This window comes from Halorubrum halodurans, from assembly GCF_002252985.1.
Taxonomy (GTDB): Archaea; Halobacteriota; Halobacteria; order Halobacteriales; family Haloferacaceae; genus Halorubrum; species Halorubrum halodurans.
The window spans coordinates 1-48,644 of record NZ_NHPJ01000006.1; the positions used below are offsets into that span (position 1 = coordinate 1).

General features: G+C 70.5%; 54 protein-coding genes, 4 tRNA genes and 1 pseudogene. 33 read left to right on the plus strand and 26 right to left on the minus strand.

The features are described 5' to 3' along the window. A pseudogene (locus DJ70_RS17125) lies at nt 1–220 on the plus strand (hypothetical protein); the annotation flags it as partial. A 50-nt stretch (nt 221–270) separates the two neighbouring features. Here the strand turns inward: DJ70_RS17125 and DJ70_RS00850 are convergent. The 3 genes from DJ70_RS00850 to DJ70_RS00860 all read right to left on the minus strand — a co-directional run bounded on the left by DJ70_RS00850 (nt 271) and on the right by DJ70_RS00860 (nt 3,281). Continuing rightward, complete coding sequence (locus DJ70_RS00850; protein WP_094529249.1) at nt 271–2,112, minus strand: SLC13 family permease; 1,842 nt, start codon at nt 2,110–2,112, stop codon at nt 271–273. Between the two features lie 122 nt (nt 2,113–2,234). Then, a complete protein-coding gene (gene eif1A / locus DJ70_RS00855) occupies nt 2,235–2,519 on the minus strand; it encodes a translation initiation factor eIF-1A (protein ID WP_066417331.1) in 285 nt (94 codons plus the stop codon). A gap of 111 nt (nt 2,520–2,630) precedes the next feature. After that, nucleotides 2,631–3,281: an AAA family ATPase gene (locus DJ70_RS00860; RefSeq protein WP_394338440.1), complete on the minus strand. Its 651-nt coding sequence runs from the start codon at nt 3,279–3,281 to the stop codon at nt 2,631–2,633. Here DJ70_RS00860 and DJ70_RS17905 point away from each other — a divergent pair. The 5 genes from DJ70_RS17905 (at nt 3,280) to DJ70_RS00880 (ending at nt 9,715) form a co-directional block, all read left to right on the plus strand. Further along, complete coding sequence (locus DJ70_RS17905) at nt 3,280–3,405, plus strand: hypothetical protein (RefSeq protein ID WP_269799195.1); 126 nt, start codon at nt 3,280–3,282, stop codon at nt 3,403–3,405. The two genes, DJ70_RS00860 and DJ70_RS17905, sit on opposite strands and share 2 nt — an antisense overlap. A gap of 96 nt (nt 3,406–3,501) precedes the next feature. After that, the gene (locus DJ70_RS00865; RefSeq protein WP_094529255.1) at nt 3,502–3,987 is read left to right on the plus strand and encodes an Lrp/AsnC family transcriptional regulator; all 486 of its coding nucleotides are present in this window, start codon (nt 3,502–3,504) and stop codon (nt 3,985–3,987) included. A gap of 260 nt (nt 3,988–4,247) precedes the next feature. Next, complete coding sequence (locus DJ70_RS00870; RefSeq protein ID WP_094529258.1) at nt 4,248–5,732, plus strand: proton-conducting transporter transmembrane domain-containing protein; 1,485 nt, start codon at nt 4,248–4,250, stop codon at nt 5,730–5,732. Then, nucleotides 5,722–8,217 (plus strand): DUF2309 domain-containing protein, encoded by a 2,496-nt coding sequence (locus tag DJ70_RS00875; protein WP_094529261.1) that lies wholly within the window; start codon nt 5,722–5,724, stop codon nt 8,215–8,217. The genes DJ70_RS00870 and DJ70_RS00875 overlap by 11 nt, the downstream gene beginning before the upstream one ends. A 175-nt stretch (nt 8,218–8,392) precedes the next feature. Beyond that, nucleotides 8,393–9,715 (plus strand): outer membrane protein assembly factor BamB family protein, encoded by a 1,323-nt coding sequence (locus DJ70_RS00880; protein ID WP_094529265.1) that lies wholly within the window; start codon nt 8,393–8,395, stop codon nt 9,713–9,715. Between the two features lie 191 nt (nt 9,716–9,906). Here DJ70_RS00880 and ndk read toward each other — a convergent pair whose 3' ends face one another. The 4 genes from ndk to rpl7ae are packed head-to-tail and all read right to left on the minus strand — an operon-like array spanning nt 9,907 to nt 11,171. Beyond that, complete coding sequence (ndk, locus tag DJ70_RS00885; RefSeq protein ID WP_094529268.1) at nt 9,907–10,386, minus strand: nucleoside-diphosphate kinase; 480 nt, start codon at nt 10,384–10,386, stop codon at nt 9,907–9,909. Continuing rightward, a complete protein-coding gene (locus DJ70_RS00890) occupies nt 10,383–10,574 on the minus strand; it encodes a 50S ribosomal protein L24e (protein WP_094529271.1) in 192 nt (63 codons plus the stop codon). The genes ndk and DJ70_RS00890 overlap by 4 nt, the downstream gene beginning before the upstream one ends. Nucleotides 10,575–10,577: 3 nt before the next feature. Next, nucleotides 10,578–10,802, minus strand: coding sequence for a 30S ribosomal protein S28e (locus DJ70_RS00895; RefSeq protein ID WP_066417357.1), 225 nt, complete (start codon nt 10,800–10,802; stop codon nt 10,578–10,580). 6 nt (nt 10,803–10,808) lie between these two features. Next, a complete protein-coding gene (gene rpl7ae, locus DJ70_RS00900) occupies nt 10,809–11,171 on the minus strand; it encodes a 50S ribosomal protein L7Ae (RefSeq protein WP_094529274.1) in 363 nt (120 codons plus the stop codon). A 308-nt stretch (nt 11,172–11,479) separates the two neighbouring features. Here rpl7ae and DJ70_RS00905 point away from each other — a divergent pair, with 308 nt between their 5' ends. Continuing rightward, complete coding sequence (locus DJ70_RS00905) at nt 11,480–12,871, plus strand: bifunctional metallophosphatase/5'-nucleotidase (RefSeq protein ID WP_094529277.1); 1,392 nt, start codon at nt 11,480–11,482, stop codon at nt 12,869–12,871. Between the two features lie 20 nt (nt 12,872–12,891). Here the strand turns inward: DJ70_RS00905 and DJ70_RS00910 are convergent, their stop codons facing one another. The 3 genes from DJ70_RS00910 to DJ70_RS00920 all read right to left on the minus strand — a co-directional run bounded on the left by DJ70_RS00910 (nt 12,892) and on the right by DJ70_RS00920 (nt 15,475). Further along, on the minus strand, nt 12,892–13,785 hold the full coding sequence (locus DJ70_RS00910) for a bifunctional methylenetetrahydrofolate dehydrogenase/methenyltetrahydrofolate cyclohydrolase (RefSeq protein WP_094529280.1): 894 nt from the start codon (nt 13,783–13,785) through the stop codon (nt 12,892–12,894). 135 nt (nt 13,786–13,920) lie between these two features. After that, the gene (locus DJ70_RS00915; protein WP_094529284.1) at nt 13,921–14,691 is read right to left on the minus strand and encodes an aldo/keto reductase; all 771 of its coding nucleotides are present in this window, start codon (nt 14,689–14,691) and stop codon (nt 13,921–13,923) included. A gap of 109 nt (nt 14,692–14,800) precedes the next feature. Next, on the minus strand, nt 14,801–15,475 hold the full coding sequence (locus DJ70_RS00920; RefSeq protein ID WP_094529287.1) for an HAD family hydrolase: 675 nt from the start codon (nt 15,473–15,475) through the stop codon (nt 14,801–14,803). 141 nt (nt 15,476–15,616) lie between these two features. Between DJ70_RS00920 and DJ70_RS00925 the strand changes: the two genes are divergently transcribed. Continuing rightward, nucleotides 15,617–16,756 carry a CBS domain-containing protein gene (locus DJ70_RS00925; protein WP_094529290.1) on the plus strand — a complete coding sequence of 380 codons (1,140 nt, stop codon included), beginning with the start codon at nt 15,617–15,619 and terminating at the stop codon, nt 16,754–16,756. A gap of 102 nt (nt 16,757–16,858) precedes the next feature. Here DJ70_RS00925 and radB read toward each other — a convergent pair whose 3' ends face one another. Together radB and DJ70_RS00935 are read right to left on the minus strand one after the other, a co-directional pair. Beyond that, on the minus strand, nt 16,859–17,569 hold the full coding sequence (gene radB, locus DJ70_RS00930) for a DNA repair and recombination protein RadB (RefSeq protein ID WP_094529293.1): 711 nt from the start codon (nt 17,567–17,569) through the stop codon (nt 16,859–16,861). A gap of 84 nt (nt 17,570–17,653) precedes the next feature. Beyond that, a complete protein-coding gene (locus DJ70_RS00935; RefSeq protein WP_094529297.1) occupies nt 17,654–19,009 on the minus strand; it encodes a sodium-dependent transporter in 1,356 nt (451 codons plus the stop codon). A gap of 228 nt (nt 19,010–19,237) precedes the next feature. Here DJ70_RS00935 and DJ70_RS00940 point away from each other — a divergent pair, with 228 nt between their 5' ends. Continuing rightward, entirely contained in the window at nt 19,238–20,632 is a 1,395-nt protein-coding gene (locus DJ70_RS00940; RefSeq protein ID WP_094529300.1) for an NAD(P)/FAD-dependent oxidoreductase, read from the plus strand. 17 nt (nt 20,633–20,649) lie between these two features. Here the strand turns inward: DJ70_RS00940 and DJ70_RS00945 are convergent, their stop codons facing one another. From DJ70_RS00945 to DJ70_RS00975, 7 genes are all read right to left on the minus strand, one after another. Beyond that, nucleotides 20,650–21,696 carry an AI-2E family transporter gene (locus DJ70_RS00945; RefSeq protein WP_094529303.1) on the minus strand — a complete coding sequence of 349 codons (1,047 nt, stop codon included), beginning with the start codon at nt 21,694–21,696 and terminating at the stop codon, nt 20,650–20,652. Between the two features lie 364 nt (nt 21,697–22,060). Further along, nucleotides 22,061–22,131: transfer RNA gene (locus DJ70_RS00950), tRNA-Pro, on the minus strand. 46 nt (nt 22,132–22,177) lie between these two features. Further along, nucleotides 22,178–23,353, minus strand: a complete 1,176-nt coding sequence (locus tag DJ70_RS00955) for a succinylglutamate desuccinylase/aspartoacylase family protein (protein WP_094529306.1) — start codon at nt 23,351–23,353, stop codon at nt 22,178–22,180. A 22-nt stretch (nt 23,354–23,375) separates the two neighbouring features. Continuing rightward, entirely contained in the window at nt 23,376–24,377 is a 1,002-nt protein-coding gene (locus DJ70_RS00960; protein ID WP_094529309.1) for an RNA-guided pseudouridylation complex pseudouridine synthase subunit Cbf5, read from the minus strand. 40 nt (nt 24,378–24,417) lie between these two features. Continuing rightward, nucleotides 24,418–24,996 (minus strand): (d)CMP kinase, encoded by a 579-nt coding sequence (gene cmk, locus DJ70_RS00965; protein WP_094529312.1) that lies wholly within the window; start codon nt 24,994–24,996, stop codon nt 24,418–24,420. A gap of 77 nt (nt 24,997–25,073) precedes the next feature. Beyond that, the gene (locus tag DJ70_RS00970) at nt 25,074–25,421 is read right to left on the minus strand and encodes a hypothetical protein (protein WP_094529314.1); all 348 of its coding nucleotides are present in this window, start codon (nt 25,419–25,421) and stop codon (nt 25,074–25,076) included. Continuing rightward, on the minus strand, nt 25,411–26,451 hold the full coding sequence (locus DJ70_RS00975; protein WP_094529318.1) for a zinc-binding dehydrogenase: 1,041 nt from the start codon (nt 26,449–26,451) through the stop codon (nt 25,411–25,413). The genes DJ70_RS00970 and DJ70_RS00975 overlap by 11 nt, the downstream gene beginning before the upstream one ends. A 215-nt stretch (nt 26,452–26,666) precedes the next feature. On the opposite strand from DJ70_RS00975, the gene DJ70_RS00980 reads away from it, so the two are divergent. The 13 genes from DJ70_RS00980 (at nt 26,667) to rpsB (ending at nt 32,894) form a co-directional block, all read left to right on the plus strand. Beyond that, nucleotides 26,667–26,752: transfer RNA gene (locus DJ70_RS00980), tRNA-Ser, on the plus strand. Between the two features lie 57 nt (nt 26,753–26,809). Next, nucleotides 26,810–27,331: a 30S ribosomal protein S13 gene (locus DJ70_RS00985; protein WP_094529321.1), complete on the plus strand. Its 522-nt coding sequence runs from the start codon at nt 26,810–26,812 to the stop codon at nt 27,329–27,331. Next, nucleotides 27,328–27,855, plus strand: coding sequence for a 30S ribosomal protein S4 (locus tag DJ70_RS00990; protein WP_094529324.1), 528 nt, complete (start codon nt 27,328–27,330; stop codon nt 27,853–27,855). Before DJ70_RS00985 ends, DJ70_RS00990 begins: the two co-directional genes overlap by 4 nt. 6 nt (nt 27,856–27,861) lie before the next feature. Then, the gene (locus tag DJ70_RS00995; protein ID WP_066417396.1) at nt 27,862–28,251 is read left to right on the plus strand and encodes a 30S ribosomal protein S11; all 390 of its coding nucleotides are present in this window, start codon (nt 27,862–27,864) and stop codon (nt 28,249–28,251) included. A gap of 1 nt (nt 28,252) precedes the next feature. Then, nucleotides 28,253–29,005 (plus strand): DNA-directed RNA polymerase subunit D, encoded by a 753-nt coding sequence (locus DJ70_RS01000; RefSeq protein WP_094529327.1) that lies wholly within the window; start codon nt 28,253–28,255, stop codon nt 29,003–29,005. Between the two features lie 136 nt (nt 29,006–29,141). Then, nucleotides 29,142–29,226 (plus strand) — tRNA-Leu (locus tag DJ70_RS01005). 39 nt (nt 29,227–29,265) lie between these two features. Then, on the plus strand, nt 29,266–29,619 hold the full coding sequence (locus tag DJ70_RS01010; RefSeq protein WP_066417401.1) for a 50S ribosomal protein L18e: 354 nt from the start codon (nt 29,266–29,268) through the stop codon (nt 29,617–29,619). Then, nucleotides 29,616–30,065 (plus strand): 50S ribosomal protein L13, encoded by a 450-nt coding sequence (locus DJ70_RS01015; protein ID WP_094529330.1) that lies wholly within the window; start codon nt 29,616–29,618, stop codon nt 30,063–30,065. The genes DJ70_RS01010 and DJ70_RS01015 overlap by 4 nt, the downstream gene beginning before the upstream one ends. Continuing rightward, the gene (locus tag DJ70_RS01020) at nt 30,059–30,457 is read left to right on the plus strand and encodes a 30S ribosomal protein S9 (RefSeq protein WP_066417406.1); all 399 of its coding nucleotides are present in this window, start codon (nt 30,059–30,061) and stop codon (nt 30,455–30,457) included. Before DJ70_RS01015 ends, DJ70_RS01020 begins: the two co-directional genes overlap by 7 nt. A gap of 12 nt (nt 30,458–30,469) precedes the next feature. Further along, nucleotides 30,470–30,664: a DNA-directed RNA polymerase subunit N gene (locus DJ70_RS01025; RefSeq protein WP_066417409.1), complete on the plus strand. Its 195-nt coding sequence runs from the start codon at nt 30,470–30,472 to the stop codon at nt 30,662–30,664. A gap of 2 nt (nt 30,665–30,666) precedes the next feature. After that, nucleotides 30,667–30,849: a DNA-directed RNA polymerase subunit K gene (locus DJ70_RS01030; RefSeq protein WP_066417411.1), complete on the plus strand. Its 183-nt coding sequence runs from the start codon at nt 30,667–30,669 to the stop codon at nt 30,847–30,849. Continuing rightward, nucleotides 30,846–32,048, plus strand: a complete 1,203-nt coding sequence (gene eno / locus DJ70_RS01035) for a phosphopyruvate hydratase (protein ID WP_094529333.1) — start codon at nt 30,846–30,848, stop codon at nt 32,046–32,048. The genes DJ70_RS01030 and eno overlap by 4 nt, the downstream gene beginning before the upstream one ends. Before the next feature lie 15 nt (nt 32,049–32,063). Continuing rightward, complete coding sequence (gene rpsB / locus DJ70_RS01040) at nt 32,064–32,894, plus strand: 30S ribosomal protein S2 (protein ID WP_094529336.1); 831 nt, start codon at nt 32,064–32,066, stop codon at nt 32,892–32,894. Nucleotides 32,895–32,984: 90 nt separating this feature from the next. On the opposite strand, the gene DJ70_RS01045 is transcribed toward rpsB, so the two are convergent. Then, complete coding sequence (locus DJ70_RS01045; protein WP_094529340.1) at nt 32,985–33,548, minus strand: mechanosensitive ion channel domain-containing protein; 564 nt, start codon at nt 33,546–33,548, stop codon at nt 32,985–32,987. A gap of 68 nt (nt 33,549–33,616) precedes the next feature. After that, nucleotides 33,617–34,528 carry a hypothetical protein gene (locus DJ70_RS01050; protein ID WP_094529343.1) on the minus strand — a complete coding sequence of 304 codons (912 nt, stop codon included), beginning with the start codon at nt 34,526–34,528 and terminating at the stop codon, nt 33,617–33,619. A gap of 206 nt (nt 34,529–34,734) precedes the next feature. On the opposite strand from DJ70_RS01050, the gene DJ70_RS01055 reads away from it, so the two are divergent. From DJ70_RS01055 to DJ70_RS01090, 8 genes are all read left to right on the plus strand, one after another. Next, a complete protein-coding gene (locus DJ70_RS01055) occupies nt 34,735–35,937 on the plus strand; it encodes a substrate-binding domain-containing protein (protein WP_094529346.1) in 1,203 nt (400 codons plus the stop codon). 58 nt (nt 35,938–35,995) lie between these two features. Then, nucleotides 35,996–37,126: a phosphate ABC transporter permease subunit PstC gene (gene pstC, locus DJ70_RS01060; protein WP_094529348.1), complete on the plus strand. Its 1,131-nt coding sequence runs from the start codon at nt 35,996–35,998 to the stop codon at nt 37,124–37,126. Further along, nucleotides 37,126–38,745 (plus strand): phosphate ABC transporter permease PstA, encoded by a 1,620-nt coding sequence (gene pstA, locus DJ70_RS01065; protein WP_094529351.1) that lies wholly within the window; start codon nt 37,126–37,128, stop codon nt 38,743–38,745. Before pstC ends, pstA begins: the two co-directional genes overlap by 1 nt. Beyond that, nucleotides 38,738–39,706, plus strand: coding sequence for a phosphate ABC transporter ATP-binding protein PstB (gene pstB / locus DJ70_RS01070; RefSeq protein WP_094529354.1), 969 nt, complete (start codon nt 38,738–38,740; stop codon nt 39,704–39,706). The genes pstA and pstB overlap by 8 nt, the downstream gene beginning before the upstream one ends. A gap of 2 nt (nt 39,707–39,708) precedes the next feature. Continuing rightward, nucleotides 39,709–40,380, plus strand: a complete 672-nt coding sequence (gene phoU, locus DJ70_RS01075; RefSeq protein WP_094529357.1) for a phosphate signaling complex protein PhoU — start codon at nt 39,709–39,711, stop codon at nt 40,378–40,380. 3 nt (nt 40,381–40,383) lie between these two features. After that, nucleotides 40,384–41,436, plus strand: coding sequence for an AbrB/MazE/SpoVT family DNA-binding domain-containing protein (locus DJ70_RS01080; protein WP_094529359.1), 1,053 nt, complete (start codon nt 40,384–40,386; stop codon nt 41,434–41,436). Between the two features lie 95 nt (nt 41,437–41,531). Then, nucleotides 41,532–42,548, plus strand: coding sequence for a mevalonate kinase (mvk, locus tag DJ70_RS01085; protein ID WP_094529362.1), 1,017 nt, complete (start codon nt 41,532–41,534; stop codon nt 42,546–42,548). Beyond that, a complete protein-coding gene (locus DJ70_RS01090) occupies nt 42,545–43,333 on the plus strand; it encodes an isopentenyl phosphate kinase (RefSeq protein WP_094529365.1) in 789 nt (262 codons plus the stop codon). The genes mvk and DJ70_RS01090 overlap by 4 nt, the downstream gene beginning before the upstream one ends. Nucleotides 43,334–43,357: 24 nt before the next feature. Here the strand turns inward: DJ70_RS01090 and DJ70_RS01095 are convergent, their stop codons facing one another. Continuing rightward, complete coding sequence (locus DJ70_RS01095) at nt 43,358–44,125, minus strand: response regulator (protein WP_179233917.1); 768 nt, start codon at nt 44,123–44,125, stop codon at nt 43,358–43,360. Nucleotides 44,126–44,219: 94 nt separating this feature from the next. Here DJ70_RS01095 and DJ70_RS01100 point away from each other — a divergent pair, with 94 nt between their 5' ends. Continuing rightward, entirely contained in the window at nt 44,220–45,263 is a 1,044-nt protein-coding gene (locus DJ70_RS01100) for an Mrp/NBP35 family ATP-binding protein (protein WP_094529371.1), read from the plus strand. Continuing rightward, nucleotides 45,260–45,601: a hypothetical protein gene (locus tag DJ70_RS01105; RefSeq protein ID WP_094529374.1), complete on the plus strand. Its 342-nt coding sequence runs from the start codon at nt 45,260–45,262 to the stop codon at nt 45,599–45,601. The genes DJ70_RS01100 and DJ70_RS01105 overlap by 4 nt, the downstream gene beginning before the upstream one ends. A gap of 14 nt (nt 45,602–45,615) precedes the next feature. Here DJ70_RS01105 and DJ70_RS01110 read toward each other — a convergent pair. From DJ70_RS01110 to DJ70_RS01120, 3 genes are all read right to left on the minus strand, one after another. Next, nucleotides 45,616–45,689: transfer RNA gene (locus DJ70_RS01110), tRNA-Thr, on the minus strand. 76 nt (nt 45,690–45,765) lie between these two features. Next, the gene (locus tag DJ70_RS01115; RefSeq protein WP_094529377.1) at nt 45,766–46,269 is read right to left on the minus strand and encodes a GNAT family N-acetyltransferase; all 504 of its coding nucleotides are present in this window, start codon (nt 46,267–46,269) and stop codon (nt 45,766–45,768) included. A 52-nt stretch (nt 46,270–46,321) separates the two neighbouring features. Continuing rightward, entirely contained in the window at nt 46,322–46,939 is a 618-nt protein-coding gene (locus DJ70_RS01120) for a CBS domain-containing protein (RefSeq protein ID WP_094529380.1), read from the minus strand. A gap of 192 nt (nt 46,940–47,131) precedes the next feature. Between DJ70_RS01120 and udk the strand changes: the two genes are divergently transcribed. Next, nucleotides 47,132–47,830 carry a uridine kinase gene (gene udk, locus DJ70_RS01125; protein WP_094529383.1) on the plus strand — a complete coding sequence of 233 codons (699 nt, stop codon included), beginning with the start codon at nt 47,132–47,134 and terminating at the stop codon, nt 47,828–47,830. Between the two features lie 64 nt (nt 47,831–47,894). Here udk and DJ70_RS01130 read toward each other — a convergent pair whose 3' ends face one another. Next, nucleotides 47,895–48,308: an Lrp/AsnC family transcriptional regulator gene (locus DJ70_RS01130; RefSeq protein WP_066417468.1), complete on the minus strand. Its 414-nt coding sequence runs from the start codon at nt 48,306–48,308 to the stop codon at nt 47,895–47,897. Between the last annotated feature and the right edge of the window lie 336 nt (nt 48,309–48,644).

Here is a 48,644-nt window from a genome sequence, read left to right on the forward strand (position 1 = left end):
GAGCGGGTGGCGCGTGCGCCGGTCGTCCGATCGGCCCGAAGGCACCGGGACCGGAAGCGACGCCGCCGCGGACTCCGGCTCGTCACCCCGTCGAACCGTCCGATCGACGGCGTCGGCGACCGTCGAGTGGGTCCGCGAGTACCGCGACTGGGTGATCGCGGTCCTGCTCGTCGGCGGCGAGCTGCTCTTCATCGCGCTGATCGTCGTGTTGTTCGCGTGAGTCGCGCGCCGAACGGGCCCAGTGTCGCGACCGCCGGGCTCCCGGCCGGCTCAGATACCCCAGAGCGCGACGATCCCGAGCGTCGTCACGACGGAGAGCAGGAGCTGGAGCGGTCCGCCGACGCGCAGGAAGTCCGTGAACTCGTAGCCGCCGGGGCCGTACACCATCAGGTTCGTCTGATACCCCACCGGAGTCATGAACGAGGTGGCGGACGCGAAGGTCACGGCGAGGAGGAAGGTGAACCCGCTGGCGTCGAGTCTCGCCGCCGCGTCGACGGCGATCGGGATCATCAACACGACCGTCGCCACCGGCGTGATCACGTTCGCGAGCAGTCCCGTGACGAGATAACACAGGAACAACACGGCCACGATCGGGAGGACGGCGCCGGTCGCGACGAGCGCCTCCGCGAGCAGCGCGGCCCCGCCGGTCGCCTCCATCGCGAGCCCGAGCGGGATCACGCCGGCCAGGAGGAAGACGACGTTCCACGAGACCGCGTCGTAGGCGTCCGCGGAGGAGAGACAGCCCGTGACGACCATCGCGAACACCCCGCCGAGCGCGGCGATCACGATCGGGAGGGCGTCGAGGGCGGCCAGCCCGACCACGGCGACCATGATCGCGACGGCGACGGGCGTCTCGGAGGAGAGCGGAGCGGCCGTCCCCGCCCCCTCCTCGAGCCGGTCGAGCGGGTCCTCGGGGATCACGAGGAGGTCGTCGCCCTCGGCGAAGTACTCGACCGACTCCGGCGTGGTCTGGACCAGGAGCAGGTCGCCGGCCTCCAGCGGGACCGACTCGAGGTCGGTCCGGATCAGGTCGCTTCCCCGGCGGATCGCGAGCACCGTCATCCCGTGGAACGCCTCCAGCCGGGACTCGGAGAGCGTCTCGCCGCGAAACTTGGACGACTCCGGAACCACGGCCTTCCCGAGTCGGTGGGACGAGTCCCCGCCCGTGAACGACTCCTCGGAGATCCCGTCGGGGCCGACGCGGCGCAGCCCGAACCGCCGGCGTACCCGGTTCACCGCGGTTCGCGGGCCGTTGACGACGACGACGTCGCCGGCGCGGAACCGCTGGTCGGTCCCGGCGGCGAGGAACGTCTCCCCGTCCCGTCGGACCTGGAGGGGGGTCACCGCCGCCGCGGTCCGGTCGTCGAGCCCCTCGATGGGATGGTCGACGAGCGACGAGTCCGGGGCGACCGCCAGTTCCGCGAGGAAGTCTCCGAGCTCGAACTCCTCGACGAGGTCGGCGTCGGCGGGGATCCGCGCCGGGGTGAGCCACCGGCCGACGGTCATCAGGTACGCGAGGCCGACGACGAGCACGACCGCGCCGAGCGCGGTGAACTCGAACATCCCGATCGGCCCCCGGTCGAGCAGCGTGGCGGCGAACTCGCTCGCCAGCAGGTTCGTCGAGGTGCCGACGAGCGTCAGCGTGCCGCCGAGGATCGCGGCGTACGAGAGCGGCAAGAGGAGCTTCGAGGGCGAGATGCCGGTCTCGCGCGCCAGGTCGGTGATCATCGGGATGAACACCGCAACGACCGGGGTGTTGTTGATGACTCCCGCGATCGGGCCGGTGGTCCCGACCGTCGCCGCCAGCGCGCGCGTCTCGCTGCCGCGGGTGAGCCGCGCGAGGTGGACCCCGAGCCGCTGGACCAGCCCCGTCCGCTGGATCCCGGCGCTCAGCATGTACATCGCCACGATGGTCACCGTCGCGGCGTTCGCGAACCCGGAGATGGCCGCGCGCGCGTCGACCCCCGTCCACGGCTCCAGCGCCGCGAGGGCGACGACGATCCCGATCGCGGTGACGTCGTTGGGGATGACCTCGGAGACGAACAGCCCCAGCGCGACGCCGATCAGCGCGAAGACGACGAGCGGGGCCGTCGGAACGCCGGCGAGAACCATGGCCGATCCACTCGGAGCGACGGTATATCGTTTCGGTCACGCCGGACGTGACTGCCGATCGGTCGTCGGAGATGGCCGTCGCTCGGCCGTCGGCGTGTGACTCGGAGAAGCGACGCGTCGTACTACTCGATGTGGCCTTCACGGCGGAGCTGGTCGGCCTGGTCGTCGGTGTAGCGCCACTCGACGTTGGCCTTCTCGTCCTGCCAGGACCACGGCTCCGCGAGGACGACGTCGCCCTCGTTGATCCACGTGCGATACTTCATTCGGCCGGGGATCCGACCCAGCCGTTCCTTGCCGTCCACACACCGGAGGCGGACGTGGTTGCCGCCGAGGTGCTCGGTCACCACGGCGAACACTTCGTCGTCTGAGGGCATTCGGAGGTTCCGACGCCCGGATTCTTCGCTCACGCCGTTCGGTAGGAGGCACGCCCGTATAAGTGGTGGGAGACGCGAGCGCGCGAGAACCATGGGAATCCGTGCCACGAGGGACTCTGACACTGAACGGGGTCGTCGGGGAGGTCACCCGAAGACGACGTCGACCTGTGCGCGCGTCTCCGCCTCGTCGCCGGAGTTGTCGACGACGACCACGTCGCCGTTCGTGCCGCGAGCGTGGTCGTCCGCGTCGATCCGGTCGAACGTCTCCTTGAAGTGGAGGTGGACGTCGAAGTCGGCGTCGCTTATCCCGTCGCGACGGCGGATCCGCTCCTCGACGACGGACTCCTCGCACTCGACTTTCACGAGGGCGAAGCGGGCGGCCGCGCGCTCGGCGGTCTCGCTCGCGGCCGCCCGGAACCGCGCGTCGGCGAACGTGGCGTCGAGGACGACCGACTCCCCCTCGGCCACGCGAGCGCGGGCGCGGTCGAGGAGCTCCTCGTACACGGCCTCCGTCTCCTCCTCGGCGTAGGTCGGCTCGGGGAACAGTTCTTTCCGGATCACGTCCGTGCGGAGGACCCGCGCGTCGACGTGGTCCGCCACCCGCTCCGCGACCGTCGTCTTCCCGACGCCCGGCAGCCCGCAGACGACGACGAGGGCTCCCGCCCCGGACTCGGCCTGACTCATTCGAGAGGAGGGTCCGTCGAGACGCACATGAACCTTCCCCTCGGCCGTCGGCGGTCCCGCCGCCACGTCGAGCGAAGGCTTCAAACCGCGTCCGGGCGACCCCTCCCCCATGGACGGACTCACCTTCGAACAGGAGACGGAACAGCTCTCGCCGATCGTCGTCGTCGCGACGATCGCGTTGATCGCCGTCTTCGTCGTCGGGTTGGCGTACCAGGCGATCGGCCTCGTGGTCTGAGGCCGCCTCGTGCCCCAGCGGTCGTCCCCGTGGCCGTCCGGCCGCGACCGGTGGCGACGTCAAAGAGTAAAGTGTCTCACCCCCGGAGACGGCGGTATGGCCAGCAGGGAGATAGACGACGTGGACAGGGCGATCCTGTACGCGCTTCAGGAGGACGCTCGAAACGTGTCGTCCGGGGACATCGCGGAGCGAGCCGACACCTCCGACAGCACCGTTCGAAAGCGCATCCGGCGGCTCGAATCCGACGGCGTGATCAAGGGGTACAGCGCCAACGTCGACTACCAGCGGTCGGGGTACCCGCTCCGCATGTTGCTCTACTGTACGGCCTCGATCCCGGAGCGCGGCGACCTCATTCCCGACGTGCTGGCGATCGACGGCGTCGTCTCGGTCCAGGAACTGGTCACCGGCGAACAGAACCTCCTCGTGACCGCCGTCGGCGAGACGGACGGCGACATCACGTCGGTCGCACAGAAGCTCCTCGACATGGGCCTCACGGTCGCCGACGAGGTGCTCGTTCGCACCCACGAGACGACCCCGTTCGGCGAGTTCGACGCCGGGAACCGGCCGACCGACGACGCCTGAAAGCGACCGTCGCCGACCTCCGAGCGGGATCGGTCTCCGAGCGGGACCGATCCCCCGGCGCCCGAGCGGGCGAGCCGCCCCCCTGACGACTTCGGCACACGACCGTCCATAACTATAACGTTCTATGATCGGGGATTTTCGAACGAATTGTGAATATAGACAGGCTTATTAGGCATATCGTTCTCTAGTGGGATGGAAAACGACCGGATCCGGATTCAGGCCGCCCGACGGCCGGAACCGGTCGTCCCACGGATCGAACGATGTCAGGACGCACCTCGAACCCGACGGTCGGAGCGCTCCCGGACGCGACGGCGGACTCGCCGGTCGTGCCGGTCGCACTGACGTGGCTCGTGTGGTCGCTGTTCGCCGCGAGCGTCGTCGTCCTGTTCGCTCGAGTCCGACTCGACGCCGCCTGGGATGTCCCCGGCGTGATCGGGATCGACGGTCTCACCGCGCTGATGTGGGTCGTCGTCACGTTCTTCAGCGGCGTCGTTCACAGCTACTCGCGCCGGTACATGGCCGGCAGCGCTCACGAGGTGGCCTTCTTCCTCGGCGTGTTCGGCTTCACCGTGACCGTGATGACGCTCGTGGCCGCCGACCACGTCGTCCTGTTCGGGCTCGCGTGGCTGACGATGGGCCTGGTGATGGCGCGGCTCGTCGGGACGATGGACGGCTGGAAGCAGGCACGGGTCGCCGCGAACGTCGCCCGCAGGTCCTTCCTCGCGAGCAGCGCGCTCCTCGCCGTCTCGCTGGCGACGCTGTGGCACGCCACCGGCGCGACGACGGTCTCCGGTATCGCCGCCGCCGCCGACGGTCTCGGCGGGCCGGCGTGGCTCGTCGCCGCGGTCGCGCTCGTGCTCGCGGCGATGATCCAGTCCGCGCTCGTCCCCTTCCACGGCTGGCTGCTCTCCTCGATGACCGCCCCGACGCCCGCCTCGGCGCTGATGCACGCCGGCTTCGTCAACGCGGGCGGCGTCCTGCTGATCCGGTTCGCCCCCGTCGTGACCGTCGACGCGACGCTCATGCTCGGCATCGTGGTCGTCGGCGCGACGAGCGCCCTCCTCGGAAAGCTGCTCAAGGCCGTCCAGCCGGACGTCAAGGGTGAACTGGCCTGCTCGACGGTCGGACAGATGGGCTTCATGATCATGCAGGCCGGGCTCGGCTTCTTCGGGGCCGCCGTCACCCACCTGATCCTCCACGGCTTCTACAAGGCGTACCACTTCCTCGGCGCGGGCGGCCGGATCGAACGCACCGCGCCGACGGAAAGCGAGCCTCGCGAGACGAGCGTCACGGGGGTCGCCGTCGTCCTGGCGACCGGACTGGCCGGGGGCGCGCTGTTCGCGGCGCTCACCGGGAAGGGGACGAGCGTCGACGGCGGGCTCCTCCTCGTGGCGTTCGTCGTGTTCACCACGCTCCACGCGGCCCGCGGCGCCGTCGATCGCGCCTCGCTTCCGGCGACGGTCCGGTACGGCGCGGTTCCGGTCGTCTTCCTCCCGGCCATCGCCGTCTACGCGCTCGTCTACGAGGCCGTCTCCGGCGTCCTGTCCGGCCTGCCGGTCGTCGCGGCCCCGACCGAACTGAGCGCCCTCCACGTGCTCGTCGCGCTCGCGTTCGGTGCCGCCTACGTCGCGGTGGAGGCCGGACTCCACGAGCGCAGCCGGCGTCTCTACGTCGCGCTGGTGAACGCGAGCCGGCCGGCTTCGGGCACCCTGCTGACCAGCACGGGGGAGTACGATGAGCACTGACCGCGTCGTCGCGGACGGCATCGAGCGGGCGGCGGCCACCGTCGGATCGGTGTGGCCGATCCACTCGTTCGTGACGGCCAACCCGCTCGCGGGCTTCGAGGACGTGTCGTTCGACGAGGCCGTCGCGCAGGCCTCGGACCTCTTCGGCGGCCGCGGCTACCCGCGTCCGGAGACGTTCCGGGCCGCCCTGGCGGACGGGCGGATCGACCGTGAGGTGCTCGACGCCGAGTTGGTCGCGCAGGGTCTGGAGGAGCGCCCCGAGGCCCTGCTCGAGCGCATGGACGCGGCGGACGGTCCGGGTCCCGACGCGAGATCCGCCGATCCCGACGCGGAGCGGGTCGACCGCGTCCTGACGAAGTGGCTGTCGGCGTTCCTCGACGAGGGCAGCGCGAAGTGGCCGATGCCGGACCGCGAGGACGGGTTCTACGACGCCTTCCGGTCGGTCGCGCCCCACGACGGACGGATACCCGACGACGGGGTCGTCGCCGACCTGCCGGCGTCGCCGCTCGCCGCCATCGAGTCCGCGCTGGAGCCGTATCCCGAGAGCCAGTGGGTTCCCCTCTTCGAGGAGCAGTTCGCCGCGCTTCCCGGCTGGACCGGCCTCATCAAGCGGCGTGCCGACGACGACGGCGAGTGGCAGTCGGCGTTCCCGATCACGCTCGAGGGGTACCTCGCCGTCCGTCTCGCGCTCGCGGACGGGTTCGGCGTCGACCTCGAACCCTCGACCGGGCCCGACGAAACGGGGACCGAAACGGGCGACGAGATCGCGGAGGCGTTCCTGCGCGCGTGGGAGGCGAGCTACCGTGGCGAGGTCGTCGAGCACGTCGCGGCCGAGAGCGAGGCGCTCGCCGCCGACGGCTCCGCCCCGGACGGCGCCTCGGCCGACGCTCCCGCGGCCGACGCTCCCGCGGCCGACGCTCCCGCGGCCGACGCTCCCACGGCCGATCGCCCGGACGCACAGCTGGTCTTCTGTATCGACACGCGGTCGGAGGTCATCCGGCGGCACCTCGAGGCGACCGGCGCGTACGAGACCCACGGCTACGCGGGCTTCTTCGGCGTGCCGATCGAGTATCGGGGGTACGGATCCGAGGTGTCGACCGACGCCTGTCCGCCGATCCTCGACCCGCAACACCGCATCACCGAGACGCCCACCGACGAGGACGCCAGAGCGAGTCGCGACCGCTGGTCGACCCTCCGGGAGACCGCCGGCGGGATAGTCGAGGCGCTGAAGGGCAACCCCGCCACCGCCTTCGGCTTCGTCGAGAACGCCGGCGGAGGATACGGGGCGGCGCTCGCGGCCCGCACGTTCGTCCCCGGTCGCGTCCGCGACCTGCTCGACGGCGTCGCGGGCGCGGCGCCCGACGACCACGAGTTCTGCGAGCCGGCCCTCGACCACGAGCACGCCGACGGGAACGCGCTCCCGACCGGCCTGACTCACGAGGAGAAGCTCGAGTACGCCGCGACCGCCTTCGAGCTGATGGGATGGGAGACGTTCGGTCGGCTCGTCGTCTTCACCGGGCACGCCAGCGAGACGACCAACAATCCCTACGACTCGAGCCTGGACTGCGGCGCGTGCGCCGGCAACCCCGGCGGTCCGAACGCACGGGTGCTCGCGGCCGTCTGTAACGATGAGCGCGTCAGGGCCGGACTCCGCGAGCGCGGCTTCGACGTCCCCGAGGACGCCGTCTTTCTCGCCGCCCAACACAACACCACGACCGACGAGGTGGAGCTGTACGACGGCCACGTCCCGGAGAGCCACGCCGCCGACCTCGACCGGCTGCGCGAGGACCTCGCCACAGCCCGCGAGCACGCGACCGCCGAGCGCGTCGCCTCGATGGGGGCCGACGGGGACGCGGGGGTCGAGGAGACCGAGCGCCGCGCCGGCGACTGGGCGGAGGCCCGTCCCGAGTGGGGACTGGCCGGCAACGCGGGGTTCGTGGTCGGACCGCGCGAGCTGACCGCCGGGCTGGACCTCGACGGCCGGGCCTTCCTCCACTCGTACGACTGGTCGACCGATCCGGACAGCGAGGCGCTCGAGGCGATCCTGACCGGGCCGATGGTCGTCACGCAGTGGATAAACGCCCAGTACTACTTCTCGACGGTCGACAACGCCGTGTACGGGAGCGGCTCGAAGGTGACGCAGAACCCCGTCGGCAACGTCGGCGTCTACCAGGGCAACGGCGGCGATCTGATGACCGGCCTCCCCCTCCAGTCGCTGATGGCCGCGGACGACGAGCCCTACCACCAACCCCTCCGGCTCTCGACGATCGTCCACGCCCCGGTCGACCGCGTCACCGACGTGCTGGCCGACCACGGGAAGCTGTCCGAACTGCTCGACAACGACTGGCTCTCGCTGACGGTCGTCGACCCGACCAGGGACCACCGCGCGTTCCGCTACGAGGAGGACCTCGAGTGGACGCCGGCGGTGGAGCGTTCCGACCCTCCCGAGGCGTCCTCGCCCGCTCCCGCGGTCGCGGACGACTGACCGCGGCCCGACCGACCGCGGCTCGTCCCGGTCAGGTCCGTTCCGGTCCGTTCCGTTCCGGTCCGGTCAGGTCCGCTCCGGTCCGTTCCGTTCCGGTCCGGTCAGGTCCGTTCCGTTCCGCGCAGGTCGGATCGCATCCGACAGTCGTATGCCGTCGCCGGCCGAACCGCCGGTGATGGACCGTCGAGTCCTGTTCGCGATCCTGTTCCTGTTCGCCGGCGGCGCGACCGGCGTCGGCGTCGCCACGTTCGCGTTCGTCGGCGTCGACGACGCGAACGCCGAAGCCACGGTCGTCTGGGAGTCCGACCCGGCCGCCGGCGACGACGGCACCGGGGCCGCGACCGTCGACGTCGACGGCGAGACGCGGGTGGTCCGGCCGACCGTCGAGGACGGCGACCGCGCCGTGCGCGCGGTGACCCCCGGCGAGGGCCGAGCGTGGACGACCCGGATATCGGACGAGACAGCCGAACCGGGCGATACCGCCGAACCGGGCGATACCGCCGCATCGGGCGATACCGCCGCATCGGGCGATACCGCCGGGACGGTCGGCGAGAACGACGAGAACGGAACCGACCCGGTCGGGGTGAGCCGGCTCGCGACCGGCACGCTCGCCGGGGATCCGGTGGTCGCGCTGACGACCGCGTCGGGGCGACTGGTCGTGTTGAACGCCGCCGACGGCGACGAGCGGTTCGCCGTCGGTCTCGGGGGCCCCGGCGGAGTCGTGCCGGCGATCGGCGACCCGACCGGCGACGGGTCGACCCTCGTCGTCGCGGCCGCCGCGGACGGTTCCGTGCTCGCCGTCGACGCCGACGGCGAGCCGGTCTTCGAGGCGTCGGTCGACGGGCGGGTCGAGCGGCGGCCGCTCGTCGTCGGACCCGACCCCGACCCCGACGGACGCGACGGCGGGATCCCCGGCGGCGTCGCGGTGTCGACGGCGGGAACGGATCCGGGAACCGTCCACTTCATCGGCGAGTCGGGCGAGACGCGCTGGACGCGGACGCCGACGGTGACGGCGGTGGACTGGAACGCCGCGACGACGCGCCGCGGACCCGTCCTGACGCTCGGCGGGGCCAACGGGAACCTCGAGGCGCTGGAGGTCGCGGACGGCTCGTCGCGGTACGAGGTCGGCCTCCAGGACCGCCCCGTCGCGGTCGGCGATGCCGACGACGGGCGCGTCCTCGTCGGCGGCGTCGGAAGCATCTGGGCCGTCAGCCTGCTCGACGGCGAGGTCGTCTGGAAACAGCAGTACGGCGGGCGGACGCGCGTGAACGCGCCCGGCGTCGGCGAGGCGACCGGCGACGACGCGTTCGAGTCGGCCGCGGTCAACCGCGAGGGCGAGGTGCTCGGACTGACGCCCACCGGCGAGGTGGTCCTCCGGGGGAGCGTCCCGGAGACGGTCGTGTACGCGGGACCGCTGTTCGCCGACGTGGACGACGACGGAAGCGACGAGATACTGGTCGTCGACCGGCGCGGCGTCGTGCGGGCGCTGTCGACGTAGCCGCCCCCGGCGGGCGGGGTCCGTCCCGTCGGGGTGGTTCTTATACCCTCACGATCGGTTGATCGACACACGGAAGCGGGATGACGGACCGTTTTCACCGGAAACGAGGTGTGCCAACGAGGCGGCCGCTAGGCGGTGGTCGGGTCGTTTCGACGGGAAACCGATATCGGTCGACGAGACGGCGCGGGCGGTTAGTGCGACTCGTCCTCGTACACCCACGCCGCGGTGTCGAGGGCGTAGTCGACGAGCTCGTCGTCGTCGAAGAAGAGGTCGATCTCCCGTTCGTTCGCGCCCTCGTCCTCGTGGTCCGACGCGTGGATCACGTTGTGGCCCAGATCGAGCCCGAAGTCGCCGCGGATCGTGCCGGGCGCGGACTCGGCGGGGTCGGTCTCGCCGACCATCGCGCGGACCTGCCGGGTCGCGTCCGCGCCCTCCCAGACCATCGCGAAGACGGGGCCGGAGGTGATGAACTCGACGAGGCCGTCGAAGAACGGCTTGTCGGCGTGCTCGCCGTAGTGCTCGTGGGCGAGCTCCTCGTCGATCCGCATGAACTTGCCGCCGACGAGCTTCAGTCCGCGCTCCTCGAAGCGGGAGACGATCTCGCCGATGAGGCCGCGCTGGACCCCGTCGGGCTTGACCATCACGAAGGTGCGCTCGTCGTGGTGGCTCATTCCTCGCCTCCGGCGGCGCGTCCCTCCTCGGTCCACTCGAGGTCGCGCGCCTCGCGGCCGAGGAAGTAGTTCTTCTCCGCCTTCGAGTCGACGAAGTGGAGGATCTGTCCGTTCGTCCTTACGTACATCGTGCCCGTGCCGGGCTCGATCTCCTCGCCGGTGTAATCACAGGTGCGTGTCTCGACCATGGGTTATCGGCCTCCGATGGCGTCGGCGTCACGCTGGGTCTCACGCAACTGGAGCACGTCGCCCAGCCGGACGGGACCCAGGACGTTTCGCGTGATGATCCGTCCCTGGTTCGATCCCTCCTGGATGCGGCATTTGACCTGCATGGCCTCGCCGTGCATCCCGGTCTTGCCGACGACCTCGATCACCTCGGCGGTGGTCGAGTCGCCGGTTCCCTCTTCTGCGCTCATGGGTGGTTATCGGAGCTCCGCGACCTTCTCGCCGATGTCCTCGATGTCGTCGGCGGCGTCGCCGGCCTCGACGACCGCGGCGGCGGCGGAGCCGACCTCGAGGCCCGCGGCGTGGCCGACTTCGTCCTGGGTGTCGACGAAGACGACCGGGATCCCCTTCTCCTCGGCGAGCTCGGGGAGGTGCATCACGATCTCCTCGGGCGAGACGTCCTCGGCGACGAGGACGAGCTTCGCGTTGCCGCGCTCGACGGACTTCGTGGTCTCGTTCGTTCCCTTCTTTACGGTACCGGTGTCTCGGGCGACCTCGAACGCCTCGAGCGATCGCTCGGCGAGGTCGGCCGGGGTGTCGTAGTCTACGTAAACTGGCATGTGTTGTTCACCTATGTCCTCCGTGTGGGCTCGCGTGTCCGTCCCGTGGTCGGTCCCTATCGGAACGGCACATCATCGACCCCACAGAGGGTGTACTCCGGGGTACTCTTGGACAGCATAAAAGCGCTTTCAAAGCGCTCGGACCGCGTGCGAGGGCGTGACGGGGGGATCCTCACGGTCGTTCCCGATCGCTGACTCGCTCCCGATCGCTCCGACGCGCTCCCGATCGGTCCGATCCACCGCGACCCCTCGCTGTCGGGTCCGCTTGCGATCGTTTTTGTCCGCGCCGCTCGGAGGGGCGTCCACGCATGGCTCGTCTCCTCCACTACTCCGACATCGAGAACGTCTTCGACGTCCCCGAGCGGGCGGCCCGGCTCGCCGGCCGGATCCGCGCCCTCGACGCCCCCGACGCCGCGGTCGTCGCCACCGGCGACACCACCGCGCCGGGCGTCCTCTCGCTGGTCGCGAAGGGCCGCCAGACGATCGACTTCTACGCCGCCACCGACACCCTCCTCGACACTTTCGGCAACCACGAGTTCGACTACGGCCCCGACGCGCTCCGCGGGCTCGTCGACGACGCGCCGGTGGAGTTCGTCTCCGCGAACGTCCGCGACGAGGACGGCGAGCTCTTCGGCCGCTCGGAGGGCGTCGTCCCGTGGACGACCCGCGCCGTCGACGGCGCGACCGTGGGGTTCGTGGGCGTCACCGACCCCGCGACCGACTCGCTCAACCCGATGGCCGCGCCGCTCTCCTTCGACGACCCCGTCGCGGCCGCGCGGGAGGCGCTCGCCGACCTGGAACGCGAGGGCCCGGCGGTCGACCACCGCGTCGTCCTCTCGCACCTCGGCGGCGGCGACGACGATCTCGCCCGCGAGCTCGACGTGGACGCGGTGCTCGGCGGCCACGTCCACAGCCGGCGGAACGAGCGCGTCGACGGGACGCTCCTCGTCCGGCCGGGCGTGAACGGCGAGGCGGTCGCGGAGGTCGACCTCGGCGACCCGGCCGACCCCGACGTGTCCGCCACCGCGACGCTCCACGAACCCGACGGCGTCGCCCCCCACGCGGAACTCGAGCGGGCGCTCGCCGAGCGGATGGGCGCGGCCGACCTCGGCGAGGTCGTCGACCGCGTCGCGGAGCCGATCGAGCGAACGAGCGACGTCGTCCACGGCGGGGAGTGCCGCGTCGGCAACTTCGTCGCCGACGCGTTCCGGTGGGCCCACGACGCCGACGTGGGGCTCTCGAACGCCGGCGGCCTCCGGCAGGGCGACCCCTGGGCCGGCGACGTGACGAAGGCCGACCTCATCAGCCTCATCCCCTTCGAGGAGCCGGTCGTGCTGGCCGAGGTCGACGGGGAGGAACTCCTGGCGATCCTCCGGGAGATGGCCGCCCCCGACGTCGACTTCGGCGAGGAGGACTGGTGGCACGGCCACGTCTCGAACGCGCGGGTGGTCTGGGACGCGGCCAACGAGAAGGTCGTGGAGGCGACCGTCGGCGGCGAGCCGATCGACCCCGACGCCCGGTACACTGTTGCCACCTCCGAGTACCTGCTCCACTCCGACCACGAGTACCCGACGCTGGAGGAGCGTCACCGGATCGGCGAGGCCGACATCCAGTACGAGGTGCTCGCCGCCTTCGCCCGCGAGCACGGGATCGATCCCGAGATCGAGGGGCGGATCGAGATCCGGAACCGGGAGGAGTGACGGCCGGGACGCGACGCCCGTCAGTCGAGGTCCACGTCCACGTCGTGCTGGCGACCCGCCGCCTTCACGGTGTTGTACAGGAGCATCGCGCGGGTCATCGGCCCGACGCCGCCGGGAACGGGCGTGATCGCGCCCGCGACCTCCCTCGCCGACTCGTAGTCGACGTCGCCGACGAGTTCGTACCCCTTCTCCGTGTCCGTCTCGACGCGGTTTATCCCCACGTCGATCACGGTCGCGCCCGCCTTCAGCATCGAGCCGTCGACGAACTCCGGGATGCCGGCGGCGGCGACCACGATATCGGCCCCGGCGAGTTTCCCTTCCAGGTCCTCGGTGCGGGAGTGACAGACGGTCACGGTGGCGTTCCCCTGCGGGGCCTTCTGGATCAGGAGGTTCGCCATCGGCTTGCCGACGATGTCGGAGCGCCCGACGACGACCGCGTCGGCCCCCTCGGTCTCGACGTCGTAGGCGGCGAGCAGCTTCTGTACGCCGTGGGGGGTACAGGGCTTGTAGCGGGCGTCGCCCGCGACGAGGCGGCCGACGTTCTCGGGGTGGAACCCGTCCACGTCCTTCTCGGGGTCGATCCGCCGGAGCACCTCGCGCTTCCCGACGTGGTCGGGCACGGGCAGTTGAACCAGGATCCCGTGGACGTCCTCGCGGGCGTTGAGGTCGTCGATGGTCTCGAACAGCTCCCCGGCGGGGGCGTCGGCGTCGACGTCGACGTGGATCCCCTCGATGCCGACCTCCTCGCAGTCGCGCTGTTTCATCGAGACGTACGTCTCGCTCGCGGGGTCGTCGCTCATCAGCACGGTCGCCAGTCCGGGAGTCACGCCCGCGTCCGCGAGCGTCTCCACGCGATCGGCCACGTCGGATCGAACGTCGGCCGCCACCGTCTCGCCGTCGATGACCTCGGTCATATCCGAACGGGGTGCCGGGAGGAACAAAAGCCGTCCGGGATCGTGTCGATCGATTCGATCGAGCCCCTGGATCTATCCACGGGGATGGATCTCCGGGCGGTCAACGGCTCACATCGACCACGATTCGGCACAGGCTCACTCCGGGTACAGTTCCTCCTCCCGCTCGACGGCGTCGATCGCGGCGACGTCCTCGGGTGCGAGCTCGAGGTCCGCGGCCGCGAGGTTCGCCCGGAGGTGTCGCTCCGTCGACGCCTTCGGGATCGCCACGACCGGCTCCTTCGCGGTCGCCCACGCGATCGCGACCGCCTCCGGCGTCGTCCCGTGGCGCTCCGCGACCTCGCGGACCGCGTCGACCTCGGCGACCCGCCCGCCCGCGAGCGGCGAGTACGCGACCACGGAATAGCCGTGCTCGCGGGCGTGTTCGAGGATCTCCGGTCGGTACCGTAACGGGTGGAGTTCGGTCTGGTGGGCGGCGATCGGCGCGTCGAGGACCCCGCGGGCGCGCTCGAGGTCGTCGATCTCGAAGTTCGAGACGCCGACGGCGTCGACGACTCCGGCGTCGACGAGCCGGTCCATCGCCGGAAGCGTCGCATCGGGATCGTACGCGCCGCGGGGACGGTGGACGTACAGCAGATCGAGACGGTCGACGCCGAGGCGGTCGGCGCTCTCGCGAGCGGCCGGACCCACGTCGTCGCCGGCGAGCCGGTCGACCCAGAGCTTCGTCGCGACCGTCACGGCCGCCCGATCGACGTCGCTCGCGGCGAGTCCCGCGCCGACGACGCCCTCGTTGCCGTAGATCCGAGCGGTGTCGAGATGCCGGTAGCCGACCTCGAGGGCGGCCGCGATCGGCTCCGGCTCGTCGATCCCCATCGTCCCCAGCCCTACCGGCGGGAGCGTCGAGTCCATACCGTGAGTGGCGACCGTCGGCGTATAAACACCCGACCGACGACTCTCCGGGCCGCGACCCGGGCGGTCGGGGAGCCGGTGGACGCTCGCGATGCCCGCAAAGCCGCGCTCACGGCGACCCGATCGGCGAGCGGCCGCAGAGGCTCACGAGGTCGTGGAGGTCGTCGATCTCGTAGGTCGGCTGCGCCGAGAGTTCGAACGAGCGGCGGTGCGGCCGCCGGATGAACGCGGAGTCGATCCCTGCGTTGTCGGCCGCGCGGACGTCCGACTCGTTGTCGCCGACGAACAGCGCGGTCGAGACGTCCAAGTCGGCGAGCGCCCGCTCGAGGTAGTACGGGGAGGGCTTCTTCCGCGAGAGGCTGGCGATCGAGGGCTCGCGGCCGTAGACCACGTCGAAGCGGTCGACGAGCCCGAAGTGCGCGAGGAGGTCGTCGACGGTGGCCTGCTGGTTCGAGGAGACGACCCCGAGCGCGGCGTCGAGGTGGCCGAGCGCCCCGACGTCCTCGTACGGGGTCTTGCGGCCGGCACGCGAGGCGGCGATCTGCGCGTCGGAGGCGGTCTCGTCGCGGACGCGCCAGAACTCGGCCGGGTCGATCCCGTAGCGGTCACAGATGTTCGTCAGGGTCGCCGGGTCGACGCCGACCGCGACGTCGTCGACGTGAGCGAGGTCGGGGTCGGTCACGCCCAGTCGCTCGAAGGCCTCCCAGGCGGCCTCTCGGAGGGTGTCGAACGGCGTGCGACCGACGATCACTCCGTCGTGATCGAGAACGACGGCGTCGTACACGCCACGCTCTCGGGGAGTAACGGTCAAAAGCCTTTCAGTCGGACGTTCGGGCGGCTCCCGTGTTCCGTGGGCCGTCGTCCCACGCTCCGCGACGACCCCTGTACTTTCAATACCCGGCGCGTCCAACCCTCCGATTGGACCATGAACATCGCTGATATCGCAGTGCCGGAGTACGTCGAGGTCGACGCCGACGAGCGGCTCGCCAAGGTCCGATCCATCTTCGAGCGCGAGAACCCGAAGGGGATAGTCGTCACCGAGGACGGCGAGTACGCGGGGGTCGTCGGCGAGAAACAGCTGCTGCGCTCGCGGATGGAGGACGACACGAAGGTCTCCGCCGTCGTCAAACCCGCGCCCTCGGTGAAACGGACGGAGGACGTCCGCGAGACCGCCCGCCTCCTCGTCGAGGGCGACGTGAAGATCGCGCCCGTCTACGAGGGCGAGAAGCTCTACGGCATCGTCACCGTCGACCAGATCCTCGAGGCCGTCTTAGAGAGCCTCGACGCGATCACGGTCGATCAGATCGTCACGACCGACGTGATCGGCATCAACGAGAAGGACAGCGTGGGGCGCGCGATCAACCGGCTCCGCGAGAACGGGATCTCCAGACTGCCGGTCCTCGACGACGACGGGATGCTCGCCGGCGTCGTCACCACGAACGACATCGTCGAGTTCGTCGTTCGCGACCAGGAGCGGCAGGGTAGCGGCGACCGCGCCGGCGACATCGACCGGATGCTCGATCTCCCCGTCTACGACATCATGTCGAGCCCGGTCGTGACCGCGACCGCCGACGAGACCGCTGAGGAGGCGGTCTCCCGCATGTTCGACAACGACGTCTCCGGGCTCGTCGTCACCCCCGAGGACGTCGAGGCCGTCGCGGGGATGGTCACCAAGACCGACGTGTTGCGCGCGCTCACGTTCACCGAGGAGGACTCGCTCGACGTCCAGATCACGAACGTCGACCTGCTCGATCGCACCTCGCGAGAACACGTCGTCGAGTCGATCGAGAGCGTCGCGGACAAGTACGCCCAGATGCAGGTGATGCACGCGCACGTCCGGCTCCACCAGCACAAGGAGAAGCTCCGCGGCACCCCCCTCATCCAGTGTCAGATCCGGCTCCGAACGGACCAGGGCCAGGTCGGCGGCTCCGGCGAGGGGTACGGCGCGGAACACGCCTTCCACGTGGCGCTCGACAAGCTGGAGCGGAACGTCCTCGAGATCAAGGGCGTCAACGCCGACGAGGAGTACCGCGGCCAGCTGCTCCGCAAGCTCGGCGAGCTCTGAGCGGTCCCGACGCGACCCTCGACCCGACGTTCCGGCCCCTTCGACGTCTCGTTTTCTCCGAGTTCTCGTTCGTCTTCGAGCGAGCAACCGGCCTCCCCGCTCTCAGTCCTCGGTCGCGCCCGCCGCCAGTCCCTCCTCGACGATCCGGAACGTGGCGGAGTCCCCGGCGGCCTTCGAGCGGTGTTTCTCCAGGGTCGCTCGACGGTTCCCGCCGCGGAAGCGGTCAACGCGGAGGATCGCGCCGGTCCAGTGGTTGAGCGTGTTCCCCCCGAGCGCGCGGTCGCGATCGCTCTCCGGATCGGTGAACACCTGGTTCGTGATCACCACCGCAAGGTCGTGGCGCCGCGCCAGCGAGAGGAGGTGCGTCACCTGTTTCGCGACCTTCCGGAGCGACTGGCCACCCTCCGTGTCGTCGGCGCGCTCGAGCCGGTAGAAGCCGGTCGCGGAGTCAACCACCACCAGATCGACCTCCGCCGCGAGCTCCTCGGCGTCGCGGACGGCCTCGCGCTGGTCCTCGAAGTCGTACGCCTCGGTGATCACCAGCCGCGAGGCCAGCTCCTCGACGCCCTCGTCGACGCCCGGCCGGTCGACCCGCGCGCCCGCCATCTGCTCGAACCGGTCGATCGAGAGCCCCTCGGTGTCGATGAAGAGCGACCGGTCGCCGGCGGCCGCGACCTCGATGGCCGCGGCGAGCGCGAGGTTGGTCTTGCCCGCGGCGGGCGGGCCGTACACCTGCGTGACCACCCCGCGTTCGAACCCGCCGCCAAGCAGGTCGTCGACCGGCTCACAGCCGGTCGGGATCGGATCGCTCACTGGCGGTCCTTCAGCCCCGTTGGTCTTTAAGCGGTCGGTACGGCGGGACGTCCGGCGGCGTCGCGACCGGACCGTCGACGCGGCCTACCGCGCCGCCAGCCACTCGGCGAACCCGCCGGTCAGGAAGTCGGCGTAGCCGACGACCCCCAGGTACAGCGAGACGAGGACGACGATCACGATCGGGACCCGGACGATCCAGACCCAGGCGGTCCCGAGCCCGCCGAGACTGCCGATCCCCCTCTCGAGTTCGTCGCGGGCGACGTCGGGGATCACCCAGCCGACGAACAGCGCGAGCAGCAACGATCCCAACACGAGCAGGACGCCGCCCGCCAGGTTGTCGTACAACCCGAGGAAGATCAGGTCGATCGTCACCGGGACGCCGAGCAGGAAGACGGCGACGCCGATGGCGACCGACGCGGGAACGCGCGCGACGTCGAACTCGTCGATCAGGTACGAGACGAGCACTTCGAGGATGCTGATCGCCGAGGAGAGCGCCGCGATACCGACCATCGCGAAGAAGACGATCCCGATGATCCGGCCGCCGGGGATCCCCGTGAACGCGGACGTCAGGCTCACGAAGATCGCGCTGGGGCCGGGGCCGCCGGGCTCGATCCCGGCCGCGAAGAGGAACGGGAAGACGACGAAGCCGACGATCACGGCGATGAGCGTGTCGAGCGCGGCGATGATGCCCGCGTCGGTCGCGAGGTTCCGGTCCTCGCCGAGGTAGGAGGCGTAGGTGATCATCACGCCCATCCCGAGCGAGAGCGTGAAGAAGGCCTGCCCGGCGGCGGCCGGCAGGATGCTCGTCCAGTTCGCGGCGAGGTAGCCGAAGTCCGGCGTGAGGTAGTACGCGTACGCCGTTCCCGCGGCGTCCAGCGTGGAGGCGTACGCCGCGAGCCCGACGAGCACCACGATGATCGCCGGCACCATCACCTTCACGCCGACCTCGATCCCCCGCCGTACGCCGGCGGCGATGATCCCGATGACGAGCGCCATGAACACGGCGTGAAACAGGAGGGAGTCGAGTCCGGTGGTGACCGAGCCGTACAGCGCGCTCGCCTCCTCGGGACCGGCGAGCGCGTAGCCGTCGGTGACCCCGATGAGGGTGTAGCGGAGGAACCAGCCGGCGACGACGCTGTAGTACGAGAGGGTGACGAAGCCGGTGACGACGAACAGCCAGCCGAGGTAGTTCCACGCCCCGCTCCCGAGTTCGCGTATCGCGCCGACGGGGTTCAGTTCCGTATACCGGCCGATCACGAACTCGACGAGGATCGCCGGAAAGCCGATCCCCACGACGAAAAGCAGGTAGAGGAGCAGGAACGCCCCCCCGCCCTCCTGGCCGGTGATGAAGGGGAACCGCCAGATGTTCCCGAGCCCCACCGCGCTCCCGACCGCCGCCAGGATGAATCCCATTCGCGTCGCCCACGTCTCGCGTACCATCGTTGTCGGACGGATCCGGCTGGCGACTAAAAGGGTGTCTTTCCGACGCCGAGAATTGACGGTGAAACTGGATGAACGATCGTTTTCGACCGGCGCGCGGCCGAGCCGGATCGACGCGGGAACGCTCGGGAGCCCCCGGCTCGGCCGCGGAGCGGGTCGACCCGCGCGGGGCGCTCGGATCCCGGCTGCGACCGTGAATTTAATGCCGTGAGGTCGACCTCACAGGGTATGGAACGCGTAGACGTCGCGATCGTTGGCGGGGGCCCTGCCGGTTCGTCCGCGGCGCACGCGGCCGCGAGCGGCGGCGCGGACGCCCTCGTGTTGGAGAAGGGCGTACCGCGAGCCGACCGCGAGGGGCTCGGACCCGACTCCACCGACGCCGCCGGGATCCTGGACTACTGGGTCGACATCATGGGGATCCACCCCGACGAGTTCGACGACGGCGTCGTCCAGCGAGAGCTGAACCGAGCGGAGTTCCGGGGCCCCTCCACGGCCGCGACCCTGTTCGACACCGGGATCGAGTCCTCCTACGACCGGTTCGGGTACACCTTCCACCGCGCCCGATTCGACGACTGGCTCCGCGATCGCGCCGAGGACGCCGGCGCGGAGTACCGGACGGGCGTCTCGGTCCGGGGCGTCGACACCGACTTGGACGCGGGCGCGAGCGACGCCGGCGCGGGTCCGCGACACGTCCTGCGACTGGCCGACGGCGACGACGTCGGGGCCGACTTCGTCGTGCTCGCGGACGGACCGCAACGGACGGTGACCAACCGGATGCTCGACGAGTACCTGCCGACTGGCCAGGGTGGCTCCGACCGGCTCGCCCCGCCGGAGGCCAACCACATCGCCTACCAGGAGTACCGCCGGGTGCCCGAGGCGGTGTACGAGGCGGTGAACGACGCGATCGTCTTCTGGTGGGGCGTGATGCCCGGCGAGACCGCGTACCCGTGGATCTTCCCCAACCAGGACCGCGTCTGTCGGATCGGCCTCACGATGCCGATCGGGATGGACATCGACGACTTCGACGCCGACGCCTACGAGCTGCTCTCGGCGGACGACGACTCGATCCCGAGCGGCGCGGAGTACGTCCGGCGGCTGCTGGAGTGGCAGTACGGCGACGAGTACGACGTCGAGGAGGCGTTCCCGATCGTCGACGACGCGGGGAAACGCGACGGGACGGAGACGTACCCGATCTCCTCGACGCGGCCGATCGACTCGCCGACCGAGGCGGGGATCGCCGTCGCCGGCGGCGCGATGGGGACCACCTCGGCGTTCCACGAGGGCGGCGACCACGTCGCCGTCCGCACCGGCGCGATCGCGGGCGAGCTGGCGGCCGACGGCGACCTGGCCCCGTACAACCGGCGCTGGAAGGAGGCCATCGGCGACGAGATCGTCCGGAACGTCACGATGGCGGACATGGTCGCCGACTACACGCCGGACGACTGGGACCGGATCATCGGCGCGGCGGACGCGATGCTCGCCGCGGAGGCGGGCGACGGACTGCTCGCACAGCCGTACCGATCGGGCTGGGAGTCGCTGAAGCTCGTGCTCGGGTACAAGTGGAACAAACGGAAGACGAAGCGTGACTACGTGACCATCTCGGAGGACGAGTACGTCTACTGAGCCGTCCTCCTCCGCTCTCACTCGGTTCCGCGGTCGATCGTCGTCGCCTCGGCCGCCCGCTCGCGTGCGTACAGATCGAGGACCACCTTCGCCCCGCCGAGCGCGACCGGCCCGACGAAGAGGCCCACCCCGCCGAAGAGCACGATCCCGCCGAAGATCCCCACGACGATGATCGCGACGTTGATCGCGCCGGCGCGGTTGATCACGGCGGGCCGGAGGTACGTGTCCGAGAGGCTGACGAGGACGCCGAAGACGAACAGCAGGACGGCCGCGGTGGTCCGCCCGCGCGCGAGGAGGTACACCGACAGCGGAACCCAGACGCCGAAGGAGCCGACGAGCGGGAGCAGCGTGAGCACGAACGCGGCCACGGTGAGGAACGTGACGCCCGGCACGCCGAGGAGGAACAGCCCGACGCCGAGAAGCAGCGCCTGGATCCCGGCGACGATGACGTTGCCGACGACCGAGGCCCACATCAGGTCGTCGAGCTCCGCCATCAGGTCCCGCTGGACGCGGTCGGAGATCGGCGCGACGGCCAACGCCCACTCGGCCAGCCGGTCGCCGTCGCGCAACAGCGCGAAGAGGACGAAGAGCGTCACCGACAGCCCCACGGTCAGGTCCGGAAGCCCGCGGAGCAGCCCCAGCCCCCAGCTCGCGAGCCGCTGTATCGCGGCGCTGATCGGCTCCTGGTAGGTCGCGTAGAGGACGTCGACGTCGATGACGTACCCGAAGAGCTCGATCTCCTCGACCACGAACTGGCGCAGCTCGCCGCGGCGGAGGGCGGCGAGGAGCGCGAGGCCCTGCCGGAGCGCCACGGTGAGGACGTACGCCAGCGGGATGAACACCACGAGGATCGACCCGCCGATCACCGACACCGCGGCGACGTCCGGCCGTACGTGCTCCTCGGCCCGTCGCTGGAGCGGCGCGAGCACGTACGCGATGACGACCGCGAGCAGCACGTACTGGAGGTACGTGGCGATCAGGACGACGGCGAAGACGGCGCTGGCGAGCGCCAGAACCGACAGCCCGTTGAGCGATGACGGCCAGCCCGGCGTGCCGTCGTTCATCGCGACGCGGGGCCCCGGCGAGTTCGTTCGGGCATGCGGTGTGTCCGTGACTAGCGTGAGACCGTATAAATCCGTGCGGTGTCTCGGATGACGCGTTCCCGTGTTCTGAACCGGCGCAGGGTCGTACGCATCGCGTTTCTCGTGGACGTTCACTCCGTCTTCGGTGAGGTATGCGAGCGCCGTCCCGGTTACCGAACACGGACTGAAAGCGATCTGATACGTGACGGCCGCAGTGCCGGCAGGTGCCGGCGTCGTCGGAACCGCCGATCTGGCGGTTCATGGCGCACCCCTCCCCCCGAATGCCGTTTTCGGACGCTAGAGAGTACTGAAACTCTTGACAATGGAGACTAGTAAAAATTTTTGATGGGACCGCTGAGAGTCGAACTCAGGTCCTACGGACCCCATCCGCAGAGGATACCACTACCCCACGGTCCCGGGTCGCACTCGGAGGAACGGCCGTCCCGTAATTAAGGACTTCGTTTCAGTCGTCGCCGTCCGCGCGGGGGACGACGAGGTCGCCGTCGTCGCGCACCGCCAGGCTCGCGACCGGGTCGCCCTCGTAGACGGCCAGCCCCTCACATCGTGCGATCACGTACCCGTCGTGGTCGGCTTCGACGGCTCCCCGCCGCTCGCCCGTCGCCGAGGTGATCTCCGCGAGGACGTCGCCCTCGGCGATCGGCTCGCCCGCATCGACGCGGTGGCGGACGAGTCCCGAGACGTCGGTGGTCGGACCCCGGTACCGCCGGACCGGGTAGTCGACGGGGGCGTCCTCGACGTACTCCGCCGGCGTGCCGACGCCGGCGGGCACGTCGTCGGGGGCGAGCATCCCGAGTTCGACCGCGACCGCGACCGCGCCGGCGACGCCGCCCGCGACGAGGCGGTCGTCGACGACGCTGTGGGAGCCGAGTTCGGCCGTGAACGCCGGGATCCCGGCCTCGTTGAGGACCGCGCCCGCGAGCGAGCGCTGGAGGTTCTCCTCGACGTACTCCGCGGCCGGGTACTCGGTCAGCGTCGGGAAGCCGAAGGCGTCGACGACGGACTCGAGGTCGGCCGCGAGCGCCTCCGCGTCCGACTCGCTCCGGCGGTCGCCGTACAGCACCCGGTCGCGGATCGCGAACGGCTCGCTGTCGACGCCCGCGGTGTGACAGTCGATCAGGGCGTCCGCGGCGACGGCGTCGGCCGGGTTCGACCCCGCGTCCGTCTCGCCGACGATCGCCCCGTAGAGCCGCGCGTCGATCCGCTCCTGGAGTTTCGGCGGGCGCGCGGACTCCGCGTCGGCGTCGGGGAAGTGCCGGTTCGGGTCCTCGTCGTCGTAGTAGGTGTGCCTGGCGTTCCGCCGGAGGCCCGCGGGCGAGACGACGGGGACGGCGACGACCGCCCCGGCGAGCGACGCGAGCGTCCCGGCGTCGCTCGTTTCCGGCCCTCCGGCGAGCGCGCCCATCGTCTCGAGGACGACCGCGATCCCGGTCGCCTCGTCGCCGTGGACGCCGCCGGTCAGCCAGAGCGTCGGGCCCGGTTCGGCCCCGTTGGCGACGATAGCGGGGAGGCGTTCGGGCGTACCGGTCGGGAGGTCCGCCACGTCGAGCCAGCCGCGGTCGACGGTTCCGGGGGCGGCGTTCGCGCTTCCGAGCTCGAGGCGATCTCGGTCGTCTTCCATGGCCGGATCCCCGCCCGCGTGGCTATAAAAGAACGCGTTCGAGCGCGACGACCGTCCCCGATTCGGCGTCCGGATCGCCGACGAACCGTCCGAGACAGACCGCCGACCCGTCCGGCGTGACACAGGCGACGAGCGGGGGGTCCCGGTCCCCTCGGTTCGCCGCGGTCGCCGTGTCCACGGCAGCGGCGGCGTCCAGGTCGCTGTCGATCACGCCGGGCGCGTAGACGGGCGCGCCGGTGGCGACGTTGCGCGCCGCGGAGGGCGCGACCGTCACCGAGGGGAGGTGAGACAGCGCGTCCTCGGCGGGGCGGACCACCTCGCGGAGGAGGTCGTCGTCCCCCTCCTCGGCCCACGCGAGCGCGTCGACGAGGTCCTGGAGCGTGTGGAGGTCCGTGTCGTCGAACGGGTCCGTGGCGGTCCGCCGGAGGTGGCCCATGTGCGCGCCGACGCCGGCGGCGAGCCCGAGGTCGTGACACAGCTTCCGGACGTACGTCCCCGACGCACAGCCGATCCGGAGCAGGGCGCGCCGCTCCTCGAGTTCGAGGACGTCGAGGTCGTGGACCGTCCGGGTCCGCAGCCGGCGGGTGACCGCGCTCTTCCGGGGCGGCTTCTGGTAGATCTCGGCCTCGAACTCCGCGGCGACCTCCCGGAAGTCCGCGGGCGCGGGACCGTGGAGCTCCAGCACGGAGACGTACTCCTTTCTGCCCTCGAGGAACACCTGCGCCATCCGGGTCGCGGTGCCGGTGAGCGTCGGGAGACAGCCGGTGACCTTGGGGTCGAGCGTGCCCGCGTGGGCGACGCCGTCGATCCGCGGGCCGTCGGGGTCGAGGTCCGCGAGCGTGTCGTTGATCGCGTCGCGCACCCACGCGGAGAGTTGATGCGAGGAGGGGCCGGCCGGCTTGTCGACGTTGACGACGCCGAACCGGAGCAGCTCCGGGACCGACCGCTCGCCGGGCGGGGCGCGGAGCGGGTCGTCGCTCGCGGCGTCGGCGTTGGTGGATCCGGCGTCGGTATCGTCGGTCATGTTCGTGTCCGTGTGTGGTGGATCCGGGTTCGGCGGCAGTTCAGAAGTCGTAGGAGACGCCCTCGATCGGGACCTTCCCCTCGTCGTCGTCGGGGTCGTACGCCTCGACCGTGGCGACGAGCGCGTCGAGGAACCGGTCGGGTCCCCAGCGGGCGGTGTTGAAGGCGGCGTCGTAGATGGACAGGTCGTCGATGTCGACGTCGTAGTACTCCAGGTACCGCTTCCGCTCCGAGGCCTCCCGGCGGAGCGTCTCCTCGCGCGCCTGCGAGACGGGCTTGTCCTCCCGGTCGGCGATCCGCTCGGCGCGGACCGCGACGGGGGCGTCGAACCAGAACCGCAGGTCGGCGTGGTCGCCGGCGAGCCACCCGGCCAGCCGGGACTCGAGCACGACCGCCTCGCGGGTCGTCGCGATCTCGCGGAGCCGGCGGTCGAGATCGCGGTCGATGTCGCCGTCGTCCTCGGCGTGCTCGTTGAACTCGACGGGCGTCATGCCGCGGTCCGCGGCCATCTCCCGGAAGATGTCGCCGCCGGAGACGTGATCGAGCCCGAGCGCCTCGGCGAGCCCCGCGGCGTTCGTGCTCTTCCCGCTTCCCGGCGGGCCGGAGACGGTGATCAACATATCCACCCTCCGGCAGGCCCGTTCAAAACGATTGTCGTTCGCGGCCGGAGCGGCTCCCCTGTGGAGGCGGTCGCGCGCTACTCCGTCGCGGCCGTCATCGACCAGACCGCGACGAGGCCGAGCAGGACCGCGGGGACGAGCGGGAGCGCGAGGTACGTCGCGAAGAAGGTGAACCCGAACGCGCCGGCGGCGTACGGGTACGCGTAGATGACGCCGGGAATGACGAGGACGCAGGTGAACAACACGGCGGTCAGCGCCCAGCCCTTCCGGCCGAAGCCGTCGGCGGTCGGCTCCGCGGGTTCGTCAGCCGGGCTCGCGTCGGCGGGATCGGACGGGGACGGATCGGGGGAGCCGGCGCCGCTCTCGGCCGGGTCGTCCTCCGGCGTGTGGACGTATCCGCCGTCCGCGTCGGTCTCAGAACTCACTGTCGGGTTTCAGGACCACTTTACCAAAGCCCTCACGGTTCTCGATCAGCTCGTGGGCGCGCGCGGCCTCGCTCATCGGGAGCGTCTCGCGGATCCGGGGCTCGAAGGTGCCGTCCCAGACGAGTTCGAGCACGTCGTCCACCTCGCCCGGCGTCGCCATCGTCGAGCCGATCACGGAGAGCTGGTTCCAGAAGATCCGGTTCAGCCCCGCATCCGGGTTCGGCCCGGTCGTCGCCCCGCAGGTGACGAGCCGGCCGCCATTCGCGAGCGACTTCAGCGAGTCGGGGTACGTCGCCGCGCCGACGTGGTCGACGACGACGTCGACGCCGCGTTTGCCGGTGCGTTCGGCGATCTCCGCGGCGAAGTCGGTCGCCTCGTAGTCGACGACGTGGTCGGCCCCGCACGCCTTGGCGTGTCGGAGCTTCGCCTCGCTCGAGGCGGTCGCGAACACCTCACACCCCGCGTGGTCCGCGATCTGGACCGCGGCGTGGCCGACGCCGCCGGACGCGCCGAGGACGAGAACCGACTCTCCCGCCTTCACGTTCGCGCGCGTGTGGAGCATCCGCCACGCGGTCTGGAAGACGAGCGAGACGGAGCCGGCGACCTCCCAGTCGACGCCGTCGGGCACGGGAACGAGGTTCGCCTCCGGGACTGCGGCTCGCTCGGCGTGGACGCCCCGGACGTGCTCGCCCAGGATGTGGAAGGAGACGCAGAGCGACTCCTCGCCGTCCCGGCAGAACTCGCAGTTCCCGCAGGCGACGCCCGCGCTCACCGCGACGCGGTCGCCGGGCTCGAACCGGGTCACGCCCTCACCCACCGCCTCGACGACGCCCGCGGCGTCGCTGCCGGGGATATGGGGCATGTCGAGGTCGACCCCCGGCAGCCCGCGCCGGGTCCAGACGTCGAGGTGGTTGACCGCGCCGGCCTTGACGTCGACGAGCACCTCCCCGCGGTCGGGCTCGGGGTCCGGGAACTCGCCGTACTCGATCACGTCGCGGTCGCCGTGGGCGTCGAACTGGACGGCCTTCATGCGAACACCCACCGCGGCGGGACACTAAACCGTACGGCAAAGCGGCCCGACACGGGACTGCGAGCGGGCGACCGCCGACGGCCGACGCCCCCGTGCCAACGGGAGCCACGTCTCCCGGCTTTCGTGATGTTTAAGTAGTGAAGCGTGGTTGGTTCGGATGCACGAACTGTAGGGGTGTCGGACCCCGAGTCCGCGAGGGCGACGATACGACGCGAGTTGCGGTAGCCAAGCCTGGCCCAAGGCGCAGGGTTGCTAACTCTGTGGCGTCACTGCCTCCGGGGTTCGAATCCCCGCCGCAACGCTCGAAACGACCGAGCACCGCCGGGATCGCGCCGGTAGGGCTCACTGCGATCAACACATGAGCACGGAAGAATCACAGGACGACTCGCCGGAGGAGGCCGAAGACCTCCAGTACTTCGTTCGGATCGGGGGCGCGGACCTCGACGGGACGAAGACGGTCGAGCGAAGCCTATCTGAACTCAACGGCATCGGCACGCGCATGGCGCGGCTGGTCGCCGAGGAGGCCGGCGTGGACCGAACGTCCACGTTCGGGCTCCTCGACGAGGAGGATATCGAGGCGGTGGTCGACGTCGCCGAGAACCTCGAGGACCACGTCCCGTCATGGATGACCAACCGACAGAACGACTTCTTCACCGGGGAGACGACCCACCTCGTCGGCTCCGACGTCAACGAGAAACGGCGTCACGACATCAACCGGATGAAGCAGATCGAATCGTACAAGGGCGTCCGCCACAAGCGCGGCCAGAAGGTCCGCGGCCAGCGGACGAAGTCCACGGGCCGGACCGAGGGGACCATCGGCGTCAACGTCGAGGAGATCCGCGAGGAGATGGCCGACGACGAAGCGGGTGACGACGAATGAGCACCGGCAAGAACACCAAAGGCTACGAGACGCCGAACCACCCGTACCAGGGCGAGCGGATCGCCGAGGAGTCCGACCTCCTCTCGCGGTACGGCCTGAAGAACAAAGAGGAGCTCTGGCGCGCGCAGTCGGAGCTGCGTCGCATGCGCCGGGAGGCCCGACGCCTCCTCGGCGAGGCCCAGGGTGACGTCGAGGCCGCCCAGGAGGCCGGCGCGGAGTTCGTCGCACGGCTCCGCCGCATCGGCATCCTCGGCGACAACGACGACATCTCGGCCGTGCTGTCGCTCGACGTGACGGACCTCCTCGAGCGCCGCCTGCAGACGGTGGCGTACCGGCAGGGGTTCGCCTCCTCGACGAAGCAGGCACGCCAGTTCATCGTCCACGGTCACATCACCGTCGACGGGGCGCGCGTGACGCGACCCTCGGTGAAGGTGGACGTGAGCGACGAGGGCGCGATCGCCTTCGACGAGACGAGTCCGCTCGCGGACGATCTCCATCCCGAGCGCGCGGAGTCACAGGAGTAACCAATCATGAGTGGATCCGAGGACGGAAAGTGGGGCATCGCCCACGTGTACGCGTCGTTCAACAACACGCTCATCACGGTCACCGACGAGACGGGCGCCGAGACGATCGCCAAGTCGTCCGGCGGCACCGTGGTGAAGCAGAACCGAGACGAGGCGTCGCCGTACGCCGCCATGCAGATGGCCGAGGTCGTCGCAGAGCGGGTCAAGGAGGCCGGCTTGGAGGGCGTCCACGTCCGCGTTCGTGGCCCCGGCGGCAACCTCAACAAGTCGACCGGCCCCGGCGCGCAGGCGACGATCCGCGCGCTGTCGCGTGCCGGCGTCGAGATCGGCCGCATCGAGGACGTCACGCCCATCCCGCACGACGGGACGAAGGCGCCAAAGAACAAGCGAGTCTGACATGACGGAAGCCGACTTCGACGTGGAGTACGTCGAACGGGACGATCGCAGCGCGCGGGTGCTGATCCGCGGGCTCACGCCGGCGTTCGCGAACGGCATCCGCCGCGCGATGATCGCCGACGTCCCGACGTTCTCGATAGACACGGTGCGGTTCGTCGAGAACTCCTCCGTGATGTTCGACGAGATGATCGGGCTGCGGTTGGGGCTCGTTCCGCTGACGACGCCGCTCGACGAGTTCGAGATCGGCGACGCCGTCACGCTCGCGCTCGACGTCGAGGGGCCGGCGACCGCGTACTCCGGGGACATCGAGTCCGCGGAGCCGCTGATCGAGCCCGCCGACGAGAACGTGCCCATCGTCGAACTGAAGGAGGGACAGCGGCTGGAGTTCGAGGCCGACGCGGTCCTCGAGGCCGGCAAGGAGCACGCCAAACACCAGGGCGGCGTCTCCGTCGGCTACAGACACCTCCAGCGCGTCACGGTCGAGGGCGACCGCGGCGAGTTCGACGAGGAGGAGCCGCGCGTCCTCCGCGGCGTCATCGAGACGCCCGAGGGTGAGGTCGTCCCCACCGACGAGTTCGGCAACGACCTCTCGGAGCGGTACCCCGGAAAGGAGGTGCGCGTCGAGGACGTCCCCGGCGCGTTCGTCTTCCACATCGAGACGGACGGCTCGTTCACGGTCGAGGAACTGCTGCTCCGCGCGATCGACTCCCTCGAGGAGCGCGCGGACGAACTTCGAACGAAGGTCGCGGTCTAAGGAATGTCGACTCCCCGAACCACTCACACGGCGCTCGCCCCGGTCGCGAGCGGCGACGCCGCCGACGACGGCGGCGCGGTCCCGAACGGCGGGACCGAAAGTGGTTTGAAGGGAGCCGGATTACCCAGGAGTGCACGCAGGGATAGCCAAGTCAGGCCAACGGCGCAGCGTTCAGGGCGCTGTCCTGTAGAGGTCCGCAGGTTCAAATCCTGCTCCCTGCACTCCGCTTTTCAGGAACCCCCCCACAGGGAGGGACAGCTATGAGTAGCAAGACGAATCCGAACTTACAGAACCTCATCGCCGATCTGAAGTCGGTCTCGCGTGACTCCGGTGCCAACGTGTGGCAGGACGTCGCCGACCGACTGGAGAAGCCCCGGCGTACCCACGCCGAGGTCAATCTGGGTCGCATCGAACGGTACGCAAACGAAGACGAGACGGTCGTCGTTCCCGGCAAGGTGCTGGGCAGCGGCGTACTCGAAAAGAACGTCACCGTCGCCGCCGTCGACTTCTCGGGCACCGCCCGCGCGAAGATCGACCAGGCCGGCGAGGCGGTGTCGCTCGACCGGTTCGTCGAGGACAATCCCGAGGGCGGCAACGTCCGGGTGATCCGATGAGCCTCGCGAAGGTCGACGCCGACGTCGTCGTCGACGCTCGGGACTGTATCCTCGGTCGCGTCTCCTCGAAGGTCGCCCAGCGCGTCCTCGACGGGGAGACGGTCGCCGTGGTCAACGCCGAGCACGCGGTGATCACCGGCAACGAGGAGTCGACGATGGAGACCTACCACACCCGCGCGAACCTCGGCTCGGACAGCGGGCCGTACTACCCCAAGCGGCCGGACCGCATCTTCAAGCGGGCCATCCGCGGAATGTTGCCGTACAAGAGCGAGGACGGCCGCGAGGCCTTCTCGAACGTCCGCGTCTACGTGGGTAACCCCTACGAGCGCGACGAGGACGCCGAGGCGGTCGTCCTCGACGGCACGTCGCTGGACCGACTCTCGAACATCAAGTTCACCACGCTCGGGGACGTCTCCGAGTCCCTGGGAGCTAACGTCACATGGTAACGAACACCTCCGGTAAGAAGAAGACGGCCGTCGCTCGCGCCACGGTGCGCGACGGCGAGGGCCGCGTTCGAATCAACTCCCAGCCGGTCGAGCTGGTCGAACCAGAGCAGGCGCGCCTCAAGATGCTGGAGCCGTTCCGCATCGCCGGCGACGACATCCGCGACGGCGTCGACATCGACATCGACGTGGCCGGCGGCGGCTTCAGCGGCCAGGCGGACGCGACGCGGACCGCCATCGCCCGCGGGCTCGTCCAGCACCTCGGCGACGCCGAGCTGCGCGACGCGTACATGAGCTTCGACCGCACGCTGCTGGTCAACGACGTGCGCCAGTCCGAACCCAAGAAGTGGGGCGGACCCGGCGCGCGTGCCCGCTACCAGAAGTCCTACCGCTGAGGTGATCCAGTCATGATGATCCCCGTCCGGTGTTTCACGTGCGGCAACGTCGTGGGTGAACACTGGGAGGAGTTCAAGGAGCGCGCCCGTGAGGGAGACGAGGACCCCGGCGAGGTGCTCGACGACCTCGGCGTGAACCGACACTGCTGTCGGCGGATGCTGGTGAGCCACCGGGATCTCGTCGACGTCGTCTCGCCGTACCAGTAAGAATGTCAACACAGAGATACAACCGGTACGAGAAGGCGCGGATCCTCGGGGCGCGCGCCCTACAGGTGTCCTACGGGGCCCCCGTGCTGATCGAGACGGACCAGACGGAGCCGATCCTCGTCGCCGCGGAGGAGTACGACGCGGGCGCGCTCCCGTTCACGGTCCGGCGGGAGGCCGACGCGTGACCCGGATCACCAACGTGTCGCTGCGCCGGATCCTCGACTCGCGGGGGAACCCGACGGTCGAGGCGGACGTGCTCACCGAGTCCGGCGGCTTCGGTCGCGCGGCCGCGCCGAGCGGCGCGTCGACCGGCGAGTTCGAGGCGATCGAGCTCCCCGCCGAGGAGTCGATCGCGAAGGCCCGCGAGCGGGCGGTGCCGCGGCTCGAGGGGCGCTTCGCCGGCGACCAGCGGTCGGTCGACGCCGCGTTGCGCGCGGCCGACGGCACCGACGACTTCTCCGCGATCGGCGCGAACAGCGCGGTCGCGATCTCGATGGCGGCGGCGAAGGCCGGCGCTGACGTGCTCGGCGCGCCGCTGTACCAGCATTTGGGAGGGGCGTTCCGCGGCGAGAACTTCCCCGTGCCGCTCGGCAACGTCGTCGGCGGCGGGGAACACGCCAAGGAGGCGACCCACATCCAGGAGTTCCTCGCCGCGCCGGTCGGCGCGCCGAGCGTCTCCGAGGCCGTCTTCGCGAACGCCGCGGTCCACGCGGCGGTCGCGGACGTGCTCGACGAGCGCGGCGTCCCGGCGGCGAAGGGCGACGAGGGCGCGTGGGCCCCGCCGATCTCGGACGCCGAGGCGTTCGAGGTCGTCGACGAGGCGGTCGAGACGGTCGCCGAGGAGGTCGGCTTCGAGATCCGCTTCGGGCTCGACATGGCCGCGGCCGAGCTGTACGACGACGACCGGGAGGCGTACGTCTACGGCGAGGAGACGAAGTCGACCGACGAGCAGATCGAGTACGTCGCTGGCCTCGTCGAGGAGTACGACCTCGCGTACGTCGAGGACCCGCTCGACGAGAACGACTACGAGGCGTTCGCGGAGCTCACCGAGCGCGTGGGCGACCGGACGCTGATCTGCGGCGACGACCTCTTCGTCACCAACGTCGAGCGGCTCCGCGAGGGGATCGACGTCGGCGCTGGAAACAGCATCCTGATCAAGCCGAACCAGATCGGGACGCTCTCGGACGCGTTCGACGCGGTCGAGCTCGCGACCCGGAACGGGATGGAGAGCGTCATCTCCCACCGCTCGGGCGAGACCGAGGACGCGACCATCGCACACCTCGCCGTGGCGACCGACGCCGCCTACATCAAGACGGGCACGGTCGGCGGCGAGCGAACCGCCAAGCTGAACGAACTGGTCCGCATCGCGGACGACGCGGTATGACGGACACCCACACGCATGAGTGAAGACAACGACGCGGTCGAACTCGACGAGGACGCCGAGACCGAGGCGGTCGACGCGGACGTCGAGGAGGAGGCCGACACGACCGAGGAATCGACCGCCGACGCGGGTGCCGAGGAGGCCTCCGCCGACGCCGGAACGGACGAGACGACCGCCGCGGACGACGTCGGGGCGGCCGAGGACGACGAGGCGGACCTCGAGGAGGAGGACGCCTCGCCGTTCGACGACGACGTCATGCCCGACGACGACGTCGACCTGCTCATCCCCGTCGAGGACTACCTCTCCGCCGGGGTCCACATCGGGACCCAACAGAAGACGAAGGACATGGAGCGGTTCATCCACCGCGTCCGCGACGACGGGCTCTACGTGCTCGACGTGAGCGAGACGGACGGCCGGATCCGCACGGCGGCCGACTTCCTCGCGAACTACGACCCCGAGCAGATCCTCGTCACCTCCTCGCGGCAGTACGGCCGGTTCCCGGCCGAGAAGTTCGCCGACGCGGTCGGCGCCCGCGCCCGGACCGGCCGGTTCATCCCCGGCACGCTGACGAACCCCGACTACGCCGGCTACATCGAGCCGGACGTCGTCGTGGTGACCGACCCGATCGGCGACGCACAGGCCGTCAAGGAGGCCATCACCGTCGGCATTCCCGTGATCGCGATGTGTGACTCCAACAACCAGCTGTCGAACGTCGACCTCGTCATCCCGACGAACAACAAGGGTCGACGCGCGCTGTCGGTCGTCTACTGGCTGCTCGCCAACGAGACGCTCGACCGCCGCGGCGCGGACACCGTCTTCGCCCTCGAGGACTTCGAGGACGAGCTGTAAGCCGGTCGTTCGATCCCGAGCCCGACTCGACTTTTCTCGCCCCGACGAGCATCCAGTCGCCGAGCGACGCGTCCGCCGTCGCGCTCGGGGTCACTCACCCTCTGGCTTCGCGCCCGCGTCCGTCGCCTCGAGCGTCCAGCGCGACTCGATCTCCCGGTTGGCCATCACGATCCGGTCGCCGGCGTCCGTGTCGATGCGGGTCTTCCGGAGCTCGATGGCGGCGACGGTGCCGGTCACGCCCTTCGCCTCCACGCGGTGGCCGGGATCGAAGTCCGGATCCTTCAGGAGGTAGATCCCGGCCACGGTGTCCTCGATCATCTCGGAGAGCGCGTAGGAGACGCCAAGCGCGACGAAGCCGACGGCGGTGCCCAGGCTTGCCGCGACGTCGCCCATCCCGACGACCTTCAGGAAGGTGAGCGCGACGCCGAACCACAGGAACACCGCGATCACGGTGACGAGGAGATCGCCGACGAGTTCGCGGTCGCCGGCGTAGAGTCGGTCGATCGATCGGTGGACGACCGCGAGGACGACTCGGACGGTCGCGTACGCCAGAGAGAGAAAGACCAGCCCCGAGAGCGCGCGTGGCACCGCGGTGACGACCGCGTCGAGGAACTCCGAGAGCGACCGGGCGACGAGCGACGAGGGGCGACTCATGACCCAGGGACGGGACCCCGGCGTGAAAAGGTGCGGGGGCGATCGTGCGCCGCGGGCGCGCGCGTCCGCTACACGCTCCCGATCGTCTCCTCGACGCGGTCCCACGCCACGGGCGGGTCGAACGCGTCGAGATCCGCGACGACGGCCTCGATCCGCTCGTCGACCCGGTCGTCGGACGTCGCCGCGCGTCGGTCCTCGAGCGTCGCGGCCAGCGCCGCCAGCTTCCGGTCCGCCCCGTCGACGCGATCGTGGAGCTCCTCGGGGAACGACGCGTCCTCGCGTTCGGCCCACTCGTCGAGGTCGGCCGCCTCCGCCCGGAGGTCGGCCACGACCAGACCGAGCACCTCGGCCTGAACGACCGCGTCGAACAGGCGGTCCGGGGACGGCTCGTCGGCGTCGAGGTCGCGCACGGTCGTCGACAGCGAGTCGAGCGACTCCTCGGCGTCGGCGAGGTCCGTCTCGAACCCCCGGCGGCGGCGGTCGGCCGACCCGACCCACGCCTCGAACCGCTCCAGCTCCGTGGCGAGGTCGTCGGCGACGCGCACGAGCCGCTGGGCTTCCGCGGCCGTCTCGCGCAGGTCGACCGCCGACGCGTGGATCCCCTCGGGCGTGTCGGGGGGATCGCCCGCCTCCCCGAGCGCCGCGCCCAGGTCGTCCCGGCGATCCCGGAGGTCCGAGAGGCGGTCCGCGAACCGTTCGAGGCGGACGGAGACGGCGTCGAGGTCGGGCGCGTCGTCGGCCGCGGCGCTCGCGTCCTCGTAGGCGCGCGAGGCGAGGTCGATGCGCGTTTCGGTGGTGGCGAGTATCTGGGAGACGTCGGAGACGGTCGACTCGATCGCCTCGGCGGCGACGATCCCGTCGTCGACGAACGGGTCGAGCGCCCGGCGGATCGCGTCCGGGTCCTCGTCGGTGCGATCCGCCACCGCCTCGACGAGGTCGTCGACGGGGATCCGGACGCCTTCGGAGTCGGACTCTGTCACGGGACCGGCTTCTCGGCCGGGGGGTGTATACCTTCCGTCAGAGCCGGGGCTTACCGAACAGTTCTCGAAATAGTGGTACGTTCGTCTATATAGACTACGGGTCTCTACCCGGCGTACGTAGCGGTACGACCGGACTCGAGCGGTTCCGGAGCCAAATATATCAAAAATATAAACCAGTTTAATAAGGCGGTCGGATCGTTCGGGTGATGTCTGACCGAAACTCGGTCGAGGGCGGGGTATCACGGCGGAAGGCGCTGATCACTGCCGGCGCGCTCGGAACGGCGGGATTGGCCGGCTGTAGCGGCGGAAACAGCAGTTCGGGGGACGACGGCTCCGGCGGCGACGGGAGCTCGGGGGACGACGGCTCCAGCGGCGACGGGAGCTCGGGGGACGGCAGCTCCGGCGACGGCGGCGACGGGAGTCCGGCGCTGCTGACCGCCGAGGGCTCCTCCACGGTGTACCCGATCTCCAACACGGGGAGCTCCTACTGGAACGCCAACGCGCCGCCGAGCGACGGCGAGTACTGGGGGGAAAACGACGAGACGTCCGTCCCCGGCTGGGACGAGATCGACACCGACATGCACCTCGCGGACTACTTCGCGAGCCAGTTCGGGTTCGAGACGACCGGGCAGCGGTCGGACCCGCCGTACAACACGACGGTCAGCCTGAGCCACTCCGGAACGGGCTGTGAGGCGGTCCGCGACGAGCTCGTCGACATCGGGAACTCCTCGGGGCCGATCACGGCCGAGCTCGGGCTCAGCGAGTCGGAGGCGGAGGAGATGTTCGTTGACCACGTCGTCGGCCGGGACGGGCAGCCGGTCGTCGTCAGCAGCGACATCTACGACGCCGGCGTCACGGAACTCACCGGCGAGCAGGTCCGTCAGATCTACCAGGACGAGGTGACGAACTGGTCGGAGCTCGGCGGCCCGGACCAGGAGATCTACGTCATCGGCCGCGCCGAGGGCTCCGGAACCGACACCTCGTTCCGGCTGAACATGCTCGGCGGCGCCGACGCCTCGATGTCCGGCGTCGACACCCGGTTCGGCCAGAACCAGCAGGTCGCCGAGGCGGTCGCCAACAACGACGGCGCCATCGCCTACATGGCGCTGGCGTTCACGAGCGACCAGGTCCAGCCGATCGCGATCGACTTCGACGGGACGGTGTATCGACCCGACCGCGACGCCGAGAACACGATCTTCGACAGCGAGTACCCGCTCAACCGCGACCTCCACATGTACACGCGGATCACGGAGGAGACGTCGAGCGGGACGGACCGTCGCGAGGGTGCGTTCCTCAACATGTTCCTCGGCACGTTCGGCCAGACCGTCTTCGTCGAGGACAACAACTACATCCCGCTGCCGACGGCCGACATCGAGGCCGAGCGCGAGAAGCTGCCGGACCCGGCGTAACCGCCGAGCGACCTCGCGGGAGTCGCGACTGCGCAGTCCCGCGGCTTTATTCACAATCATGGATCCATCAATCGATACGGGTGCCGGCGTTGCGGGCGCGGTGACCCGGTGGCGTCGAACGGCACGCGATCACCTCGAGACCACGCCCCCCGCGGCCACGATCACGATCGCCTCGATAGTCGTGTCGCTCGCGGCGACCCTCGTCGGGTTCCTCGTCACGTCCCCGTACACGGTCGTCCCGTTCCTCGGCTTCCTGCTCGCGTCGGGATACGGGTGGGTTCGGTTCCAGGGGCTGACCGCGAGGACCGTGACCTTCCTGATGACCGTCTCGACCGTCCTCATCCTCTGTTTCATCACGGTGTTCATCTTCCTCGAGTCGATCCCCGTGCTCCGCTACGAGTCGGTGACGGTGCTCGGCGTCTCGGTGCCGGGGCTCCGGCTGTTCACCCAGACCCGCTGGGACGCGGTCGCGGCTCCCATCCGGTACTCGATGGTGCCGATGATCCACGGGACGGTGATGGTGACGGCGATCGCGACGCTCGTCTCCGCGCCGCTCGGGATCGCCGCGGCGCTGTTCCTCTCCGAGATCGCGCCGGCGGTCGTCCGCGAGGTCGTGAAGCCGGGCGTCGAGATCCTCGCCGGCATTCCCTCGATCGTCTACGGCTTCATCGGCTTCACCATCCTGAGCCCGTGGGCGTCGACGCAGTTCCGGACCACCGGCCAGGGGTCGTACCTCTTCGTCGGGATCGTCGTCGGCCTGATGGCGCTCCCGACAGTCGTCTCCGTCGCCGAGGACGCGCTGAGCAGCGTCCCCGAGTCGATGAAGAGCGGATCGCTCGCGATGGGCACGACCGACTGGCAGACGATGACGTCGATCACGATCCCGGCCGCCTTCTCCGGCGTCTCGGCCGCCGTCCTGCTCGGCGTCGGCCGCGCGATCGGCGAGACGATGGCCGCGACCGTGATGCTTCGCGGGGTTCCTCGGCTCACCGAGCCGCTGTACAACGTGTTCTACGGCCAGGAGACGCTCACCTCGCTCATCGCGAACAACTACGGGAACGCGAACGGGCTCCAGATGGACGCGCTGTTCGTCGCGGGCGTCATCCTCTTCATCACGGTGCTGTGTATCTCCGTCGGGTCCCAGTACGTCGAGTGGCGAATGCAAAAGAAGCTCGGGGGTGAGATCTGATGGCCGGCGCGGCCGAGACGGCGCTGGTCCGCGAGGACACGACGGGGACCGAGGCCGTCGCTGGCGTCGCGATCGCGCTCGCGGTGCTGCTCTTCGCGTTCGACGTCGGGGTGCTGTTCGACGTCGTCTCGATCGACGGAACGATCGCCGGGATCCCGACCGTCGCCCTGCTCGGCGGGCTGCTCGTCCTCCTCGGGGGCGCGGTCGTCTCCTTCGGCGTCGGGTCGTTCCTCGGGTACGTCGAGACCGAGCCGAGCCCGGACGCCGGCCTCGTCGCCGCCGCCGTCTTCACCCTCGTCTGGTTCGGACTCGGCGGAGCGGCGGCGCAGGCGGTCGCCGGCGGCTCCCTCCTCTGGCTCCCGGCGGCCGCCGCGACCGGCGGGCTCGCCTTCGCGGTGGCGGTCCTGACCCGAGAGGACCTGGGCTCGACGCTGCCGGCGGGCGCGGTGGCGATCGTCGTCGGGGTCGTCTACCTGACCGGGACCATCGGCCCGGCGTGGGCGTGGAACCTCGGGTTCGAACAGCAGGCGTCGATCACGGCTCCCTTCCTCGTTCCCGTCGCGACGGCGGGGTGCGCGCTGCTCGCCGGGTGGGCGGCCGCGAAGGCGTACGGCGGGTTCGGCGCCCGCGGCCGCCGGATGGGCGCGTACCTCCTCGTGTACACGAACGCGGGCGCGATCATCTCGGTGCTGTTCGTGCTGATCGCCTTCACCGCGTTCCGAGGGATTCCGGGGCTGTTGAACGGCGCGGCGGTCGGTCCCGGCGTCGGCCCGTCCGTCTCGGTACTCGGCGTCGGCGTCGCGCTTCCGGTGTCGGTGCCGTTCGTGACGAACGGCGTCGGCCTGCTGAACGACTTCCAGGGCGTCTTCCCGGCGATCGTCGGCACGATCTGGCTCGTCGTCGGGGCGGTCGCGTTCGCGGTTCCGCTCGGCGTCGGCGCGGCGGTGTTCCTGACCGAGTACGCCGAACGCGGCCGACTGACGCAGGCCGTCGAGGTCGCGACCAACGGGCTCTGGAGCACGCCGAGCATCGTCTTCGGACTGTTCGGCTTCACCTTCCTCGTTCCGCGGTTCGCGGGGAACAAGTCGCTGCTCTCCGGCATGCTGACGCTCGGGTTCATGCTCCTGCCGCTCGTGTTGATCACCAGCCGGGAGGCGCTGCTGTCCGTGCCCGACGAGTACCGGGACGCCAGCGCGGCCCTCGGCGTCACGAAGTGGCAGACGATCCGCAGCGTGGTCGTGCCGGCCGCGCTCCCCGGCGTCGTCACGGGAGTCATCCTCGGCGTCGGCCGGATCGCCGGCGAGACCGCGCCGATCCTGTTGACGATGACCGGCGGGACGTTCGTCTCGAGGGACCGGGCCGCGGACGTCATCGGCGGCTTCGCGTTCACGGCCCAGCCGCCGTTCGTGACGAACCCGGAGCTGTTACAGGCGACGACGGCGCTGCCCTTCCAGCTCTACGCGCTCATCACCGCCGGCGTCGGCCTCGGCGACAACGTCTCGAACCCGACCGAGTTCCAGTGGGCGACAGCGTTCGTTCTGCTGCTCGTCGTGCTGTCCTTCTACGCGATCGGCATCGGTACGCGGTACTACTTCCGGAGGCAACTTCGACATGAGTGACATCACCCAGACCACGGAGGCGGACAGCGCGGACACGACCGAGACGGCCGACGCGGCGTCGACCGGCGTCGACGGCCCCTCCGCGACGGGTCGCTCGTCGACGGAGACGACCGCGGGCGAGACGGACGAGCACGTCCGCGAGGAGTGGCGCGAGTACGCGTTCGAGGGCGACGCGAAGTTCGCCGTCGAGGATCTCGACGTGTACTACGGCGACGACCACGCGCTGAACGGCGTCTCGATCGAGATCCCCGAACGGAGCGTCACCGCGCTCATCGGCCCGTCCGGCTGCGGGAAGTCGACGTTCCTCCGGTGTCTCAACCGGATGAACGACCGGATCAAGAGCGCCCGCGTCGACGGCTCCGTCCGGATCGACGGCGAGGAGATCTACCAGGACGGCGTCAACCTCGTCGAACTCCGCAAGCGGGTCGGCATGGTGTTCCAGTCGCCGAACCCCTTCCCGAAATCGATCCGCGAGAACATCGCGTACGGCCCGGAGAAACACGGCGACATCGACACCGGCCTCCTGGCGCGGCTCCTGAACCGGAGCGACGCGGACGAGCGCGACCGGCTCGTGGAGCGGTGTCTCCGCGACGCGGCGCTGTGGGAGGAGGTCTCCGACCGGCTCGACGACAACGCGCTCGGGCTCTCCGGCGGGCAACAACAGCGGCTGTGTATCGCGCGCTGTCTCTCCGTCGACCCCGAGGTGATCCTGATGGACGAGCCGGCGTCCGCGCTCGACCCGATCGCCACCGCGAAGATCGAGGACCTGATCGACGACCTCGCCGAGGAGTACACGGTCGTCATCGTCACGCACAACATGCAACAGGCCGCGCGCATCTCGGATCAGACCGCGGTCTTCCTCACCGGTGGCGAGCTCGTCGAGTACGGCGAGACCGACCAGGTGTTCGAGAACCCACACAGCGAACGCGTGGAGGACTACATCACCGGCAAGTTCGGGTGATCATGCCCAGAGAACGCTATCAGGAGTCGCTCGAGGAGCTCCGGGCCGACGTGCTCGCGATGGGCGAGACGGTGACCGGGCGGCTCGACGAGAGCCTCGAGGCCGTCGAGCGGCACGACGAGTCGCTGGCGCGGGCGGTCATCGACGGCGACGAGGAGGTGAACGAGACGTACCTGCGGCTGGAGGACCGCTGTGTCGACCTGTTCGCGCTCCAGCAGCCGGTCGCCGGCGACCTGCGCTTCGTCACCGCCTCGTTCAAGGTCATCACCGACCTCGAGCGGGTCGGCGACCTCGCCGTCAATCTCGCCCAGTACGTGCGCGGAGCGACGCGAACCGTGGCCCCGGACGCCGAGATCGACGAGATCGCCCGGCTGGCACGCTCGCTTCTCGACCGGAGCCTCTCCGCGTACGAGACGGGGAACGCCGACGCGTGTCGGGCCGTGGCCGACGACGACGACGAGATCGACGCGCTCTGTGAGCGGGCCAGCCAGACGGTTACCCGCGACCTGATCGGGGGATCCGCCGGCGACGCGTGGGACGTCGAGCGGCTGTTGGACGACGTCTCTCGGGTGCTGTTGACGATCCGTGACTTGGAACGGGTGGCGGACCACGCCGTGAACATCGCGGCGCGGACGCTGTTCATGATCGAGAACGACCCCGAGCTGATCTACTGAACGATGGAAACGCGCAAGATACAGACCGTCGGAAACGGGACGTACACGGTGTCGCTGCCGAAGGAGTGGGCCGAGTCGCGCGGCGTCTCCGCCGGCGACGCCGTGACGCTCCACGAACACGTCGACGGCGTCCTGGCGATCCAGGAGGGCGAGGGCGGCGACGACACCGCGCCGATCACCGTCCGGGTCGAGTCCTCGGACCCGGAGACGATCGAGCGCACGCTGCGGGCGGCGTACGCGGCCGGCTCGCGGGAGGTCGTCCTCGAGCCGGAGGGCGGCCTCACGGCGGAACGGCGGCGCACGATCGATCGGGTCGCTCGCGGCCGGATCGGCATGTCGGTCGTCACGGAGTCCGAGACCGCCGCGACGGTGCGGATCCTCCTCGACCCCGAGGAGGTGTCCGTCGGCCAGTCGCTCCGGCAGCTCTCCTTCGTCGTGCGATCGATACATCGGGACGCGGTCGACGCCCTGGCGGACCGGGCGGCCTCCAAGGAGCCGGCGACGTTCGACTCGCGGGGGGAGCAGGCCGACCGACTCTCGGCGATGATCGAGCGGTCCGCCGTCCGCGGAGCGGCGGACCTGGCGGAGATCGACGCGCTCGGGTCGACCCGGTCGGAGCTGTTCGAGTCGTGGACCGCGATGCGGGAGTTGCGGCGCGTTCACGAGGCCGCGGCGGCGATCGGGGCCGCCGCGGGACGGCTGGACGCGCCGCCGGCCGAGGCCCGAACGGAGTCGTGTCGCGCGATCGGGCGTGCGGCCCGCGAGGCCGTCTCCGAGGGGGTCGCCGCCGTCCTCGGCGACGGCGACGTCGACGCCGCCCGGAGCGCGCTCGACGCCCGTGACCGGGCGCGCCGGCGGATCGAGGCGTTCGACCGGGAGCTGTCGGCGGGAGACGCCGACGCGTCCGAGCTGCGGCACGTCTCGCGGGAGCTCGGGCGGACCGCGGAGCGCGGCGCCGACGTCGCCGCGCTCGCGCTCCGTCGGGCGATCCGACGCGGAGAGACGGTGGCCGACCGGGAGCCGGAGCGCGGACCGGCGGAGTCTCCGAGCCGGTAGCGACGCCGTCGAGGGGACCGATCGCTCCGCTCCCGACCGTTCGCGCGTACTCGGTAAACGCAACGCCTGTAACCCCTCGGGGAGAGGTGGGTCGTATGACCGTCTGTGAAGCGCCGGGGAAGGTGTATCTCTTCGGCGAACACGCCGTCGTCTACGGCGAGCCCGCGGTGCCGGCGGCGATAGAGCGCCGCGCTCGAGTGACCGCCGAACCCCGCGAGGACGACCACGTCCGGGTCACCGCCACGGACCTCTCGCTCGACGGATTCACCGTCGAGTACGCCGGCGGGACCGGCGACCGCCCCGACATCGACGCGCCCGCCCCGCTCGTCGAGGCCGCGATGGGCTACGTCGACGCCGCGGTCCGGCAGGCCCGATCGGCGGCCGACGCGCCCGACGCCGGCTTCGACATCACCGTCGAGAGCGAGATCCCGTTGGGTGCGGGGCTCGGTTCGTCGGCCGCCGTCGTCGTCGCGGGGATCGACGCGGCCACTCGCGCGCTCGGCGAGCCGCTCGACCGCGAGGAACTGGCGGACCGCGCCTACCGCGCCGAGTTCGAGGTCCAGGAGGGCCAGGCGTCGCGTGCGGACACGTACTGCTCGACGATGGGCGGTGCGGTACGGGTCGAGGGCGACGACTGCGAGCCGATCGACGCCCCCAACCTCCCGTTCGTGATCGGGTTCGACGGCGGCGCGGGCGACACCGGCGAGCTCGTCGCCGGCGTGCGACGGCTCCGCGAGGAGTACCGGTTCGCGGCCGACACGGTTCGGGCGATCGGCGACATCGTGCGCGACGGCGAGGAGCTGCTGGCCGAGGCGGTCCCCGAGGCCGACCCCTCCCGCGAGCTGCTCGCGGAGCTCGGCGACCTGATGAACTTCAACCACGGGCTGTTGGCCGCGCTCGGCGTCTCGGCGCGCTCGCTCGACGCGATGGTGTGGGCCGCGCGGGACGCGGGCGCCCACGGCGCGAAGCTCACCGGGGCCGGCGGCGGCGGCTGTATCGTCGCGCTCGACCCCGGCGCGGAGACGCCGACCGCGCTCTCGTTCACGCAGGGGTGCGAGGAGGCGTTCCGCGCCGAACTGGCCACCGAGGGCGTCCGGGTGGTGGAGCCGTGACCGCCGGGACTCCGGCCGGCCGGTCGGCGGACCCGCCCGTCGTGCTCAAGCTCGGCGGGAGCGTGATCACGGAGAAGGACCGGCCCGAGACCGTCGACGAGGCGGCGCTGGCGGCCGCCTGCGACGCGGTCGCCGGCGCGATCGCGGCCGGCGCGGTCGCCCGGCTCGTCGTCGTCCACGGCGGCGGGAGCTTCGGACACCACCACGCCAGCGCGCACGGGATCTCGACGACCGAGGGAACCCACGACGCCGACGCGGCCATGGACGTTCACGGCGCGATGGCGCGGCTCAACCGGGCCGTCCTCGCGGCGCTTCACGACCGCGACGTGCCCGCGGTCCCCGTCCACCCGCTCTCGCTTTCCGCGCGGCCGGCGGGCGTCGACGGCGACCTCGACCTGCCGCGCTCCTCGACGGCGACGCTGCTCGCGGAGGGGTTCGTTCCGGTGCTTCACGGCGACGGGGTCGCGACCGCCGGCGAGGGGGTGACGGTCGTCTCCGGCGACGAGCTGGTCGTCGAGCTCGCCGCGGGGCTCGGCGCCGAGCGCGTGGGCGTCTGCTCGACCGTCCCCGGCGTCCTCGACGAGGAGGGGGCGGTGATCGAGCGGATCGACTCCTTCGAGGCGGTCGCCGACGCGCTCGGCGCGAGCGACGCGACCGACGTTTCGGGGGGAATGGCGGCGAAGGTCAGGGAACTGCTCGAACTCGACGCGCCCGCCTCCGTCTTCGGCCCGGAGGGGCTGGAGGCGTTCCTGCGCGGGGACGCGCCGGGGACGCGGATCGACTGACGCGTCTCGACCCCTCGGGCCCCCTCAGTCGTCCGTCTCCGATATCGGCTCCGCCCCGCGAACGATACACACGTGTCCCCCGTCGGTCGTGTGTGTCAGGACCAGGCGTTCGCGGATCAGTCGACCGTCCTCGTCGCGGGCGGTGGCCTCCCCGGTCCAGTGGCCCTCCTCCGTCACGATCGGGAGGATCTCGTCGGTGAACCGCGCGATCTCGTCGTCGGGGTAGAACGTCTCCCAGTGGCGGCCGACGACCGCCTCGGGGGACCGGCCGTACACCGAGGCGTACGCCTCGTTGGCGAACAGGTATCGCCCGTCGGCACCGAGGATCCCGATCGGCTCGTTGGCGGCCTCCAGCGCCGCGATGCTCCGTTCGACCTGCCGCATGAGCCGGCTCCTGTCGACCGCGTTCCGGAGGCGGTTGACGAGCACCTCGAACTGGTCGCTGCCGCCGTGCTTCTGGAGGTAGTCGGTGACGCCCGCGGAGATTGCCTCGCTCGCGACCTCCTCCGATCCCTTGCCGGTGAACAGCACGAACGGGAGCTCCGGGTCGTCCTCGCGGACCCACTCGAGGAGGTCGATCCCGGTGCCGTCGGGCAGGTCGTAATCACAGACGACGGCGTCGAAGTCGGACTCCCGGTACCGGGCTCGTCCCTCCTCGATCGTGGCGACGGCCTCGTGGTCGATCGTCGGCGCGAGCCGGTCGAGGTACGTCGCGGTGAGATCGGCGAAGGCGGCGTCGTCCTCGACGTGAAGCAGCCGGATCGGGGCGCTCGACTCCGAGCCGTCGTGCATACGAAACCGGTATCTCCGCGTGGCATAAGCCCTTCGACGCTCGAACCGACCGCCGTACCGAACCCTTATTCGCGCCACTACCTTCCTCCCGGACATGAACGAAGCGGACGTCAGGACGCGGCTACGGGAGGTGACCGATCCCGACCTCGGCGACGACGTGGTCTCGCTCGGGTTGGTGAACGGGGTCGACCTCGACGAGGCGGAGGGAACGGTCCACGTCTCGCTCGCGCTCGGCGCCCCGTTCTCGCCGCACGAGTCGGCGATCGCCGACGACGTGCGGGCGGCGCTCGCGGACACCGGCCTCGACGTGGAGCTGTCGGCGTCGATCCCCGACGACCTCTCGACGGCCGAGCAGGTGTTGCCCGACGTCGAGAACGTGATCGCGGTCGCCTCCGGCAAGGGCGGCGTCGGGAAGTCGACGGTGGCGGTGAACCTCGCCGCCGGGCTCTCCGAACTCGGCGCGCGGGTCGGCCTCTTCGACGCGGACGTGTACGGCCCGAACGTCCCGCGGATGGTCGCGGCCGAGGAGCGCCCGCGGACCGACGGCGAGACGATCGTGCCCCCGGAGCGATACGGGGTGAAGCTCATGAGCATGGACTTCCTCACCGGCGAGGACGACCCCGTGATCTGGCGCGGCCCCATGGTCCACAAGATCATCACCCAGCTCGTCGAGGACGTCGAGTGGGGCGAGCTCGACTACCTCGTGATGGACCTGCCGCCGGGCACCGGCGACACCCAGCTCACGATCCTCCAGACGCTGCCGCTCACCGGCGCGGTGATCGTCACGACGCCGCAGGACGTGGCGCTCGACGACGCGGTGAAGGGGCTCCGGATGTTCGGCAAACACGACACGAACGTCCTCGGGATCGCGGAGAACATGGCCGGGTTCCGGTGTCCGGACTGCGGCGGCTTCCACGAGATCTTCGGCTCCGGCGGCGGGAAGGCGCTCGCGGCCGATCACGACCTCCCGTTCCTCGGCGGGATCCCGCTCGATCCGGCCGTGCGAACCGGCGGGGACGACGGCGCGCCGGTCGTGCTCGGGGAGGGCGACACCGCGGACGCGTTCCGGGTGCTCGTCGAGAACGTCGCGAACAACGCCGGCGTCGTCCGACGCCGCGAGGCCAGCGAGGGACGATGACCGGGGGCGAGGAACGGGAGGAACGCCGGAACGATCCTGGCGACGACGGCGAGACGCCCGCGGACCCGCTCGAGGCCGCCGGGGTCGACCCGGTCGTGCCGGAGTCGGCGACCGACGCGGCGGGCGAGGCGTTCGCGGACGACGCCGAGGTCCGGGAGTTCCTCCGGGAGGTCGCCGACGACGTGCGGGGCGACAGCTCCGAGAGCAAGCAGCTCTCGGCGGTGTTGTACCGCGTGTCGGACCTGTACGATCCCGACGAGTCGACCTCGCCGGAGGAGATCTACCTCAACGTCCGCCACATCATGCGGATCAAAGAACAGGGCGGGATCGAGCGGTAGACGCGGGGGACGAGAGCCAGGGCAGGGATTTGAACCCCGGAAGTCTCGATTACAAGTCGAGTGCATGAACCACCCATGCTCCCCTGGCGCGGCCGGACGTTCTCGGCGCTCGTATGAGTGCGTGTCGCTTTCGGCGAACCTCCCGAGTCGGTCTCCGGGACGACTCACGTCTCCTCGTCAAGCTCCTTGCGGAGTTCGACCCGGTGGAGATCGTACCCGTGATCGGCGTAGAACGACCGCGCCCGCTCGTTGTCCGCGAGCGCCTCCAACGCGACCGCGTCCGCGCCCGCCTCCGCCAGCTCGCGTTCCGCCGCCGCGAGCAGCGCCGACCCGATCCCCTCGCCGCGGCGATCCGCCGACACGAACAGGTTGCTCACGACCCCCCGCGTACAGTCGCGCTCGTAGCCGTCGCGCTCGATCGAGAACGCCACGAAGCCGACGACCGTCTCCGCCGGGGCGGCCGTCCCGTCCCCGTCCCGCGCCACGAGGAGCTCGCCGGTGACGACGCTCCGGGCGATCCACTCCCTGACCGCCTCCCGGTTCGCCGACGCGAGCAGGGTCGAGCCGTGCCGCCGCTGGCCGCGGGCGAGCGTCACCCAGCGGTCGGCGATCGCGTCGACGTCGTCGACGGTCGCCGCGACGATCCGCGGTTCGTCGGGTTCCGACACGGCTCGCCGTAGTACTCCGCCGCGTTTGAGCCTGCCGCCCGATCGCCCCGGCTCAGACCTCCCGGCAGTTCGGACAGATCGCCTGTCCGTTCGCGTCCGCGAGATCCGGTACGAGCGCGCCACACACCTCACAGACGCCCTGCGTCGGGACGCCTCCGGCGTCCGTCGAGGACGCGGTCCGAGCCCGTTCGGAGCCCCGCGCCGCGTCGGCGGTCCCCGACCGCGTCGTCTCGAGACGCGCGCCGTTCCGCACGTCGGCGGCGGCCGTCGGCTCCTCGGGGGGATCCTCCTCCCGCGCCGCGCCCGCGGCGAGCGAGTCGCGCGCGGTGACGACCCCGACCGCCTCGCCGTCGGCGGCGACGACGACGCGGTCGACCCCCTCCGCGACCAGCCGCTCCTCGACGGCCCGCAGCCCGTCGTCGGGCGCGACCGTCGGCAGCGGCGGCCGCATCACCGAGCCCACGGTCGCGTCGTCGGCGTCGTCCTCGAGGACCGCCGCGAGCGCGTCCCGCGCGGCGAGCCGGCCGACCGCCTCCCCGCCGCGGAGGACGACCAGACAGTCGGTTCCCTCCTCGACCAACAGGGCGGCCGCGTCGGCGAGCGGGTCCGACTCGCTGACCCCGAGGAACTCCCGATGCATCACGTCACGGACCGTGGTATCTATGCGCATACTTTCGGATCGGCGGCGACCGGCTAAAAACTGCCCCCGGTACCGTTATCACGCCTCCGGGCGTAGACCACCCTTCGGTGGGCGATCCGGGTCGACTCGGGACGATCCGGGGCGACTCGGGGCGGGTCGGTCCGGAGTTCGGAGCGCGGCGCGAAGGGGAGCCTTGAAACGCCCCGGCGCCGGAACCTGGGTATGACCATCCCCTCGTTCGTGATCGGGATCGCGGGAGGGACCGGCGCGGGGAAGACGACGGTCTCCCGGCTCGTCACGCAGAACCTCGGCGACGACGTCACGCGGATCCCGCTCGACAACTACTACGAGGACCGCTCGGAGCTCTCCGTCGAGGAGCGCCGGGAGGTCAACTACGACCACCCCTCCGCCTTCGAGTGGGACCTCCTGCGCGAGCACCTCGAGACGCTGTTGGAGGGCCGGCCGGTCGAGATGCCCCAGTACGACTTCGAGGTCCACAACCGGAAGGACGAGCGGATCACCGTCGAGCCGACCGACGTCATCGTGCTCGAGGGGATCCTCGCGCTCCACGACGAGCGGATAAACGGGATGATGGACCTCCGGCTGTACGTCGAGACGGACGCCGACGTGCGGATCCTCCGGCGGATCCGCCGCGACGTGCTCGAGCGCGGCCGCGACCTGGAGGGCGTCATCGACCAGTACCTCTCGACGGTGAAGCCGATGCACGAGCGGTTCATCGAGCCGACGAAGGGCCACGCCGACCTGATCATCCCGGAGGGGGCGAACAGCGTGGCGGTCAACCTGATCGAGGAGAAGCTCCACGCCGAGATCGAGGGGAACGCCGTGCGCAACTGGGAGCGCGGGAGCCTGGAGCGCGAGCTCGCCGAGAAGCGGTCGCCGGACCTCGACGCGGAGAACTGAGACGGCCGGCCGGCGCGTGTCACACCCGCGATCGGCGACGGGTCAGCCGAGGCGTACGTCCGGATCAGCCGAGCCGCTCGTCGAGGATCAGCCGGGTCTTCGTGGACTTGACGTCGTCCAGCTCGCGCGCCTGCGTGATGAGCTCGTTGACGGCGCGGGTGTCCACCGCGTCGACGACGAGGACGATGTCGTCCTCGCCGGAGACCTGCCAGACGAAGTCGACCTCCTCCCACTCCACCATGCGCTCGCCGACCGCCGCGGTGTCGACGTTCATCTCCACGGAGATCTCGATCATCGCCTTCACGTTGCCGGTCCGGGTGGTCACCGTGAACCGCTCGATGATGCCCTCCTCGGTCAGTCGGTCGACGCGGTTTCGGACCGTCCCCTCGGAGGTGCCGACCCGGTCGGCGATCTCGGTGTAGGGAGTTCGCGCGTCCCGTCGAAGGATCGAGAGGATCCGGCGGTCGAGGTCGTCCATACGGCGGGAAGGTCCGGCGACGACTTACCGCTTACGAAGATCGTAACTCGACTTCGAACTCCACAGCGAGATCGACCCGTGAATGCGATGTTCGCAGTCAAGCTCGGTAACCCCCGGAGAGGGGGGAACTTCTCCTACTCGGATGCGGTCAATACAGATGAAGCAGTGGGCGATCGCCCGAGCGGTGGCGCGCCTCCGAGCGCCCAAGGGGCGCGAGGAGTCCGCGAGGGACGCGGCGAGCGGAGCGAGCCGCAGCGAGGCGCTACGCGCCTCTGGCAGCCGGCGGCGAAGCCGCCGGCGACGAGGCTGGGGAGGGGTGAGGTGCGGGGCTGTGCG

Excerpts from the sequence above, each read along its gene's own strand:
- DJ70_RS00895 (WP_066417357.1), bottom strand. The coding sequence starts at position 10,802 with ATGAGCGCAGAAGAGGGAACCGGCGACTCGACCACCGCCGAGGTGATC.
- DJ70_RS00985 (WP_094529321.1), top strand. The coding sequence starts at position 26,810 with ATGAGCACGGAAGAATCACAGGACGACTCGCCGGAGGAGGCCGAAGAC.
- cmk (WP_094529312.1), bottom strand. The coding sequence starts at position 24,996 with ATGTTGATCACCGTCTCCGGCCCGCCGGGAAGCGGGAAGAGCACGAAC.
- DJ70_RS17905 (WP_269799195.1), top strand. The coding sequence starts at position 3,280 with ATGGACGGACTCACCTTCGAACAGGAGACGGAACAGCTCTCGCCGATC.
- mvk (WP_094529362.1), top strand. The coding sequence starts at position 41,532 with ATGACCGTCTGTGAAGCGCCGGGGAAGGTGTATCTCTTCGGCGAACAC.
- DJ70_RS00905 (WP_094529277.1), top strand. The coding sequence starts at position 11,480 with ATGGCTCGTCTCCTCCACTACTCCGACATCGAGAACGTCTTCGACGTC.
- DJ70_RS01010 (WP_066417401.1), top strand. The coding sequence starts at position 29,266 with ATGAGTAGCAAGACGAATCCGAACTTACAGAACCTCATCGCCGATCTG.
- DJ70_RS00870 (WP_094529258.1), top strand. The coding sequence starts at position 4,248 with ATGTCAGGACGCACCTCGAACCCGACGGTCGGAGCGCTCCCGGACGCG.
- pstB (WP_094529354.1), top strand. The coding sequence starts at position 38,738 with ATGAGTGACATCACCCAGACCACGGAGGCGGACAGCGCGGACACGACC.
- phoU (WP_094529357.1), top strand. The coding sequence starts at position 39,709 with ATGCCCAGAGAACGCTATCAGGAGTCGCTCGAGGAGCTCCGGGCCGAC.
- DJ70_RS00925 (WP_094529290.1), top strand. The coding sequence starts at position 15,617 with ATGAACATCGCTGATATCGCAGTGCCGGAGTACGTCGAGGTCGACGCC.
- DJ70_RS00880 (WP_094529265.1), top strand. The coding sequence starts at position 8,393 with ATGGACCGTCGAGTCCTGTTCGCGATCCTGTTCCTGTTCGCCGGCGGC.
- DJ70_RS00850 (WP_094529249.1), bottom strand. The coding sequence starts at position 2,112 with ATGGTTCTCGCCGGCGTTCCGACGGCCCCGCTCGTCGTCTTCGCGCTG.
- DJ70_RS01020 (WP_066417406.1), top strand. The coding sequence starts at position 30,059 with ATGGTAACGAACACCTCCGGTAAGAAGAAGACGGCCGTCGCTCGCGCC.
- DJ70_RS00995 (WP_066417396.1), top strand. The coding sequence starts at position 27,862 with ATGAGTGGATCCGAGGACGGAAAGTGGGGCATCGCCCACGTGTACGCG.
- DJ70_RS00935 (WP_094529297.1), bottom strand. The coding sequence starts at position 19,009 with ATGGTACGCGAGACGTGGGCGACGCGAATGGGATTCATCCTGGCGGCG.
- udk (WP_094529383.1), top strand. The coding sequence starts at position 47,132 with ATGACCATCCCCTCGTTCGTGATCGGGATCGCGGGAGGGACCGGCGCG.
- ndk (WP_094529268.1), bottom strand. The coding sequence starts at position 10,386 with ATGAGCCACCACGACGAGCGCACCTTCGTGATGGTCAAGCCCGACGGG.
- rpl7ae (WP_094529274.1), bottom strand. The coding sequence starts at position 11,171 with ATGCCAGTTTACGTAGACTACGACACCCCGGCCGACCTCGCCGAGCGA.
- DJ70_RS00960 (WP_094529309.1), bottom strand. The coding sequence starts at position 24,377 with ATGACCGACGATACCGACGCCGGATCCACCAACGCCGACGCCGCGAGC.
- DJ70_RS01030 (WP_066417411.1), top strand. The coding sequence starts at position 30,667 with ATGTCAACACAGAGATACAACCGGTACGAGAAGGCGCGGATCCTCGGG.
- DJ70_RS00955 (WP_094529306.1), bottom strand. The coding sequence starts at position 23,353 with ATGGAAGACGACCGAGATCGCCTCGAGCTCGGAAGCGCGAACGCCGCC.
- pstA (WP_094529351.1), top strand. The coding sequence starts at position 37,126 with ATGGCCGGCGCGGCCGAGACGGCGCTGGTCCGCGAGGACACGACGGGG.
- DJ70_RS01055 (WP_094529346.1), top strand. The coding sequence starts at position 34,735 with ATGTCTGACCGAAACTCGGTCGAGGGCGGGGTATCACGGCGGAAGGCG.
- DJ70_RS01130 (WP_066417468.1), bottom strand. The coding sequence starts at position 48,308 with ATGGACGACCTCGACCGCCGGATCCTCTCGATCCTTCGACGGGACGCG.
- DJ70_RS00915 (WP_094529284.1), bottom strand. The coding sequence starts at position 14,691 with ATGGACTCGACGCTCCCGCCGGTAGGGCTGGGGACGATGGGGATCGAC.
- DJ70_RS00910 (WP_094529280.1), bottom strand. The coding sequence starts at position 13,785 with ATGACCGAGGTCATCGACGGCGAGACGGTGGCGGCCGACGTTCGATCC.
- pstC (WP_094529348.1), top strand. The coding sequence starts at position 35,996 with ATGGATCCATCAATCGATACGGGTGCCGGCGTTGCGGGCGCGGTGACC.
- rpsB (WP_094529336.1), top strand. The coding sequence starts at position 32,064 with ATGAGTGAAGACAACGACGCGGTCGAACTCGACGAGGACGCCGAGACC.
- DJ70_RS01120 (WP_094529380.1), bottom strand. The coding sequence starts at position 46,939 with ATGCGCATAGATACCACGGTCCGTGACGTGATGCATCGGGAGTTCCTC.
- DJ70_RS01025 (WP_066417409.1), top strand. The coding sequence starts at position 30,470 with ATGATGATCCCCGTCCGGTGTTTCACGTGCGGCAACGTCGTGGGTGAA.
- DJ70_RS00860 (WP_394338440.1), bottom strand. The coding sequence starts at position 3,281 with ATGGGGGAGGGGTCGCCCGGACGCGGTTTGAAGCCTTCGCTCGACGTG.
- DJ70_RS01080 (WP_094529359.1), top strand. The coding sequence starts at position 40,384 with ATGGAAACGCGCAAGATACAGACCGTCGGAAACGGGACGTACACGGTG.
- DJ70_RS00945 (WP_094529303.1), bottom strand. The coding sequence starts at position 21,696 with ATGAACGACGGCACGCCGGGCTGGCCGTCATCGCTCAACGGGCTGTCG.
- DJ70_RS01105 (WP_094529374.1), top strand. The coding sequence starts at position 45,260 with ATGACCGGGGGCGAGGAACGGGAGGAACGCCGGAACGATCCTGGCGAC.
- DJ70_RS00975 (WP_094529318.1), bottom strand. The coding sequence starts at position 26,451 with ATGAAGGCCGTCCAGTTCGACGCCCACGGCGACCGCGACGTGATCGAG.
- DJ70_RS00875 (WP_094529261.1), top strand. The coding sequence starts at position 5,722 with ATGAGCACTGACCGCGTCGTCGCGGACGGCATCGAGCGGGCGGCGGCC.
- DJ70_RS01000 (WP_094529327.1), top strand. The coding sequence starts at position 28,253 with ATGACGGAAGCCGACTTCGACGTGGAGTACGTCGAACGGGACGATCGC.
- DJ70_RS00865 (WP_094529255.1), top strand. The coding sequence starts at position 3,502 with ATGGCCAGCAGGGAGATAGACGACGTGGACAGGGCGATCCTGTACGCG.
- DJ70_RS00940 (WP_094529300.1), top strand. The coding sequence starts at position 19,238 with ATGGAACGCGTAGACGTCGCGATCGTTGGCGGGGGCCCTGCCGGTTCG.
- DJ70_RS00890 (WP_094529271.1), bottom strand. The coding sequence starts at position 10,574 with ATGGTCGAGACACGCACCTGTGATTACACCGGCGAGGAGATCGAGCCC.
- DJ70_RS01015 (WP_094529330.1), top strand. The coding sequence starts at position 29,616 with ATGAGCCTCGCGAAGGTCGACGCCGACGTCGTCGTCGACGCTCGGGAC.
- DJ70_RS00990 (WP_094529324.1), top strand. The coding sequence starts at position 27,328 with ATGAGCACCGGCAAGAACACCAAAGGCTACGAGACGCCGAACCACCCG.
- DJ70_RS01100 (WP_094529371.1), top strand. The coding sequence starts at position 44,220 with ATGAACGAAGCGGACGTCAGGACGCGGCTACGGGAGGTGACCGATCCC.
- DJ70_RS01095 (WP_179233917.1), bottom strand. The coding sequence starts at position 44,125 with ATGCACGACGGCTCGGAGTCGAGCGCCCCGATCCGGCTGCTTCACGTC.
- DJ70_RS01045 (WP_094529340.1), bottom strand. The coding sequence starts at position 33,548 with ATGAGTCGCCCCTCGTCGCTCGTCGCCCGGTCGCTCTCGGAGTTCCTC.